The sequence below is a fragment of the Devosia alba genome, assembly GCF_039938915.1.
GTDB classification, from domain to species: domain Bacteria; phylum Pseudomonadota; class Alphaproteobacteria; order Rhizobiales; family Devosiaceae; genus Devosia; species Devosia alba.
Map to the genome: position 1 here is coordinate 1 of NZ_JBDUUI010000008.1, position 57,123 is coordinate 57,123.

Here is a 57,123-nt window from a genome sequence, read left to right on the forward strand (position 1 = left end):
CCGACACTCCGCTGATCCGAGAGCCAATCTGAGCCAAATCATCTGACGACGGACAGGCACGACCTCCTAGGCTGCGGTTTCGCATCTATGGCACGAATATGTTATTTTTCAACAAAAATTCCGATTGGATTGCCGATCACTCCGCCCCCTCCACCGGCACATGGGGGGATTTGAACCAGTGGAACGGCCGCTGCAGCAGTTCGCGCAGGGCGTTGAGGGTGGCGCCGGCGATCAGCAGCCAGTAGAAGGGCAGCAGCAACTGGATGGCGAGCAGGCGCAGGTTTTTGGCGCGCGCCAGCCCCAGCGTGGTGATGGCGAAGGTGCTGCCATAGCCCAGCACCAGCACCCCGGTATAAAACACCGCCCAGTTCCGGCCATCAAACAGCGGCGCGCCGAGCGCCAGTTGCAGGGCCAGGCCAATGCCCAGGCCGCAATGCAGCAGCGGCGCGGCAATCATGCCCAGCACCAGCACTTCAAAGGCCAGCATCGGGCCCAGTCCCATCTCGGCGGCCAGCCGGCCCGGATTGCGGTTGTGCACGATGAAGGTCTGCATCCAGCCCTTCATCCAGCGGGTGCGCTGGCCCTGCCAGGCGCCGAGCCGGGTGGGGGCGTGTTCGCGCGTATTGGAGGCCAGGGTTTCCACGCGCAGGCGGCGCCGGGCCAGCCGCATGCCGAGATCGGCATCTTCGGTGACGTTGAAGGCGTCCCAGCCGCCGATCTGGCGCAGCGTGGCGGTACGGAAATGGTTGGAGGTGCCGCCCAGCGGGATTGGCAGGCGCCAGCGCGCCAGCGCCGGCAACAGCACCCCGAACAGCGCGGCATATTCGGCGGCAAACAGCGCGGCCAGCCAGCCGCGCTCGCCATTGTCGATCAGCAGGCGCGCCTGCTGGCAGACCAGATCGGGATGGTCGCGGAAGCGCAGCGCGGCCTGCCAGAGCTGATCGGGGTCGGGGATGTCTTCGGCATCATAGACCACGACATGCTCGCCCCGGCAGAGCGGCAGCGCGAAATCGAGGGCCTTGGGCTTGGTGCGGGGCGCCGCGTCGGGCACCAGCACCAGCGAGACGCGCGGATCGCCCAGCCGCGCCCGGATCGCGGCAATGGTGGCGCGCGAGCCCGCTTCGACCACAAATTTGATGTCGAGGCGGGCGGGCGGGTAATCCAGCGCCCACATGGCGGCGAACAATTGCGGGATCATCCTGGCCTCGTTGCGCAGCGGGATCAGGATCGAATAGACCGGCAATTGCGCATCGGGCGGCCGCTGCGGCGGCGCCAGCGGGCGGCGGGGCGTGGCCAGGGCGGCCAGCCGGATGGAGGAAGGTCCAACCAGCAGGGTCAGCGCCACGGGCAGCAGCCAGGCTTCGGCAATGAAGGGCGCCAGCAGCGCCATGGCCAGCAGCAGCAGCAGGCCCGCGGCAAAGCCGTAGCGGGCCGGCGTGGTCAGTTCGAGCTGGGCGGCGGCATAGGGCCAGATCTGCGCCAGGCGCTGCCGGGCCGCGGTAATCAGATCGCCTGACGCGGTGCGGGTCAGATAGTCGCGCAGGGCCGGCGCGGGCAGCATGCAGATGGTCCTGCGCAGTCGCGGGCTGGCCCGCAGGCGCTGCCGCAGCCGCAGCACGCCGAAAAAGTCGGGGGCGGTGAAATCAACCGCGCGGTCGAGCACCTGCATGCGAAACAGCCGTACCCCGGCCAGGTCTTCGAGCCGCATCGGCTCGATGGTGCCGACCAGGCCGTGCGGCACGCGGTCGAAAAACGCGCACCCCGCCCAGGCGGCCGCCCGTTGCATGGCCAGCGTCTCGTCAACGCCACAGGCCAGCACGCCATGCAGCAGCGGATCGATTTCGCCGGCCAGCGCCGCTGCCAGCAACTGGCTGGCATGGGCGTCATCGGCACAGGCATCGCCCAGCACGGCCCGGATCAGCTCGAGCGCCTCGGACACGGCGCGCGCGCCGGCTCAGCGTCGCCGTCGCCGCCCAAGTCTGGCCCGCGCGCTGTCAGCCCGACACATCTTGGCCATTGCGACAATAGTCACCTGCATGGCTTTACCCCCAAAGCTGCTTGGATGATCGGTCTGGATTGGTCGGCACGAGGTGCGGCTGAGCCCTGCAGCCGCGCATGGCCAAACGCCATGCCCACGGCCTCCAGCCGGAGGCCATAATCAATAAATCAACGACCCGATATTGCTTGGATTTGATTCCATTTGCAAGTCGCGAAGCAAAATCACCCACGAAGACTGGCGGCAACCAGTCTTCGCGGGCGTAGCCGGCTCAGTGCTTGACGGCAAACTGATGCGGATTGAAGTGATAGGCGGTCGAGCAGAACTCGCACACCACTTCGATTTCGCCATTGACCGCCATTTCTTCGCGATCTTCGGCCGTAAAGCTGGTGGCCAGCATGTCCTCGATGCGGTCGGCCGAGCAGCTGCAGCGCTCCACCAGGGGCATGGGCGTAAACACCCGCACGCCGGTCTCGTGATAGAGGCGGAACATCAGGCGTTCCGAGCTCAGTTCGGGGTCGGCCAGTTCCAGATCGTCCAGCGTGGCCATCAGCGCCTTGGCCTCGGTCCAGCCATCATCGGGATCGGCGGGCTGCATATTGGAGAAATCGCCGTCGCCGGGCAGGTCGGCGACCCGCGACATGCCATGTTCGGGCAGATGCTGGATCAGCACGCCGCCGGCGCGCCAGTGCGGCCGATGATCGCCCTTGCGGGTGAATTCGGCCACCGCCAGGCGCACCTGGGTGGGGATCTGCTCCGATTGCATGAAATAGGTGTGCGCGACTTCCTCGAGCGAATTGCCCTCAAGCGCCACGATGCCCTGATAGCGCTCCATGTGCTCGCCCTGGTCGATGGTCATGGCCAGATGGCCATTGCCCAAGAGGTCAGCTGGCCTGGTGCGGCCCTCTTCGGCGGCCTTGAGCAGCAGCTCCTGGTCAAAGCGGGCATAGCCGCGCAGCCCGTCGGGCGCGTCAAAATCCACCACGATCAGGTTCACCGGCCCATCGGTCTGGGTCTGCATGATGAACTTGCCGGAAAACTTCAGCGAGGAGCCGATCAGGGCGGCCAGCACCACGGCCTCGCCGAGCAGGCGGGCAACCGGGGCGGGATAGGCATGGCGGGTGAGGATGGCGTCGAGGGCCTCGCCGAGCCGCACGCTGCGGCCACGGGTATTGAGCTTGTCGAGGCTGAACGGCACAACCGTATCGTCGCCGCTTTCCGGGCGATCCAACCCCAGGGCAGTCATCAGGTTATCGGTCATGGGCGTATTATCCGTCGTCATTCTGGTCAAATCGCTTTCAGGTCGGCGGGGCCATAATGGGTATAGCCCGCAAACTCGGCAAGAGTTTGCGGGCTGCGCGCACCGAACTGCGATGAGCTGCTGTTTGGGCTGAGCCGAACCAAAGGTCCGCGCCAGCGAATATGGTGACTTTCGAGAACCGAAGCGGAGCGTACATTGGTACGTGAGCACCGGAAGCGCAGAAAGCCGCCATTTGCAGGCCGGCCCAGACAGCAGATCGAAGCAGTTTAGTTCACGTCGGCACCAAAGGCCCAGCACAGGATGGCTTTTTGGGCATGCAGGCGGTTTTCGGCCTCGTCCCACACCACCGATTGCGGACCGTCGATCACCTCGTCGGTCACCTCATCGCCGCGATGGGCGGGCAGGTCGTGCATGAACAAGGCGTTCTTGTCCGCCAAGGCCATCAAACTGGTGTTCACCTGGTAGGGTTTCAAGACCCGGCGGCGTTCGGCGATGTCGACATCGCCCATCGAGACCCAGGTATCGGTGATGACGAGGTCAGCGCCCGCCACGGCGTCGCGCGGATCGTGGATCAGCTTCACATATTCGCCAGCGCGGCGGATATCGTCCATCAGGTCCTTTTCCGGGCTGTATTCCTCGGGCGTGGCGATGGTCAAATGGCACTGGAACAGCTCGGCCGCGTTGACCCAGGAATGCAGCACATTATTGCTGTCGCCGACCCAGGCCACCTTGGCGCCCTTGATGTTGCCGCGATGCTCCTCAAAGGTCATCAAATCGGCCATGATCTGGCAGGGATGGGCGCGCCGGGTCAGCCCGTTGATCACCGGGACCGAAGCGGCGTCGGCCAGATCGAGCAGATCGGCGTGGCTGAGAATGCGGATCATGATCGCATCGACATAGCGGCTGAGCACCCGGGCGGTATCGCCGAGCGTTTCCTCGCGGCTCAGCTGCATCTCCTGGCCGGAAAGCATGATGGTCTCGCCCCCCAATTGCCGCATGCCGACATCGAAGCTGACGCGGGTGCGGGTCGACTGGCGCTCAAAGATCATCGCCAGGACCTTGTCCTTGAGCGGCTGGGGCCGATCGCCCTGCTTGAGGCGGGACTTGAGCGAGCCGGCGGCGTCAAGCATGCCGCGCAGTTCGGGCTGGGTGAAATCGTCGATGGAAATAAAATGCCGTGGGGTGCCGGTCGAATTCATGGGCCGGGTTCCTTTTGTGACGCTATGAAGGGGGCCGCGACGCGGGGCGTGCGGTTGATGCCTCCCCTCCCCCATGAGGGGAGGAGGGAGCGCGATCATCGTCGGCGTCGCGCCTGCGCGAAGTTCAGCATGTGGTTCACCCGGCCGCCGGGACCGAAGCCGTTTCAGCTTCAATGGCGTCGAAGGCGGCACCGAGCTTGGCGACGGCTTCCTCGATCTCGGCCTCGGTGACGATCAGGGGCGGGATCAGCCGCAGCACATTGTCGCCCGCGCCAATGGCGAGCATCTGGTGATCATCGCGCAGCCGGGCGACGAAGTCGCGCACGGGCGGGGTGATCTTGATACCGGCCAGCAGGCCCTTGCCGCGCAGTTCGAGCACATAGTCGGGGTATTTCTGCGCCAGCTGCTGCAGATGCCAGGCCAGTTTCTGGCCCATCTGGTTGACGTGGTCGATGAAGCCGGGCGCCAGGATCCGGTCCAGCACGGCATTGCCTACCGCGCAGGCCAGCGGATTGCCGCCATAGGTGGAGCCGTGCGTGCCGGGCACCATGGAGGCGGCAACCTCGCCCTTGGCCAGGCACGCCCCGAGCGGAAAGCCGCCGCCAATGGCCTTGGCCACCGCGACGATATCGGGGGTAATGCCGCTCCACTCAAAGGCAAAGAAGCGGCCGGTCCGGCCATAGCCGCACTGCACTTCGTCCAGGATCAGCAGCAGGTCGTGCTCGTCGCACAGCGCCCGCAGGCCCTGCATGAATTCGGGCGTCATGGCCGTGACGCCGCCCTCGCCCTGCACGGTCTCGATCAGGATGGCGCAGGTCTGGGGCCCGATCAGCGCCTTGACGGCATCGAGGTCACCGGGGGCGGTGTGCTTGAAGCCGGGCATGGCGGGGCCAAAGCCCTCAAGATAGCTCGGATTGCCGCCTGCCGCGATGGTGCCCAGGGTGCGACCATGGAACGAGCCGGTAAAGGCGATGATCTCATAGCGATCGACTTCACCCTTGGCCCAGAAATAGTGCCGCGCCGTCTTGATGGCGCATTCGAGCGCCTCGGCGCCCGAATTGGTGAAGAACACCGAGTCCGCGAAGGTGGCGTCCACCAGGCGCTGGCCCAGCCGTTCCTGCTCGGGAATGGAGAACACATTGGAGGTGTGCCACACCTTGTCGGCAGCGCTCTTGAGCGCCGTAACAAGATGGGGGTCGCCATGCCCCAGTGCGTTGACCGCGATGCCGGAATGAAAGTCGAGATACTGGCGACCCTGCTGATCATAAAGGCGCATGCCTTCGCCCCGCTCAAAAGCGAGATCGGAGCGGGCATAAGTGCCAAATAGCGCAGACATGGGTCGAATTCCTTCTCAAAGGTCGGGGTTGTTTACATCGTACAGTTCGGTTCGTGACAATAGCGCCACAAAAACCAAAAACGCGCCTGTCTCGCAGCGCGTTTCATCATCGGAGTTAGGCTAGTTTTCCCAGATAAGTCAATGATCACGGGCTTGGCCTTCGATTTGACTCAAACTTCGTTAAGATAATTTTAACCAGTGAATTTACGGGGAAACTCCCGCCCGACGCTTGATCCCGATTCCTCACATGGCGTAAACTCACTGTCATTGGGAGCACGATATCTCGTGTGGCGGACCCACTCAACATACGACGCCTAGCGTTTGATGGTTGCCATGGTTATTTGGCGGCACAATGAAGGATTCTGTTTTGACGATGGTTTCAGGAGCACAACCGGCAGGCTGGACGGACGAACGCGTCGAGACCTTGAAGAAGCTCTGGATGGAAGGGTTGAGCGCGAGCCAGATTGCTGGCCAGCTCGGCGAAGGGGTGACCCGCAATGCCGTGATCGGCAAGGTGCACCGCCTCAAACTTTCCGCACGGGCCAAGCCAACCAATTCGACACCCCGGGCACGTCCGGCAGCGCGCACTGCGCCGCGCCGGGTCGCCAGCCCTTCAGTGGGCGCCTCCAATATGGGATCGGCGAGCAAGATGCGGTCATCCATGCCGCAGCGACCGCAGACCATGGGCGCGACCGCCCTGGCGCACAATCCCGAGATGGAACAGCAGCTTTATGTGGCCCCGGCCGTGCAGGAGCTGTTCATTCCCGAGGACAAGCGCCTCAACCTGTTGCAGCTGAGCGAGAGCACCTGCAAATGGCCCATCGGCGACCCGCTGCACAAGGATTTCTACTTCTGCGGCCAGCATAGCCTGGAAAGCGGCCCGTATTGCGAGTTCCACTCCAAGCGCGCCTACCACCAGGTCGACAAGAAGCGCCGCTAAGGCGAAATCGAACGAATTAAAGAAGGGCGCCACTGGCGCCCTTTCTGTTTGGCATGACCTGTTTGGCATGACGACCAGCGGCCCAAGCGTGGAACTGGAGGGGCGGCGGAAACCGACCCCGTTTCGGTCGTTTGGAACGGTTGGTGGTAGTGCTGGAACCTGCTGTAGCCTGGATCGCCCCACCCACCTTGCGTCACCCTCGGGCTTGACCCGAGGGCACTCCACTTGACGAGGCCGTGGCCGGGATTGCACCATCTAACTTGTCTGCATCCATCCGATTGTCTTCCCAGCGAGCAACCAGGCGAACGCCTTGAAGTACAGAGCCCTCGGGTCAAGCCCGAGGGTGACGGCCAGTGGTTGGATCGATCTCGGAAAGCTGAATCGGAGGCATGGCAGAAAGCGACCCCATTGTCGCCGTTCGGAGCGCCGCGTTCGGCGCCCGAAACCTGCCGTTCATTCACTTCCACCCGACGGCAAAGTCGGGGACGCCTGCTGAAGAGGTCATCAGGGAAATCAAGCGGCTCCTCAAGATTGAAAAGAACCCACCCACTGATGCCGAGAGAGTCTGGTCTGAGCCCAAAGTGACGATTGCTGCACGATGGGCGAATGTCGATTACCGACCTCACTACGCCAGCGTGCGCATCATCTCACGGATCAGATCATTTGTCTCTGGTCTCGTCGTTTGGTGCCGATATCGAAGGGCCAAAACAGTTCTTGATATTTCAAGACCATCGATGGGTTTCGACACCAGGCCCATGTCCGAAGGAATAGCGGTGGCTGGCAGGATCACCGCACCTGACCCTTGCCGAGCAAGTTCAACTAACCAATCCACGCGATTTGACCGATAAGCCGCGTAGAGTTCGTGACCATGATCCGCGCAGGTCCCATGCAAAACATCCCGCATTTCGCAATTTAGGCGGTCAAGCATGTCAGTTTTAGCAAGAGTCGCAAGAGAGATCGCACTTAGTTCAGACAACGGATGCGACTTTGACACCACGACCTTGTAGTCCTCTTCATAGAGATGGTCTATACGATAGAGGTCTTCACTGACCTTCTCTGCGGTGACTACAACGTCAAATTCACCATCTCGTAACCCGGCAAGAAGCTCGGAGGTTGACGCAACGATCAATTCTATTTCGGCTTGCGGCAATCGCGTACGAGTACGCTCCATAGCTGCCGAAATCCTGTTGTGGCCAATCGTTTCTCCGACACCGACAGAGATTGGCACCCGCTCCAAGCGCATATGACGGATCGCCTCCGCCTTCGCCTGTCTCGTCTCATCATGAGCCTTCTGCAATCTTGGCTGCATGAGTTTTCCCAGCGTCGTCAGCCTGCATCCCGCACGGTCTCTGACAAACAGGTCACCTCCAAGCTCGTCTTCAAGTTTCTTGATCGCAGTCGTCAAGGAAGGCTGGGAGACATTGGAGGCGCTGGCTGCGTGGGTGAAGTTTCGGTGCTCGCAGACAGCTAGAAAATACCTGATCTGGTTCATCTCCATCGCCGCATCCTCCGTTACATCTTCAGCCACACCATCAAACCAACTTCAATAGTCAATGTCTATCAAAGAATAGAATTTCGGAATTGGGCTCGGGCGCATTCGGCATGGGACAAAAGTGCATCGAAACCAAACCTGAAGCACTTCAAATCAGGAGACGACCATGAAAACGCAAATCCTTCAGACAGTCGCCGCACTGGCGCTGATCACAACTTCTGCAACTGCACAGGACAACCCAATGGTAAATCATACAGCCAGCTACATCGCCATGCCGGCCGCCGAAGGCCAGACCGGAGCTTTCGCGGAGTTTCTGGCTGGTGCCGCAGCGATCGTGCGGGACACAGAGCCGGGCACCGTCCTTTGGTTTGCTCTGCAAGCCGATGACACGCTCGCAATCTTTGACATCTTCGCAGACGAAGAAGCACGCGACGCTCACTTCTCAGGAGCGGTTGCTGCGGCTTTGAACCAAAACGCCGACGCGCTGGTCGACGGCGGATGGGACGACGGTGTTGTCGCGAATATCAACAACTCCGATGTCCTGTCGGTGAAGGCGCCGGTTGATCTCTCCACGGCAACGACCGCCACTTACATCAAGCTCGAAGCTGCTCCTGGTAAAGGCCCCGAATTGGCAGCCTTGCTGACCGCCGCCGGCCCCATCGTCGCAGAAACTGAACCCAAGACATTGTTCTGGGCGGCGCTGCAGATTGACGAGACCAACTTCGCCATCTTCGACATCTTTGCCGACAACTCTGGCCGCGAAGCGCACTTTGCCGGACAAGTCGCCGGACTCCTGAATGAAAAGGCTTCAGAATTGATCTCAGGTGGATGGGACGACGGTGTGGTGGCAAACGTCCACAATTTCGAAATCCTCGCTAACAAGTAATCTCGAGGTGACTTGAGAAAGAAGTGCCCGGTGCAACCCATCGGGCGCTTTGCTGTTTGAATTTAGATTCACGCCAAAGCGGCCGTGCCGGAACTGGCAAGCGAAGCTCGCACTCGCCTCCGGCTTGGAAAGGGCGGCTATCGGCGGGAACATGTCCGCGCCTTCGCCCAACACGCCGAGATCGCGGACGACGCGATCTACATCAAGGTCAGCAAAAAACACCCTATTGAGGACGCCGCAAGCGGCAGTCGAACGGCCAGAAAGGGGCGCATTGCGGTCGAAGTACAGTAGCCTGCTGAACGGCCGCTTTCCCGGCCTGAGCGCCCAGAAGCGGTCGGGCAGATTGCCACCCCATTTTTGACTTGAAGCAGACCTTCACCTTGCCCCTGCCTGCATATGGGAAGGAGCGATGGCAATCCTGGCTGATTTATCCCCGCCGCCAAAACCGCGCGCATAATCCTCCCATCACTCCGCACGGGCGGCCTGCAGGCGAACAGTGGCGGGGTGAGCCGGGTGTGGTCTTTGCCTGCCGCACAGGTTCCAGTCCGGCCGTGTGGGGGCGAGCGATCCCCGTGCCGCCGTACAGTTCCAAAAACCGGCGCTCCGAGACGGTTTCGTCTCGTTTTTAACTTTACCAGAGGCGAAAGCCGTCTCGGGGTCCGTCCGCTCATTGAAAACCGCGCCACAGGCGGCGCTTCTGCACGGTCCTAAGGCAGCAACACTTCCACGCGCATGCCCTCGCCGGGCTTGCTCTTGATCGAAAGCTGGCCGCGATGACGATTGACGATGTGCTTGACGATGGCCAGCCCCAGGCCGGTGCCCTTCTTCTTGCGGCTGGCGTCGGCATCGATGCGGTAGAAGCGCTCGGTCAGCCGCGGCACATGTTCGGGCTCCACACCCTGGCCGTAGTCGATCACCGTGACCATGTGCTGGAAACCGGTGCGGCCGGCTGGCTCGAGGCTGACGTCGACGAACCGGCCGCCCGCGCCATATTTGATGGCATTGTCGAGCAGGTTCTCGAATACCTCATAGAGCTGGCCGCGATCGCCAATGGTGGTCGAGGACCCCGCAAACAGATTGAGCCGGATGTCGATTTCGGCGGCCTTGGCCTGGGTCATCAGCCCCTCGCGCACTTCGCGCAGCAGGGCGGCCAGATCAATGCTGCCGGTGGGCCGCACATGCTGGTGCATTTCAATGCGCGACAGGCTGAGCAGATCGTCGATCAGCTTGCTCATGCGTTCGGCCTGGCCCTGCATGATGCCGAGGAATTTCTCGCGTGCCGCCGTATCCTTGGCCGCCGGCCCGAGCAGGGTATCGATGAAGCCGCGCAGCGAGGCCAGCGGCGTGCGCAATTCATGGCTGGCATTGGCGATGAAATCGGAACGCAGCGCCTCGACCTGCTTGAGTTCGGTCAGGCTCTGGAAGGTCACGAGCAGTTGACGATCCTCATCGCTCAACCAATCCAGGCCCGGCCGGTTGAGCGGCGCCACCACCACCTTGTGCCAGGTCTGCGAGGGCACCGTTTCGTGCAGTTCGATGCTGGACGTCCTGCCGGTGCGCATCGCCACATCGATGGCCCGCACCAGATCGGGATTGCGCATGGAAAAGCTGATGGGATTGCCCGTGCTGACGCCGGGATATTCCTGCCGGGCGGCCAAATTGGCGTGCAGCACGATGCGGCGCCGGTCCAGCACCAGGCAAGGCTCGATCAGGGCATCGGCAAAGATGGCCACCGTGCTGGCCGGCATGTCCAGGAGAAGCGGGGACGCCGCCGTGTCGGGGTCCGATGGGGAGCTCGCCCGGGTGGGCAGCAGCGCAATGCCGGCCAGCAGGGCGGCAAAGCCGATTATGGCGCCGACCAGGCTCAGACCGGCGAACAGCACCAGCGCCGCAAATACCACTGCGCCGCCGGCCAGCAGGCCGATCTGTTGCAGCAGGCGAGACAGCATGTCCTGGAGATATTGGCCGGCCGTGCGGCTGGGGGCTTGGTTCATTGGTGCGGGTGCTTCAGACAGAGGGCAATCCCCTTGCGTGAGGGGGCGTCTCTATAGCACGGTGAATATAACAACGGAGCAACAAGAGTGACTGATCCAATCGACGGCTTCGATATCGAAAATCCCGAACTGCCCAAAGCCATCAAGAAGCGCGCCATGGCCTCGGGGGGATACCCTTATGACGATAAGCTGGATCGCGACAGCTATGAAGCCCGGATGTACGCCCTGCAAAAACAATTGGTGACCCTGCAGGCCCATCTGGCGGCCAGCGGCGAGCGCATCATGATTGTGTTTGAGGGGCGCGACGCCGCCGGCAAGGGTGGCACCATCAAGCGCTATCTGGAAAACCTCAACCCGCGCTATTCCATCATCGCCGCCCTGCCCAAGCCCAATGATCGGGAGCGGACGCAGTGGTATTTCCAGCGCTATGTCGACTGGATGCCGGCGGCCACCGAGACGGTGCTGTTTGACCGCTCCTGGTACAACCGGGCCGGCGTGGAAAAGGTGATGGGTTTTTGCACCCCCAAGCAAACCGAGCACTTTCTTGAGGAAGCGCCGGAATTTGAAAAGCGTATCACCAAAGACGGCATTCACCTGTTCAAGTTCTGGCTGTCGATTGGCCGCGAGATGCAGCTCAAGCGCTTCCATGACCGCCGCCACGATCCGCTCAAAGTGTGGAAGCTGTCGCCGATTGATCTGGAAGCCCTGACGCGGTGGAGCGATTATACCGAGGCGCGTGACGCCATGATCGAGCGCACCCATACCGAGCACGCTCCCTGGACCGTGGTCCGTACCAATGACAAGCGCCGGGGGCGGATTACCCTGATCCAGAGCGTGCTGCACCGGCTCGACTATGCCGGCAAGGACACTGAGGCCATTGGCGAGATCGATGCCAGCATCTGCTTTGATGGCCCCAATTTCCTCAGCATGGACAAGACCGACTAGGGGCGCTCGATCGCACCCATGCGCTTGCTGGCAGTGGTCCAGGTCAGTTCGGTGGTGCGCGCCAGCACGGCCTCGACCACGGTCAGCAGCGCGCCATTGGCGTCCCAGGTGCGGCCCATTTCGGTGTATCCGGGCAGCACCAGCTTGGCAAAGCGACTGACCGGGCTCATCCATTCATCGGTGATCAGCACGATCTGGACGCGCTTGGCTGCCAGGTCGCTGGCCAGTTGCAGGAGGGCAGGATCATAGCGGCGGACGTCAAAAATGATGGCGGTATCGCCATCCCGGACGTCGAGCATCTGGTCGGCCAGGGTGGCGGGCCTGCCGTCGAACCGGCGCACCCCCGGCCGGATCAGGCGCAGATGGGCCTCCATATAGCCGGCGAGAAAATCGGTGAACCGGCCGCCGGCCAGCCAGCAGGTGCCCCGGCTTTCGGCCAGTCGCGTGCAGACCGCCTCAAACTCGGACGCCGGGATCAGCGCTGCCGCCCGGCGCAGATTGTCCACCGCCTGGGCGATGAAGTGGTCGAGGAAGCGGGGATCATCCAGGCTTTCGCTGCTGCCGGTGGGGCTGCGCTGCAGGGGCGATTTGGAGCGCTGCTCCATTTCATCGCGCAGGGCCCGCTGGAAGTCGGGATAGGATTTATAGCCAAGCTGGGCGACAAAGCGCAGCACGCTGGCGGAACTGACGCCGGCATGCAGGGCGAACTCGGCCACAGGCGCCAGGCCAAGGGTGGGATAGGAGCCGAGCAGGCCGCGCGCTGCGCGTTTTTCGGCGGCGGTCAGGCCGGCGATTGCATCGTGAATGCGTCCGGCAACTGATTTTCCCACCGCGGTACTCCTGATTGCATGCATTCAGCATTGACAGTTTTTCCAATTATGAAACTACTGTTACAGAAGTTAATCAATCCCGCGTAGGGGCCAAATGGTCAGAGAAGAGCAAAAGCCGATATTGGTGGCCAATGCGCAGGGGCAATCGCCCTTCGTGATTGTGTGTGACCACGCCAGCAATCGCATTCCGGCTCGCTATGGCGATCTGGGGCTGACCATGACGGAACGGGCCAGCCATATTGCGTGGGACCCCGGTGCATTGTCGGTCAGCCGGGCGCTGGGGGACCTGCTTGATGCGCCGCTGGTCCAATCGACCGTGTCGCGACTGGTGATCGACTGCAATCGCGATGTGGATGCACCCGAGCTGATCTGGACACTGTCGGAGGCCACGCGCATCCCGGCCAATGAGGCGCTCAGCCCCGAGGAGCGGCAGTACCGGATCGACCACTACCATCGACCCTATCACGATGCGATCGAGGCCCTGCTGGACGACCGTCGTCATGCCGGGCAGGTGAGCATACTGATCTGCATGCACTCCTTCACCCCGATCTATCACGGGGTGGCGCGGCCCTGGCCGATTGGCCTGATTCACGGCGTTGACACGCGCTTTACCCAGGCCTTGCGCGACGCGCTGGCTGCGGAAGACCCGGCACTCAATATCGGCTGGAACGAGCCCTATGCCGCGCTCAATGGGGTGACGCTGACGCTGGAGCGCCATGGCGATGGGCGCGGGCTTGATGCCACCATGATCGAACTGCGCAATGACGAGATCCTTGAACCAGCCGGGGTGACCCTGTGGTCGGGCCGGCTGGCACGGTGCCTTGAGATGGCACGACAGGCGCTGTTGCCAACCAAACACGGATAGCTGGAGCAAACCGATGACCCAGAGACAGGAACCAGCATCGTGCCCAAGCCGATAGTCTTCTTTGTCAGATGGGTGGATCGCATCAACCTCTATGCGGGGCGGTTGGCCATGGTGATCTTCTTTGCCATGGCCTCCATCATGCTGTGGTCGACAGTGTCGCGCGCCGTATTCGGCGTCTCGGTCAACTGGTCCTTGGAAATGACCCAGTTCCTGCTCTCGGCCTTCTACCTGCTGGGCGGCGCCTATTCCCTGCAGCATGGGTCCCATGTCCGCATGGATCTGTTCTACAGCCGGCTCTCGCTGCGCCGGCGGGCAGGCCTGGACGCGGTCACATTGCTGGCCGTCATCTTCTTTCTCGGGGTGCTGCTCTGGGGCGGCATTTCGAGCACGCAATATGCCATTCAGTACAACCAGAAGAACTACTCCGCCTGGTCGCCCGTGCTCTGGCCGGTCAAGGTTGCCATGACCATCGGCATTTTCCTGATGCTTCTGCAAGTCATCGCGCAATTGTTCCGAGATGTGGCGCAGGCGATGGATAGGCCGATTACATGACACCCGAACTCATCACCCTCTTCATGTTCGCCACCATGATGGTGCTGCTGTTTACCGGGCAGCGCGTCTTTGGCGTCATCGGCTTTGTCGGCTCGGCGGCCGCGCTCTGGCTATGGGGGCGCGGCGCCGTCGAGATGCCGTTCAATCAGGCCTTCCAGGTGCTCAACTGGTACCCGCTGATCACCGTGCCTTTCTTCGTGTTCATGGGCTACATGATGAGCGAGAGCGGCATCGCCTCTAACCTCTACCGCATGTTCCATGTCTGGTTCGGTTCGGTCCGGGGCGGGCTGGCGCTGGGCACGATGGGGCTGATGGTGCTGATTTCCTGCATCAACGGGCTGTCGGTGGCCGGCATGGCCATCGGCGCCACCATTGCCCTGCCCGAACTGCTCAGGCGCGGCTATGACAAGATCATGGTCACCGGGGTCATTCAGGGCGGCTCGTCGCTGGGCATCCTGATACCACCCAGCGTGGTGCTGGTGCTGTTCGCCATGATTGCGCGGGCACCGGTAACCGAATTGTGGCTGGCCGGCATCATGCCCGGCCTGATGATGGCCAGCATTTTCGGGATCTATGTCTATGTCCGCTGTCGCATCCAGCCGGAAATGGGCCCGCCGATTTCGCCCGAGGAACTGGCGGAGATCACCCTGGGTGACAAGCTCGTGCTGCTGCGCGAGGGCCTCATGCCGGTGGCGGTGTTCGCCATCATGATGACGCTGTTCCTCACCGGCACGACCAGCCTTACCGAAAGCTCGGCCGTGGGGGCGCTGTTGGCAACGGTGGCGGCGGCTCTGTCGGGCAAGCTCAACTGGCAGGTCCTGGAGTCAACGACGCGAAACACGCTGCTGATCAGCTGCATGTTTCTCTGGATCATCCTGGCCGCGCTGTGCTTCTCGTCGGTCTATGACGGGCTGGGCGCCGTACGGGCCATTGAAAACCTGCTGCTGAACACCTTTGGGCTCGATCCCTGGGGCATACTGATCCTGATGCTGCTCAGCTTCGTGGTCATGGGCATGTTCCTCGATGACACGGCCATGCTGGTGATCGTCGCGCCGCTCTATATTCCGCTGGTGCGGCTGCTCGGCTTCGATGTGATCTGGTTTGGCATTCTCTACACCATCACCTGCCAGATCGCCTACATCACCCCGCCCTTCGGCTACAATCTGTTCCTCATGCGCGCCATGGCGCCGCCCGAAATCGGGCTGAGCGATATCTATCGCTCCATCCTGCCATTCGTGCTGATGATGGTCCTGACCGTGGTCCTGCTGATGATCTTTCCGCAGATCGCGCTGTGGCTGCCTGGCCTTTATGCCGGACGCTGAGGGGGACCATGGTGAACCGCATACCAACACAAGAAGGGAGGCGCTGAACGAGCAAGTCCGACGTCGAGTCCAATCATGCGTTCCGGCAAGTCTGCTCGGAACGTCAACATCAAGGGGATGAAACAGACATGACTGATCTTCTCAACAAGCGTAACTTTCTCAAGCGGGCAGGCCTGGCCACCGCTGGCGCTGTAGGCGCCACGGCGCTGGCAACGCCCCATGTCAAGGCGCAGGAGCCGATCCGCTGGCGCCTGCAGACCTATGCCGGTCCGGCGCTGGCCGAACATGTGGTCAAGAACGCCATCGACTGGTTCAACATCGCGGCAAACGGCGAGATGGTCATCGAACTCTATACGGCCGACCAGCTGGTGCCGCATGGCGAGCTGTTCCGCGCCGTCCAGACCGGCACGATTGACGCCGCCCAGAGCGACGACGACTCCGCCGCCGCACCGGTGGACGTCAAGGTGTTCGGCGCCTATTTCCCGCTGGCCTCGCGCTATTCACTCGACGTTCCCGCGCTCTGGCACTGGCGTGGTCTGAAAGAAATCTGGGAAGAGGCCTATGCCGAAATCCCGGACGTGACCTGGCTGTCCACCGGCGCCTGGGATCCCTGCAATTTCGGCACGACCAAGCCGATCAACTCGCTGGCCGACCTCAATGGCCTGCGTGTCTACACCTTCCCCACGGCGGGCCAGTTCCTGTCCAAATATGGCGTGGTTCCGGTATCGCTGCCCTATGAAGATGTCGAGCCGGCACTGCAGACCGGTGAACTGGACGGCATCTGCTGGAGCGGCACCACGGAGCTGCACACGGTCGGCTGGGCCAATGCGCTCAAATACTACCTGACCAACCCGCTTTCGGGTGCCTGGGCCGGCTCCTACTTCGTCAACACGGCACGGTGGAACGAGTTGCCGCCACACCTGCAGCAGCTCTACCGCATGATGATCGACTCCTCGCACTATTATCGCCAGCACTGGTACTGGGCCGGCGAAGCCAACTTCCGCCTCAACGGCAAGCTCGAGCTGACGACCATTCCCGAGGCTGAATGGAAGCAGGTGGAAACCGACGCTGTCGCCTTCTGGGACGATATCGCCAAACAGTCGGACCGCAGTGCCCGGGTGGTCGAGATCATCAAGCAGTACAACGCCGATATGGAACTGGCGGGCCCGCCATACCGCTACAGCTGAACCGATTAACCCGGCCGCGCCATCGCGGCCGGGATACCCTGTATCCTGGAGATTGAAATGGCCGCCTACAGTCTTGCCGAGCTGAAAAAGGATGTTGCCGCAGGCAGTGTCGACACCGTGCTTGTCGCCTTTCCCGACATGCAGGGGCGGTTGATCGGCAAGCGCTTCCAGGCCGAGTTCTTCGTGGAAGTGGCCCATGACGAGACGCATGCCTGCAACTATCTCATGGCCGATGACATCGACATGGAGCCGGTACCGGGCTACGCGGCGGCCAACTGGGGGAAGGGCTATGGCGATTTCGTCATGAAGCCGGATCTGGCGACCCTGATGAAGGCGAGCTGGCTCGAAGGCACAGCCATCGTGCTGTGCGACCTCGCCGACCATCACCAGGCCCCGGTTGCCCACAGCCCCCGCGCCATGCTCAAGGCACAGATCGATCGCCTCGCTGCCATGGGCTATACGGCCAATGCAGCGACCGAGCTCGAATTCTACCTGTTCGACGAGGATTATCGCACCATCAGCCAGAAGGGCCACGCGCGGGCCCAGACGGCGGGCGACTACATCCAGGATTACAATATCTTTCAGACCACCAAGGAAGAGGGCGTGATGCGCGCGCTGCGCAAGCACCTGCAGGCTTCCGGCATTCCGGTGGAATCCTCCAAGGGCGAATGGGGCCCGGGGCAGGAAGAGATCAACGTCAAATATTCTGACGCCCTGACCATGGCCGACCGCCATGTGGTGCTGAAAAATGCCACCAAGGAAATCGCCTGGGCCCAGGGCAAGGCTGTGACCTTCATGGCCAAGTGGGACTATGGCCTGGCCGGCTCATCGAGCCATATCCACATGTCGCTGGCCGACAAGTCCGGCAAGCCGCTGTTTGTTGACGACAAGGACGAGCGCGGCATGAGCGCGCTGATGAAGCACTTCATGGCCGGGCAACTGGCCTATGCACGCGACATCACCTATTTTCTGGCGCCCTATATCAATTCGTACAAGCGCTTTCAGGCCGGCACCTTCGCGCCCACCAAGGCGATCTGGAGCCCGGACAATCGCACCGCCGGGTTCCGCCTGTGCGGCGAAAACTCGAAATCCATTCGCACCGAGTGCCGTATTGGCGGCGCTGATCTCAACCCCTATCTGGCGATGGCAGCGCTGATTGCGGCGGGGATCAAGGGTATCGAGGAAAAGCTCGACTTGCCGCCCGCCTTTGTCGGCGATGCCTATGTCAGGGAGCAATTGCCGGAGATCGCCAAGACCCTGCGCGAAGCCACCGACTGGTTGCGCCGCTCGGACCTGCTCAAATCGGCATTTGGCGCCGATGTCATCGCCCACTATGTGCACACTGCCGAATGGGAACAGCTCGAATATGACCGCCGGGTGACCGACTGGGAACTCAAGCGCGGCTTCGAACGGAGTTAGTACGTTACTATTGAACAGTACAGTACATACTGTTATCTTCGACCGCAGTACGGAGGTAGTTATGTCCAAATATGAACCATTGTACCAGCATCTGACGGCATCAGATCATGAACGGCTGGAGCTTGGCTTCGCCGATGTCGAGGAGATCTTGGGCTTTGTGCTCCCCGCCTCCGCGCGCCGTTACGCCGCCTGGTGGAGCAACACTGATGGCAGTCATGTTCAGGCACAGGCCTGGTTGCGGGCGGGTTACGAAACAACAGACGTAGACGTGCCGGGCGAGCGACTGGGTTTTGTGTCAACCAAGCTGAAAAAAGGATTTGGAGAAATGTCGCAAACATACCTGGATCCGCTAGATCAACCGACGCTGCCCACCAAACAGCACCCGCTGTTTGGAAGCATGAAGGGCACCTCGATCATCATGCCAGGCGTTGACTTGACTCAGCCGGCGGACGTCGATTGGGCCAATGTCTATGACGACGCCTATGATCATGGTGTTGTCGTCGAGCAGCAGGGTCTCAAGCGTCCGTGAGCGCCCCCCTTCTTCTCGATACCTGCGCTGCAATCTGGATGGCGGAGGCTGCCCATATTGAGCCGGCGGCAGTTGCGGCAATGAACGAGAGCGCGACAAATGGAACGCCGGTACTGATCTCGCCCATTTCGGCCTGGGAGCGGGCATTGCTGGTCGCCAAGGGTCGATTGAGATCACCACTGCCGCCCAAGGTCTGGTTTGATCGTATTCTAACAACGGGTGGCCTTAAACTCGCCCCGCTGACGCCGGATATTCTTGCCGATGCATCCTTTCTGCCTGAACCGCTGCATCGCGATCCCGCCGACCGGATCATTATCGCCACCGCCCGGTCGCTGGACCTGACAATTGTGACCCGGGACGTGCTCATTCTCGATTATGCCGGCCTCGGCCATGTCCGCGCCATCGCCTGCTGACAAAAGGAAGTCCCCATGACCGAGACGGTCAAAATCATCTCCCCCGTCGATGGCAGCCTTTATGCCGAGCGCAGTGTTGCCAGTAGCATCGACATCGAAACGGCGGTCATTCGCGCGCAGATGGCACGGCGGGCCTGGGGGGAAACCACCCTGCCCGAGCGGCAGAAGATCGTCAGCCACATGGTGGACGCACTGCTGCTGATGAATGACGAAATCGTGCCCGAACTGGCCTGGCAGATGGGGCGGCCGGTGCGCTATGGCGGCGAAAGAGGCGGTGTTGAAGAGCGTGCCCGCTACATGATCGGACTGGCCACCAGCGCGCTGGCGCCAACCGAACTGCCGCTGAAAGACAATTTTACCCGCTACATCACCCGCGAAGCCCTGGGCGTTGTGCTGGTGATTGCGCCGTGGAACTACCCGTTCCTGACGGCGGTCAATTCCATCGTCCCGGCGCTGGTAGCGGGCAATTCGGTCATCCTCAAGCACGCCAGCCAGACGCTGCTCGCCGGCGAACGCTTCGCCCTGGCCGCCGAACAGGCTGGGCTGCCCACCGGACTGTTCCAGAATCTGGTGATGGGTCATGCCGATACCGAAGCGCTGATCGGCTCGGGGCAAATCGACCACATCAATTTCACCGGCTCGGTGGAAGGCGGTCGCCGCATCGAAAAGGCCGCCGCCGGCACCTTTGCCACGCTGGGGCTGGAACTGGGCGGCAAAGACCCCGCCTATGTGCGCGCCGATGCCAAGCTTGAGCATGCCGTGGAAGGCCTGGCGGACGGCGCGTTCTTCAACTCCGGCCAGAGCTGCTGTGGGGTCGAACGCATCTATGTGCATGGTGATGTCTATGACCGTTTCGTGGATGACTTCCTTGAAGCGGCCAGCAGCTGGACGCTGGGCAATCCGCTCGATGCGGCGACCATGGTGGGGCCGATGGCGCGCGGCAGCTTTGCCGATCATGTGCGGCAACAGACCGAAGAAGCCGTGCGCGGCGGCGCCACGGCGCGGCTCAATACGCGCCACAGGCTGGATGTGCCCGGCTCGCCCTATCTGACGCCGGAGGTGCTGACCGGGGTCAATCACCAGATGAGTGTGATGCGCGAGGAGAGCTTTGGCCCGGTGGTCGGCATCATGAAAGTGGCCGACGACGACGAAGCCATCGCCCTGATGAATGACAGCCCCTATGGCCTGACTGCCTCGATCTGGACCAACGATCTCGATGCTGCGGCCAAGCTGGGCGAGAGTATCCAGACCGGGACGGTATTTGCCAATCGCTGCGATTATCTCGATCCGGCGCTGGTGTGGACCGGCGTCAAGGACACGGGCAAGGGCGGCAGCCTGAGCGAGATCGGCTACGCCAATCTGACGCAGCCAAAATCCTATCACTTGAAACGGGTGTGACCCAAAATGACCAAAGCCAATTGGAATTACCCGACCACCATCAAGTTCGGCCCCGGCCGCATTGCCGAACTGCCTGAAGCGCTCAAAAGCGCCGGCATCAGCAAGCCCTTGCTGGTGACCGATGCGGGGCTGGTCAACCTGCCGGTGACGCAGAACACCATCAAACTGCTCGCTGATGCCGGCATTTCCGTCGGCGTGTTTGCCGATGTCAAACCCAATCCGATTGCGGCCAATGTCGAGGCCGGCGTCAAGCAACTGCGCGAGGGCGGCCATGATGGCGTCATCGCCTTTGGCGGCGGCTCGGGGCTCGACGCGGGCAAGGTCATTGCCTTCATGGCGGGCCAGACCCGGCCGATGTGGGATTTCGAGGATGTTGGCGATTGGTGGACCCGTGCCGACCCCAAGGGCATCCTGCCGATCATCGCCGTGCCGACGACAGCCGGAACCGGCTCGGAAGTCGGTCGCGCCGGGGTCATCACCGACGAGACCACGCACACCAAGAAGGTGATCTTCCACCCGCTGATGATGCCAAAGATCGTCATCGCCGATCCCGAGCTGACCGTGGGCATGCCAGCCTTCATCACCATCGGCACCGGCATGGACGCACTGGCCCATTGCCTCGAAGCCTATTGTGCGCCGGGCTATCACCCCATGGCCGACGGCATAGCCGTGGAAGGCATCAGGCTGGTCATGGAAAACCTGCCCAAGGTGGTGACAAATCCCAACGATCTCGAAGCGCGCGGGCACATGATGAGCGCTGCCGCGATGGGCGCCACCGCTTTCCAGAAGGGGCTCGGGGCCATTCATGCGCTGAGCCATCCGGTTGGCGCGCTCTATGACACCCACCATGGCATGACCAATGCGGTGTTCATGCCCTATGTGCTGATCGTCAACCGCGCCGCCATTGAAACGCGCATCGCCCGGCTGGCTGCCTATCTGGGTCTCGCGCCAAGCTTTGAGGCATTCCAGCACGCGGTCATCGGCCTGCGCATGCGGCTCGATGTGCCGCACACGCTGGTGGCGTTCAAAGTCGACAATTCCAAGCGCGAACTGATCGGCGAGATGGCGATTGTCGACCCCACCGCGGGCGGCAATCCGGTGGAACTCACCAAGGCCCTGGCGCTGGAGATCTTTGACCGGGCCATGGAAGGCCGGATTTAAGTAGGAATTCCCCCACCCGGCATCCCCCAAAAGGGGGAGGAGTCAGTTTGGCGTGAGACAACGCCCATGCGTAGAGCTGCTCCTCCCCCTTGAGGGGGAGGCTGGGTGGGGGTGACTAACCCACCAGCTCCCGGATCGTCGCGACCACGCCATCGTCGAACAGGCTTTCGAGCTGGGTGACCACCGCATCGCCAAAGGCCTGGTTGTCGGCGAGATCGGTGCCGAACACTTCATTGAGCGCCACCAGCCCGACATAGAGCGCTTCGGCATCGTCGCCCGCTTCGGCGGCAATGGCCATCATGCGCATGGCGAGCGGATCGCGCACATCGATGTTGTCGCCCTTCTCGTCAATGCCCACGACGTAACGCATCCAGCCGGCAACCCCCAGGGCCAGACGATCAAAGGACTGGCCGGCCTTGAGGCGGTCTCGGATAGTGCCGAGCAGGCGCTGCGGCAGTTTCTGGCTGCCATCCATGGCGATCTGCCAGGTGCGGTGCTGCAGGGCCGGATTGGCAAAACGCGCCAGTAGCTGGTCGCGATAGGCGCCCAGATCGGTGCCCGGCATGTCCAGCGTCGGCATGGCCTCTTCGGTCATCAGCCCGTGGATCAACCGGTGAAAGGCCGGATTGGCAATGGCCTGGGACACATATTCATGGCCCGCCAGGTAGCCGAGATAGGCAATGGTGGAGTGGCTGCCATTGAGCATGCGCAGCTTCATGCGTTCGAACGGCTCGACGTCGGCGACCAGTTGCGCGCCGACCGTCTCAAACGGCGGGCGGCCCTGCGGGAACTTGTCCTCGATCACCCATTGGGTGAAAGGTTCGGTCATGATCGGCCAGGCATCTTCTGCCCCGATCAGGCCGGCAATCGTCTCGCGATCGGCATCAGTGGTCGAGGGCACGATGCGGTCGACCATGGTACCGGGAAAGGCCACGTGCTGCTTCACCCAGTCGCCGAGCGCGACATCGCGCAGGCGGGCAAAGCGGGTGACGATGCGCTGCACGGTTTCGCCATTGGAGGGCAGATTATCGCAGCTCATCACGGCAAAGGGCGGCACACCAGCCGCGTGCCGGCGCGCCAGCGCTTCGACCAGCATGCCCGGCGCCGATTTCGGCGCAGCCGGATTGGCCAGGTCATGGGCGATGTCGGGATGACGTTCATCGAGTTCGCCGGTTGCCGGGTCGTGGCAGTAGCCCTTCTCGGTCACCGTCAGCGAGACGATGCGGATCTTGGGGTCGGCCATCAGCGCCAGCAATTCGTCGCGCTGGGTATTGCCATCGAGCACGCTGAGGATGGAGCCGATCACGCGGGGATGGGTCCCCGCCGCATCGCGCACGGCAATGGTGTAAAGCCCATCCTGGGGTTCAAGCGCTTCCTTGGTGTCGGGGCGGCGCAGGCTGGCGCCGACAATGGCCCAATCGGGGTGAGTCTTGAGCAGGTCATCGACATAGACCGCCATATGCGCGCGGTGAAAGGCGCCGATACCCAGATGCACGATCCCAGGGGTCAGCGTGCTGCGATCGTAATTGGGCACAGCCACCCCGGCGGGAATGCTGTTCAGGGTCTTGGCGCTCAGACGCGTCATGGAAATCTCCGGCGAAACAAATTTGGCGGCACCATAGTGCCTTCTGATCTTGTATGGAAGATACTGGCTTGCAGGCAAATGGGCTTTACCGGCATAAGCCTCAGGCACGCAAGGAGGGCAAGGGCTTGGTACAGCATCGCTTCGTCAGCATCGGTGAATGCATGATCGAAATGAGTGGCGGCGAGGATCGCCAATATCGCCTGGGCTATGCCGGCGATACGCTCAATACCGCCTGGTATATGCGCGCCCTGCTCGGCGCTGACTGGTCTGTGGATTATTTCACCGCACTGGGCGCCGACAAATACTCCAGCGACATCAAGATGTTTCTGGAGGCCAACCAGATCGGCACCAGCCACATCCGCACCGTGCCGGACCGGCGCCCAGGCCTCTACATGATCCATCAGGCCGATGGCGACCGCCACTTCACCTATTGGCGCGACACCTCCGCCGCCAAGTTGCTGGCCGACGACAAGGACGTGCTGGCCAAGGCCGTTGAAGGCGCCAGCATGGTGTATTTCTCCGGTATTACCCTGGCCATTCTGGCGCCCCGCGCCCGGGGCCGGCTGCTCGGCGCCATCGTGCGTGCAAGGGACAATGGCGCAAAAATTGTCTTCGATACCAATCTGCGCCCGGCGCTATGGACCAGTCCGCGTGTCATGGCCAGTGTGCTGACCGCGGCCGCCAGCCTGTGCGACATCGTGCTGCCCACCCATGGCGACGAAGCGCCGCTGTTCGGCGACAAGAATGTCGACGAGACTGCCGACCGCTACCTGGAACTGGGCGTGGAAGAAGTCGTGGTCAAGGATGGCGCGGGCGACGCGCTAATCGCCACCGCCAATGAACGCGTCCGCGTTGCGCCGCAGCCGAGTGCCAATGTGATCGATGCGACCGGCGCCGGCGACAGTTTCAATGGCGCCTATCTCTCGGCGCGTCTGGCCGGCAGGTCGCTGCGGGAAGCCGCCGAAGCCGCCCACCGCGTGGCGCGCGTGGTCATCGGCCAAAAGGGCGCGCTGGTCGATCCGAAGCTGGTCTCGCTATAGCGCGCCCGCTCAGAACGCCCGATCGCCCTGGGCTTTCATATAGGCCAGTTCGTCCGGCGTACTGGTCCGCCCCAGCGCCGCATTGCGGAACGGAAAGCGGCCGAAGCGGGCGATGGTGTCGTGATGACCGGTCATGAATTTCTGCAGGTCCGGGTCAAACTGGCCGAAGAGCTTGACGCCCTCCTCCTGGATCAGCAGCGACTCGGCGTGCATGAAGGGCATGTAGACGAACATGCGCCGCTCGAGCTCCAGCGTCTGGTCGGCGCCGGCAGCGATGGCTTCCTGCGCCAGGGCCAGGGCCATCTTGTCCTGCGCAAAGGCGTCGGACGAACCACGGTGCAATTGACGGGAGAACTGGTCGAGCACGATGATCTCGGCCAGCCGGCCCTCGGCGGTTTCCCGCCATTGCCAGGCTTCGCCCAGCGCCACATGCCGATGGGTATCGGCAAAGCGCTGCGACAGAGCCGTATCGAATTCGGCTTTACCGTCAAACCAGTCGTCCTTGGAATGTTCGACAAACCAGAAGCTGATGACGTCGTGAGCGCTGCGCATGCGTCCTCCTAAAGGGTAATGATAGCCTTGATCAGCCCGGCGCGGTCATGGGCCCATTTCGGCAAATTGGCGGGAACATCATCAAAGCAGGTGGCGTGGGTGGCAAGCCGGTCAGTCGGTACGCTGCCATTGCGAATGCAGGCCATAACATGGTCAAAATCCTCGCGAGTCGCATTGCGCGAGGCGCGAATCGTGAGTTCGCGCCGGTGGATTTCCGGGTCCTCCCAGGCCAGTATACCCTTGACCACACCCACCAGCGTCAACGCGCCGCCATTGCGGCAATAGCTTACGGCCTGGTTCATCGCCGCAATGGCGCCGGTGGCGTCAAATACGGCGTCAAAACCGCTGCCCATTTTGGCTTTGAACGCGGCACCATCGCGCTCGTCCAGCGCCGCAGCGCCAAAACCAAAACGACGCGCCATCTCCAGCTTGTCGGCGGCGGCGTCAAGAATGGTCACCTCTGCGCCGGCAATGCGGGCAAAAAAGGCAACGCCCAGGCCGATCGGGCCACCGCCGACCACCAGAACCTGCCCACCGGGCTGCGGCGCCGTCCGACGCACGGCATGGGCGCCAATGGCGAGAAACTCCACCATGGCCGCGTCACGCAGGCTCAGGCCCTCGGCGCGATAGAGGTTGGCTTCGGGCATGATGATCTGCTCGGCCATGCCGCCATCGCCATGCACGCCGATCACCGTCAGCGTCTCGCAGCAATTGGTCTTGCCCTCGCGGCAGGCGGGACAGCTGTAGCAAGGCAGATATGGATTGATGACCACCGCATCGCCATCGGACAGCCCGGCTGCGCCGTTGGCATCGAGTACCACGCCGGACAGCTCATGGCCCATGATGCGTGGATATTGCAGGAAGGGGTGCTTGCCTTCAAAGATGTGATAATCGGTGCCGCAAATGCCGATATGGCGGATGCCGACCCGCACCCAGCCGGGCTTGAGCTCTGGTGCTGCAATATCGATCAGCGCCAGCTTACCCGGCGCGCCGCAAGAAATAGCCCGCATGAAATCCTCCCGATCACTGGGCGGAAGGACTAACATGTCAGTTACGGGCTGACTACAACACGAATGCGATTGCCAAACGGGTCCCGAGTCTCAAACCCGTTGTCCAGCGTGGCCATCGGGGCGTCCGCCTGTTCCAGCCGGTGCTTGACCTCTTCCAATGAGGCCGCGTCAGGCAGCGTGATGGTGAACCAGCGCAGACCGGCCGTGCCGGCGGCAGGCAGCGTCGCATTGGGGCCCGACCAGATGTTGAAGGCCAGGCTATGGGGCATATAGTCGAGCCCGACATCGCCCATGCCGAAGGAGTCGATCAGCAGAAAGCCGGCAAAGCCGATGACGTCGCGATAGAAATCCATGGCCTGGCGCAGATCATTGACATGCACATGCACGTGGCCGATGCGGGTGCCCCCTGGCATGGTCGTGGCCAGTTCCGGCTGCGGTCCCAGTTCAGCGAGCAGCCCCTGCATATCAATGGGGTCGCGGCCGGAATGGGGCTTGCCGTCTGTGGTCACGGCATAGGTCTCGCCCTTGTCCGGATCGCCCAGCGTGCCGCGCCAGGGTGTCTCGAAGGTGATTTCGATGCCATTGCCATCCAGATCCCACAGATAGATCGCTTCGGACACCAGATGATCGGTGGGGGAAATGGCAATATTGCGCTGCATGGCGCGGATGGCCATTTGCGCCAGATCGGCGCGCTTGGGCACATGAATGGCCACATGATAAAGTCCAATGCTGCGCGGCATCACCGGCGCCGTGGCGCCGGTTTCGAGCACGATCAGCGGCTTGCCGCCGGCGCCCAGGGTCAGCACCCCATCCTTGTCAGCGATCAGTTCGAGCCCGACCACATCCCGCCAGATGGCCAGCGCCTTGGTGCGGTCGGTGACGGCGAGGTGAACCGGGCCGAGCGTCGTGGTCAGCGGCAGCAGCGGGGCAGACTTCACATTGGTCTGAACGGATGTATCTATCATGGCACGCTCCTGGGTTGCTCGTTGGCTTGACCCTAGATAGGTCGCTCCGCCGCCAAAGAGCAGGGGCGAAACATCGAACAGTGCGGACACCACAGTGCAGGGAAAGCTCGCAGCGGCGGAACCATGCGGGCGGCCATGCGCTTGGTTAGAGAACGACTGGCAAGACAAGGGAGCCCAATATGCCATTCTCCGACAAGGTCGCACTGGTCACCGGCGCTGGATCAGGCATCGGCAAGGCCACGGCCCTGCTGCTGGCCAGGGGTGGCGCCCGCGTCGCCGTGCTCAGCCGCACCGATGACGAGATCGAGGCGACGCGGGACGAGATTATTGCCGCTGGTGGCGAGGCCATGGCGGTAGCCGCCGATATTGCCGATCCCGATGGCATGCGCGCGGCGGTCGACAGCATCATCGCCCGCTGGGGACGCCTGGATATCGTGGTGGCCAATGCCGGGATCAACGGGGTCTGGGCACCCATTGACGAGTTGCTGCCGGCGGAGTGGGACAAGACCATGACGATCAATCTGGGTGGCACCTATCTGACGCTGCACCTGACCGTGCCGCATCTGAAAAAAGCCGGCGGCGCGATCATCATCGTTTCATCGATCAACGGCAACCGCACCTTCACCTCTGCCGGGGCCACGGCCTATTCCGCGACCAAGGCGGCACAGGTGGCGATGGCCCAGCAATTGGCGCTGGAACTGGGACCACACCAGATCCGGGTCAACGCGGTGTGCCCGGGCGCCATCGACACCCAGATCGCCGACAATACCGACAAGCGCAATACCGCAGCGGCCGAAATCGAGGTCGCGTTTCCACAGGGCGATATCCCCCTGACCGGCGGCGAACCCGGCGAGAGCCGCGATGTCGCCGAGACCATCGCCTTCCTGGCGTCTGATGCGGCGCGGCACATCACCGGCGTGCCCATCTACGTTGACGGCGGCCAGTCGCTGCTGCGCTGAACGGGGCTATGTCCCCGGCCGGGCGCATCTGCGGCCAGTGCATAGGCCACATGCAAGCGGCGCGTTTTCGTTGATGGTTCGCTCAACCTTAAGCGATTCAGCCGATCCGTAGTGCCATGACTGGCAGCAGAACGCTGCGGTCAACACTCGGGCACCAGGTTGCATCGCCATGAACTTTAGAAATTTTCCTATTCTACAGAAATTCATTTTGACGGTCCTGCTGATGGGCATCGTCGCAACGGCCATTGCGGGCATCGCCTGGCGGGAGCTCGGTTCGCTCAGTGCCACGATGGACCGGGTGGGTGAAAAGGAAGTGGCGGCACGCGAAGCCATGGACCTGCGCATGGACGTGATCGCTATCAGCCGCATGACCTACCAGCTGGTGCTCAATCCTGCCGACGTCGCCGATTTCGTCAGCCAGGCCGATCGCCGCATGACCGAGATGAAGGCGCGCTTCCCCGTCATCGAGGCCGCGGCCGATGCGACCGAGCGCAGCCAGCTCGAGGCGGTCAAGCCGGTGATGGATTCCTATTTCGAAAAGATCAACGGCATGCTCACCGTGGCTGCGGCCCAGCCGTTCGATGCGGCGGCGCTTGATGCCGCCCTGGCGGACACCCTGGCTGCCCAGCTGGTGGTGACCGACACGATTAAGGTCTACAGCGCCTATTCGGGCGAACTGATGGCCGGCATGCGCGCCGATGCCGACGCCTCGGCCTTCACCGCCATGTTGACCCTGGCCATCTCGGCGGCCGTGGGTATCGCCATCGGCCTGACGGTCAGCATGCTGGTGGGTCGCCGCACCATCGTCAGCCCGGTGCGCAACCTGACGCAGACCATGAGCGAACTGGCCGATGGCAAGCTTGACGTGGAAATTGCCAATGCCGATGCCAAGGACGAAATCGGCGCCATGGCCCGCGCCGTCGAAGTGTTCCGCCAGAACGCCAAGCGCGTCGCCGCGCTCAGCGCCGAGGAGGCCGCCCACAACATGGCCATCGTCGAGCGTGCTGACATGATGGCCCTGCTGCAGGGCGAACTGGCCGCGGTGATGAAGGCCGCCAGCGCCGGCAATTTCGACAAGCGCGTGGCGACCGACTTCAGCGATGGCGAGCTGAACAGCCTTGCTGCCAGCGTCAATGGCCTGGTCGAAACCGTCGACCGCGGCCTGGCCGAGACCGGCACGGTGCTGTCGGCCATCGCCAATACCGATCTGACGCAGCGCGTCACCGGCGACTATCAGGGCGCCTTCGGCGCCCTCAAGAACAATACCAATGCCGTGGCCGAAAAGCTGGCCGACATCGTTGCCCAGCTGCAGGACACTTCGCGGTCGCTCAAGACCGCGACCAGCGAGATCCTGGCCGGCGCCAATGATCTGAGCGAGCGCACCACCAAGCAGGCCGCGACGATCGAGGAAACCTCGGCCGCCATGGAAACCCTGGCCGATACGGTGATGAAGAATGCCGAGCGCGCCCAGCAGGCCAATGGCAAGGCCAAGGAAGTCACCATATCGGCCGAGCAGAGCGGCGAAGTCATGGCCAAGGCCACCGGCGCGATGGAGCGCATCACCACATCCTCGTCCAAGATTTCCAATATCATCGGGCTGATCGACGACATCGCCTTCCAGACCAACCTGCTCGCGCTGAACGCGTCGGTGGAAGCCGCCCGCGCTGGTGATGCCGGCAAGGGCTTTGCCGTGGTGGCCGTGGAAGTGCGGCGTCTGGCGCAGTCGGCGGCTTCGGCCTCGGCCGACGTCAAGGTGCTGATCGAGCAGTCCGCCAATGAAGTGCGCGACGGCAGCCGCCTTGTTGCAGACGCCGCCGATCGCCTCAACGGCATGCTGGACGGCGTGCGTGCCAGCTCGACGCTGATGGACGGCATTTCGCGCGACAGCCAGGAACAGTCGACCGGCATTACCGAGGTCAGCATCGCCGTACGGCAGATGGACGAAATGACCCAGCACAATGCCGCCCTGGTTGAGGAAATGAACGCGGCGATCGAACAGACCGAGACGCAAGCCACCGAGCTCGACATGATTGTCGATATCTTCAAGGTCAGCGATGCGCGCAGCCGGCGCAGCGTGGCCCGGGCGGCCTAAACTGCACCTAAAGCCGCATTCGCAGTCGGCATCCCTCCCCCTTATGGGGAGGGAAAGCGAGATAGGACTTGGCTTGCTAAGTCCGCGATCGAGCCGGGTGGGGGTGCGGGAGCCCCGATAGCGTGGCCAAACCACCCCCACCCTTGACCCCTCCCCACAAGGGGGAGGGAGACGACTGGGCCTTCGGGAACTGCGGTATCAGGCCACCATGCCCTTGGTCAGTTCCAGCGCCTGCTGCTCAAACAGCCGGCGATATATCCCGCCCTTGAGCCCGACCAGTGCCCGGTGATCACCCTCTTCGATGATCCGGCCCTTGTCGAACACCAGCAGACGATCAAGCGCCCGCACGGTCGACAGCCGGTGCGCGATCACCAAGGTGGTGCGGCCCACCATCAGGCGCTCCATCGCCTCCTGGATCTGGGCCTCGCTTTCGCTGTCCAGACTCGAGGTGGCTTCGTCAAGGATCAGCACGCGGGCATCGGCCAGGAACGCCCGGGCGATGGCCACGCGCTGCCGTTCACCACCCGACAGTTTCACCCCGCGCTCGCCCACCATGGTCTGGTAGCCTTTGGGCAGGTTGGCGATGAAGTGGTGAGCATTGGCCTGGGTCGCCGCCAGCTCGATCTCGGCGCGCGTGGCGCCGGGGCGGGCATAGGCGATGTTCTCGGCCAGCGTCCGGTGGAACAGGATGGGCTCCTGCTGCACGATGGCGATCTGGCTCCGCAAGCTGGACTGCTGCACGTCAGCAATGTTCTGGCCATCAATGGTGATGGCGCCGTCATTGATGTCATAGAGCCGCTGGATCAGCTTGACGAAGGTCGTCTTGCCCGAGCCGGAACGCCCAACCAGGCCCACCCGCTCACCGGGCGCGATGCTGACCGAGAAATCGCGGTAGAGCGGCGTCGGGTGCGAACCATACTGGAAGGTCACCTTGTCAAAGGCGATGGCGCCGTCGCCAATGGCAATCGGCGGCGCATCGGGCTTGTCTTCAATGCCGTAATTCTGGCTATCGAGCGCCACCAGCTCCTCCATGTCGTTCACCGAACGCTGCAAATTGCGGATGTGCTGGCCCACATCGCGCAAATAGCCCTGCAGCACGAAGAACATGGTCAGCACGAAGGTGATGTCACCCGGCGTTGCCGCGCCCCGCTGCCACAACAGCAAGGCGGTGCCCAGGATGGCAGCCTGCATCAAGGCCATCATCAGGCCCTGCGCCCCGCCATTGAGCGTGCCGCGCTGCCACACCCGCCTGGTGCGGTGGCGCCATTTGCTGACCACCTGGCCAAGGATGGTCTCCTCGCGCGTTTCCGAGCCGAAGGCCTTGACCACCGCATTGCAGCTCACCGCATCGGCCAGTGCGCCGCCCATCCTGGTGTCCCAGGTATTGGCCAGCGAGCCGGCCGGCGCCACAAAGCTGATCGACAGCCAGGTGGTGATGCCGACATAGATCAGCGAGCCCAGCCCCACGACCAGACCCATCACTGGCCAGACGATGCCCAGGATCACCGTGGCGCCCACCAGCATGACCAGCGAGGGCAGCAAGGCCACCAGCAGCACGTCGTTGAGCAGGTCGATGGCGCCCGAGCCGCGGGTGATCTTGCGCACCGTCGAGCCGGCAAAGCTGTTGGCGTGCCAATCGGTCGAGAAGCGCTGCACCCGCTGGAAGGCATTGGCGATGACATCGTTCATGATCTTGAGCGTGAACCCGATCAGTGTGAAGAACACGAACTGGCGCAGGATGACCGAGCCGACATAGAGGCCTGTCATGGTGGCAAAGGCCGTCAGCGCCGGAATCCAGAACGCATCATCCTGGCCACTGCCCGAGGCAACGGCGTCGACCATGCGGCCGGCGAAAATCGGGCTGAAAGCCTCCGCCAGCGTTGCTGCGAGCACCAGCAGCGCAATGACGGCGGCACGGAGCGGTTGATTGGCCCAGTGGCGGAAGGTGAAGCCGAGCACATTGCGAAACGCATTGGCGCGGTTGTGACGTCTATTCTGGCTCATAGTGGCAGCCCGGTCCCGTTCTCCGGCGACCGGCCCTCAGCAGCAGGGGATGAAAGGCACAGTCGGAACGGGGGCAATGATCCCGTCAGATCAGTCGGACTGTGATGGGAAGAACCGCGGGCGGCAGGCCTGTACGGCGGGCCGCGGATAGCAGGGGCCTAGGCCCGGTTTCTGCCTGCGGGAAGCTCGATGAATGTCACTATCATACAACGCCTCCCTTGCTGGTGATCTGAAGCGGTGGCGATTTTGTAGCGAAACAGTTCACCCTTGCCAACGGGGTATTTCGCTACGGCGTCCCAGTGATGCGCGAAAGCCACAGGGCAAGCCAGGCGCCCGTCGCGTGCCGCCCGACCGGTCAAAGCGCCGCTGTCGCCAGCGCGTGGTGGCCCTGCCCTTCCAGAGGGTAGCGTCGTCCCCATTCCGGCGCTACCCTCCCGGCCAACCAGACTCAAAGCCAAGAGACATTGCCAAAATGACCATTGATCCCGTCAAGCTCGACAAACTCGCCCAGGTCGCCATCAAGGTCGGCCTGCAACTGGCCGAGGGCCAGGATCTGGTGATGACCGCGCCAATGACTGCCGCACCACTGGTGCGCCGCATCACCGAGCATGCCTACAAGGCCGGTGCCGGTGTGGTGACCACGATCTATTCCGACGAAGAAGCGACCCTGGCCCGCTACAAATACGCCAATGACCAGAGCTTCGACAAAGCCGCCGGCTGGCTCTATTCGGGCATGGCCGAGGCCTTCAAGGGCAATGCCGCCCGGCTGGCGATTGCCGGCGACAATCCGATGATGCTGTCCGGGCAGGACCCCGACAAGGTCAGCCGCGCCCAGCGCGCCAATTCGGCGGCCTACAAGCCGGCGCTGCAGCTGATCACCGGCTTTGATATCAACTGGAACATTGTCTCCTACCCCAGCGCCGCCTGGGCCAAGCTGGTGTTCCCCGATGACAGTGAAGAGGTCGCGGTGGGCAAGCTGGCCGATGCGATCTTCAAGGCCAGCCGCGTTGATGTCGACGATCCGATTGCCGCCTGGGCCGAGCACAATGCCAATCTCAAGGCACGCTGGAGCTGGCTGAATGGCAAGGCGTTCTCGGCGCTGAAATATACCGGTCCGGGAACCGATCTGACCGTTGGGCTGGCCGATGGCCACCGCTGGAAGGGCGGCGCCTCGGAGGCCAAGAACGGGATTACCTGCAATCCCAATATTCCGACCGAGGAAGTATTCACCACGCCGCACCGCTTGCGCGTCGACGGGCACGTCGCGGCGACCAAGCCGCTCAGCCACAACGGCACGCTGATCGAGGACATGCAGGCGCGCTTTGAGGGTGGCCGGCTGGTCGAGCTCAAGGCGTCCAAGGGACAGGACATCTTCAACAAGGTGCTCGACACCGACGAGGGTGGCCGCCACCTCGGCGAGGTGGCCCTGGTGCCACACTCCTCGCCGATTTCGGCTTCAGGCATCCTGTTCTTCAACACGCTCTATGACGAGAACGCCTCCTGCCATATCGCGCAGGGCCAGTGCTATTCGGATTGCTTTGAAGGCGGCAAGGATCTGACCCAGGCCGAGATCAACGCCCGGGGCGGCAACAGCTCCAATATCCATATCGACTGGATGATCGGCAGCGACAAGATCGACATTGACGGCGTCCATGCCGATGGCAGCGTCGAGCCGGTGATGCGCAAGGGCGAATGGGCTTACTAGTCGCCGCGATTGCCGTCCTGCAACCGGCCGAGGCCATTGGCCGGTTGCAGACCCATCATCACTTCAGCAACGTGACTGACTGAGCGATAATAGCGGTTGAATCCAGCGCCTTGGCATGGAAGTGTCCGCCGCAAATGGAGAATTTCCCTATGGCCCAAATCAGCCCTGACCGCATTGCGGTTTCGACCTGGTCGCTGCACCGCCTGCTCGGCATGACCTACCCGCACGACCTGACCACCACCGAAATCGGGCCGATGCAGGAGACCTATGGCGAGGGTGAGGAATCCCTGCTGGGCCTGCCCTCCGTGCTGGCCAATCATGGCTATCACCGGCTCGAGATCGTCTCGTTTCACCTGCGCAGCCGCGACCCGGTCTATCTGGGTGAACTGCGCGATCAGCTCAAAATTGCCGATGTCACCCTGCAGACGCTGCTGATCGATGCCGGCGATATCAGCCATCCCGAACATGGCGAACACGATCAGGCCTGGATTGCCAGCTGGATCGAAATCGCCAATGAACTTGGCGCCCAGAACGCCCGGATTATTGCCGGCAAACAGAAGCCTACGCGCGATGCACTGGATCGCTCGGTCAAGGCACTGACGGCACTGGCCGATGGCAATGCCGGCTCAGATGTGCGGCTGGTGACCGAGAACTGGTTCGACCTGTTGGCCGAGCCGGCGCATGTGCATTTCCTGCTCGACAAACTCGATGGCCGTATTGGTCTGCTGGCGGATTTCGGCAATTGGAGCGGGCCCGAGAAATACGCCGATCTCAAATCGATCTTCAATCGGGCCGAATTGTGCCACGCCAAGGCGAGTTTCATCGATGGCGACCTTGATGAGGCCGATTATGGCCAGTGCATCGCGCTGGCCGAAGCGGCGGGTTACAAGGGCCCCTACACGCTGATCTTTGACAGCGAGATCCCCAGTGAATGGCACGGCCTGGCCACGGAGCGCGATTTCATCACATCGCGTGAATTGTGAGACAAAATTAGCTAGATATTTAACAGGTCCGTTCCACACTGAACGGATGCCAGTTCGCCCCAATACCGCCGTTCTGCCCCTGCACCGCTTTTCGCAGATCAATTCGATGCTGATCCGCATTGTGGATTGCGCGGCAGTGGGCATGGTGGTTTGCGACATGGCGGGCTCGCTGGTCTACGCCAATCAGGCATTTCACGACATCCTCGGGCATGGTGCCGAAGTGCCATCGGGCATTCTCGACCTGGTGCATGCCGAGGACGAGAGCGCCGGCAGGCAGCATTTGCAGCGCCTGATGCGCGGCGAAGCCGATGAGTACCGGGGCGAGCACCGGTTTCGTCACGGCGATGGCAGCCCGCTCTGGGTGGCGGTTGCGGCCTCGGTATTGCGCGACGAGCAACCCGATGGGGCCCACTACCTGATTGTCCAGGTGGCCAGTATTGATCGGCAGAAAAAGGCCGAGGAGGCGCTGGCCTATTCGGAAAGCCGCTGGAACTTTGCGCTGGAAGGCGCGGGCCAGGGCGTCTGGGACCATGATATTCGCACGGACACCATGTTCTATTCGCGTATGTGGCGCATCATGCGCGGCATTCCGCCGGATGAGGATGTGGATGGTGACCAGCAGAAATGGCTGCAACGGATCCACCCCGATGATCTGCAGCATGTGCTCGACAACGTCGAGAAGCAGGATCGGGGCGACGAGGATTTTGACGCCCTGGAGTATCGCGAGCGCAAGCGCGATGGCAGTTATGTGTGGATTCTCAGCCGCGGCAAGCCGGTGGAGTGGGACGCCGACGGCAAGCCCGTCCGCACCCTGGGTACCGATACCGATGTGACCCGCCTCAAGACCGTCGAGACGGAACTGGCCGCCGAAAAAGAACGGCTGCGCGTGACGCTGGAAGCCATTGCCGACGGCATGGTTTCAACAGACACCGAGGGCAATGTCGTTTTCATGAACCCGGCCGCCGAAGCACTGACCGGATACACGAGCGCGCAGGCCCTGGGCCGACCGGTCGACGCGGTGTTCACCGTATTTGCAGGAGAAACCGGCACGCCGCAACAGTGCCCGGTGGCGCAGTGTCTCAAGAGCGCCCAGGTGGTCAGCATCGATGATGACATGATCCTGATCGGCCCCAGCGGGATCAAACGGGAGATCCGCTGCAAGGCCTCGCCCCTGTTGATGGCTGGCGATGTGCTGACTGGCGCAGTGCTGGTGTTCCAGGACGTGACGCAGAGCCGGCAGATGCAGCGGGAACTGGCCCACGCTGCCAATCATGACGACCTGACCGGCTTGCCCAACCGCGCCGCCTTTGATCGCTTACTCAACAAGGCGATCACGACGGCGGCGAACGGGGATGGCCACTGTCTGGTTTATATTGACCTTGATCACTTCAAGCCGGTCAACGATACGGCAGGACATGCGGCCGGGGACAGGTTGTTGCAGCAGGTTGCGCAAACCATCCGTGACAGTTGCCGCAGCCAGGACATGGCCGCCCGGATCGGTGGCGATGAGTTTGCCGTGTTGCTGCTGGACTGCCCGGCAGCGGCCGGCAAGGTGATCGCCGACAAGATCATCCGCGCAGTTGGAGCGCTACAGTTCGATTGGGCTGGTAGCACCTACCAGATCGGCGCCAGCGCTGGGGTTACCACCATTACGGCCACGCCCGCCTCCCCGCTGGGGTTCATGGGGGAAGCCGATGCGGCGTGCTACGCCGCCAAGGCGAGAGGCCGCAGCACGGTGGTGCTGTTCTCGGATATCTAGTTCAGCGGCTCGAGGTCGGCCAACAGGGTCGGAAGGAGCTCGCTCACGGTGGGATGGATGTGCACCGTCTCCATCATGGTAGTATAAGAGGTCCCTGCTGCCATCAATTGCAGCAAGGACTGCACCACCTCGTCGCCGCCAATGCCCAGAATGGCCGCACCAAGGATCTTCCTGGTTTCGGCATCCACCAGCACCTTCATCATGCCCTGGGTTTCCCCGCGCTCCCTGGCGCGCGCGACCTGCGTCATGGGGCGCGTAGCCAGCAGCGCCTTGCGGCCTGATTGGCGCACCTCGGCCTCGCTCATGCCGATGCGCCCAAGCGGCGGATCGATGAACAGGCCATAGACGGGAATGCGGTTGGCCACCGAGCGGCTGCCGCCATCAATCACATTGTCGGCGACAATCTCATATTCGTTATAGCTGGTGTGGGTGAAGGCGCCACGGCCATTGACGTCGCCCATGGCCCAGATACCGGGTACGTTGGTGCGCAAATGCTCGTCGGTGACGATGTAACCGCGCTCGTCAACCGCAACACCCGCAGCTGCCAGATTGAGTGCCCCGGTATTGGGGGTGCGGCCCAGAGCGAGCAGCAGGTGGCTGCCTTCCACCGAGGCGCGGCGCGAGCCGGTCTTGAGCGACAGCAAGATACCGCCGCCGGCCCTCGCCACTGATTCCACCTTGGTGTTGAACAGAAAGGTGACGCCTTCGGCCTCAAGAATCTTGCGGATCCAGCCCGAAATATCCTGGTCCTCCCGCGCGGCAGGGCGGTCGCCGCGCTCGATCACCGTCACCTTGGCCCCAAAGCGCGTGTACATCTGCGCAAATTCGAGCCCGATATAGCTGGCGCCGACGATGACCAGATGGCTGGGCAAACTATCGAGGTCCATGATCGAACTGTTGGTGAGGTAGGGCACGGTGCTCAGCCCTGGCCAATCGGGCACATTGGCCGTAGCGCCGGTATTGATGAAGATCTGCGGTGCCGTGATGGTTCGGCTACCGATTTTGACCACTGTGGGTGAAACGAAGCTGGCTTCGCTCCGAATATGGTCCAGCGTTTCGATGCCACCGATCCACTCGGTCAGACTCTGTACCGATGCGCCAACCACCGCATCCTTGCGCGCCTTGACGGCCTTCATGTCGACTCTGACCGGGCCCTTGAATGAAACGCCAAAGTCGCCCGCGTGACGGGCCATCCAGGCAGCACGCGCGCTGGCCACCAGAGTCTTGGTGGGGGTGCAGCCATCATTGACGCAGGTGCCCCCGAGATGATTGCGCTCGACCAGCGCGACGGACTTGTTTGTGGCGGCGAGGCGGGCGGCCAGAAACGGCCCAGCCTGGCCGGCCCCGATGACGATGGCATCAAACTGGTCTGACATACTGGCTCTCCCGGCTATCGCTCCAGCTTAGGCCCGCAGCGCCGCCCGGGCCAGTGCGTTCAGGCGACAGCGCACCCGATATTGGACAGATGCGACGGGCGGAATCAGTCGCCGCGCAGGACCTCGTCAATCTCGGGCAAATTGTAGAACTTGCGCACCACATCCCAGCCCTGATCAGCGCTGTCCACAATATTGAACAGCTCCAGGTCGCCCGGTGAAATGGTCCCCATTTCGGCCAGGGCTTCGAGATTGAGCACCTTGCCCCAGAATTCCTTGCCGAACAGCAGCAGTGGCACACGATCCATGCGGCCGGTCTGGATCAAGGTGAGAGTCTCGAAAAACTCGTCCAGCGTGCCAAAGCCCCCGGGGAATACGGCCACCACCTTGGCGCGAATCAGGAAGTGGATCTTGCGGGTCGCGAAATAATGGAAGTTGAAGCTCAGTGCGGGCGTCACATACACATTAGGCGCCTGCTCATGCGGCAACACGATGTTGAAGCCGATGGAGGGGGCGCCGACGTCGGTGGCGCCGCGATTGCCTGCTTCCATCACGCCGGGGCCGCCGCCGGTAACCACCACAAATTCACTGTTGTCGTGCATCTTGGCCATGCTTGAGGCCAGCTGCGCAAAGCGACGGGCTTCATCATAATAGCGTGAAGCGGCCTCAAGATTTTTGCGCTGAGTATCATTCTTGGCGGCCCAGGCATCCTTGCCGGGCTCGGGAATACGCGCGCCGCCAAACAGGACCACGGTGGAATTGATGCCGCGCTCGCGCAGGGTAAATTCGGGCTTGAGATACTCAAGCTGGAAGCGAATGCCGCGCGTATCGTCCGATGTCAGAAATTCATCGTCGGCAAAGGCCAGACGATAGGCCGATGATTCAGTCTGTGGCGTTCTGGGCACAAGCCTGGCTGATGCGATGTCCTGTTTGGACGTCCGCAGTGAAGTTGGGCGGCGCTTGGCCATGAATGCGATCTCCTGTGCTGCCGCCTCGTCTAGCCGATGAGGAGAATGACCGCAACGCGAGCCGCACGACTGGCACCGTTTGTGCCGGGGCCCTTGCCATCGGCGGAATTAGTTCGCATATAGCGGCCGGGAGGTTGGCGCGGACGTGTTCCTCGCCAACCGGGTCAGGTCCGGAAGGAAGCAGCCCCAACGAGACCTGCACGGGTCGTTGCCAGCCTCCTACTTGCCTCTATGATGGTCGTATGACCGCAGGCAGATTCCCGAACCTTGACCTTGAGGGGCACGATGGCTGACGCTATGACCTCGCCCTATCTCGTTCTCGCCCGCAAATACCGGCCGGCTGACTTCACCACGCTGGTTGGCCAGGATGCGATGGTGCAGACGCTGGGCAATGCGTTCACGCAGAACCGCATCCACCATGCCTTCATTCTGACGGGTGTGCGCGGGGTGGGCAAAACCACGACGGCGCGCATTCTGGCCCGGGCCTTCAATTATGAAGATGCCAGTGGCCCGCATCCCACGCTCGATCTGAGCGTCGAGGGCGAGCACTGCCGCGCCATCATTGAGGGCCGCCATGTCGACGTGATCGAGATGGACGCTGCCTCCAATACCGGTATTGGCGACATTCGCGAAATCATCGACTCGGTCAAATACGCGCCGTCCTCGGCGCCCTACAAGGTCTATGTGATCGACGAGGTGCACATGCTCTCCACGGCGGCCTTCAACGGGCTGCTCAAGACGCTGGAAGAGCCGCCGCCCTATGTGAAGTTCATCTTTGCGACCACCGAGATCCGCAAGGTGCCGGTGACGATTCTGAGCCGCTGCATGCGGTTTGATCTGCGCCGCATCACATCCGAAATCATGACGGCCTATCTCGAATCGATCCTGGGTCAGGAGGGCATCGGCTTCGAGCCCGAGGCCCTGGCGATGATCGTGCGCGCCGGCGAAGGCTCGGCCCGCGACAATCTCAGCCTGCTCGATCAGGCCATTGCTCATGGCAATGGCACGGTCACCGCTGCGACGGTCAAGGCCATGCTGGGCCTGGGCGACCGGGCGCGGATCATCGATCTGTTTGAAGAGCTGATGGGTGGGCAGATTGGTGCCGCTGTCGAAACCATGCGCGCGCTCTATGACATGGGCGCTGACCCGCAGACTCTGGTCGCCGATCTGGCCGATTTCACCCATCTGGTCACCCGCATCAAGGTGGTGCCGGCAGCCGCCGAGGATGTGTCCCTGACGCCCGATGAGCGCAAGCGTGGCGCCGAGCTGGCGGGGAAACTGCCGATGCGGGCCCTGACCCGGGCCTGGCAGATCCTGTTCAAGGGCTATGACGAGGTAGCGCGGGCCAATAATGGCCTGCAGGCCGCCGAAATGGTGCTGATCCGGCTGGCCTATGCCGCCGACCTGCCCAGCCCCGACGATCTGATCGCCAAGCTGGCCAACCAGCCGGCGCAGTCGCCGGGCCCGCAGACGATGATGCCCATGCCGCGAGGCCCGTCAGGCGGTTCTTCGGCCATGCGGATTGAGCAGCCGCGTCCCGTCGACACCGAAGCCATATCGAGCCAGCCGGTCGTGCCGCAGGCGCAGATCCAGCCCGCGCTGGCGAGTGTGGGGAGCTACAAGGAGCTGATTGCGCTGGCCCAGGCCAAGCGCGATGTGCTGGTCAAGCTGGCGCTGGAAGGCTCGATGCGGCCGGTTTCGTTTGAACAGGGCCGCATTGAAGTGGCGCTGCTGGACGGCACCGATCCCGGCATTATCGCGACCCTGTCGGCGCGGCTGCAGGCCTGGACCGGCGAGCGCTGGCTGATCATGGTATCGAGCAAGCCCCCCGAGGGGCTGACCGTGCGGCAGCAGACCGAGCAGCGTAAGCAGGCCGACCATGCTGCGGCGCATGAAGATCCACTGGTGAAAGCCATTCTTGAGACATTTCCCGGGGCAAGGGTCGTCAACGTCAAGGTGCGCGACGACGCTGCCATTGTTGACGATGCCCCGCCACCCCCACCCGAAGAGGACGACGAATGAAAGACATCATGGGAATGATGAAGGCCGCCGGCGAAATGAAGGGCAAGATGGAGGCCATGCAGGCCGAGCTTGCCGCGCTGGTGGTCGAAGGCCGCTCCGGCGGCGGCATGGTCACCGTGTCACTGAGCGGCAAGGGCGACATGAGGGGGGTCAAGATCGACCCCTCAATGTTCAAGGAAGACGATGTCGAGGTGCTTGAGGACCTCATCATCGCCGCCCATGCCGACGCAAAGGCCAAGAGCGAAGCGGCCATGCAGGAGCGCATGAAGGAAGTCACGGCCGGGCTGCCGATCCCGCCCGGCATGAACCTGCCGTTCTGAAGGTGCCTCTCTTGTTAACATTCTGCTAATCCATTTGACCACGAGCTAGCGCCCCAAATGGCCAATGGCGGACCCGAGATTGAGCAACTGATCCAGCTGCTGGCACGCCTGCCAGGGCTTGGTCCCCGTTCGGCTCGCCGTGCGGTACTGCAGTTGATCAAGAAAAAAGAGCAGCTGATGATCCCGCTCTCGGCGGCGCTGGATCGCGCGGTGGTGGCGGTGCGCAGCTGCGAAGTGTGCGGCAATGTCGATACCATCAGCCCCTGCACCATCTGTTCTGACCCGCGGCGCGGCGAGAGCGGCATGCTGATCGTGGTGGAAGACGTAGCCGATCTATGGGCGCTGGAACGCGCCGGGGTCGGCGCCGTGCGCTATCACGTGCTGGGCGGCGTACTGTCTCCGCTTGATGGCGTGGGCCCCCAAGACATTTCCATCAATGAACTCATCGCCCGGGCGCCCGAATTCAGTGAAATCGTGCTGGCGGTCAATGCCACCGTCGAAGGGCAGACCACCGCCCATTACATCACCGATCGACTGGCCGGCTCCGATATCAAGGTCACCCGTCTGGCCCATGGCGTGCCGGTGGGTGGCGAGCTGGATTATCTTGATGAGGGTACATTGAGCCAGGCGCTCAAGGCGCGCACGCTGATCTAGCCTCAGGCCAGATCGCCTGGGTCATCCACCACCAGGCGCAAGGTGGGTTCAACGTCGTCTTGCTTGACGTCGCCACTATCCCAGCTCGGTGGAATGACCTGACTGGATTTGGCGCCAAGTTCGCGCAGCATTTCCACCTGCCGCACCACATTGCCCTTGCCCGATGACAGCTGCCCGCGCGCCGCATCAAAGCTGGAGCGCGCCTTGTCGAGATGGCCGTCGAGCTTGTCCATGCTGCCCAGAAAACCGACGACCTTGTCGTAGAGCGCGCCGGCGCGGCTGGCGATTTCCTCAGCATTGCGGTGGCGCTTCTCGACATCCCAGATGTTGCGCACCGTACGCAGCACGGTCATCAGCGTGGTGGGCGTGGTCAGCATGACGCCCTGGCTCATGCCATATTCGACCAGCTTGGCATCGGCCTGGATGGCGGTGGCCAGCGCCGATTCAATGGGTACGAACATCATCACATAATCGAGGCTGCTGCGGGCATGACGCTGATAGGTCTTGTCGCCCAGCGTCTTGATGTGGCTGCGGATCGAGACGATGTGTGCCTGCAGGAACTGGCCCTTGGCCTCATCCTCGCAATTGACATAGGCCTCAAAGGCGGTGAGCGAGACCTTGGAGTCGATGACCAGCCGGTCATTATTGGGCATCAGCACCTCGACGTCGGTGCGCACGCGGCTGCCGTCCTCGGCAGTGTGGCTGGTCTGGGTGATGAATTCCTCGCCTTCGCGCAGGCCGGAGCGTTCCAGAATGGTGGAGAGGATCATTTCCCCCCACGAGCCCTGCGTCTGGGAATTGCCCTTGAGGGCACGGGTGAGGTTCTGCGCCTCGGTGGTGATCTGGAGATTGCTGGCCGCCAAAGCGCGGATCTGTTCGCCCATGGTGGCCCGGTCGCGCAGCAATTCGCCCTGAAACTCGACGATCTTCTCGTTGAGCGGCTTGAGCAGCACGTCGACCTGCTCGCGGTTCTGCTTGGAGAAGGTCTCGCTATGGCTTTTGAGCACGTCGCCGGCGATGGACTTGAACTCGTCGGTCATGTGCTGGCGCGCTTCAAGGAAGCGCTTGAGGTTCTCTTCGGACTGCTTGGCCTGCTCGGCCATGCTGGCGCGCAGGCCCGAATTATCGGCGCGCAGAGAGGCGGCCTTTTCGCGTTCGATATCGAGCAGTTCCTCGCCGCGTTCGCGCTCCTGGGCCAACTGGTGGTCAAGCTCGTGGATGCGGCTGTCGCGTTCGCCAATCTGGACCAGAAAATTGGCGCGCAACTGCTCGGTCGCCTGCTGGGCAGCGGCTTCGGCCCGCGCCGCGCTGGCCCGCATGGCGGCGATCATCACGGCGCCAACCAGCAGCACGAGCAGCAGCCCGCCCAGGATTGCCGCCATTGCGGAGGTAACCGGCCAGTCGCCGAGCATAAAAATCACTGTGTCCATCAGGCGAGTCTAGCCGATTCGAGCCGTTCCTCTAATGTTCTATGGGTGATCAGCGCAGTTAGGGGCCACAAGAGTTGACCTTACGCGCGAAAATACCATATCGAGAGGCACATCCCTTAATTGCCGGACCAACACCCATGGCTATCCGCCCCATTCTTGTCATTCCCGATGCGCGCCTGCGGGCCGTCACTGATCCGATCGCCGAGATCGATGATGAGATCAAGGCGCTGGCCAGCGACATGCTGGAAACCATGTATGATGCGCCGGGCATTGGCCTGGCCGCACCCCAGATTGGCGTGATGAAGCGTATTGTGGTGATGGATCTGGCCGGCGAAGACGAAACGCCCGAGCCATTGGTCATGATCAATCCCGAGATCACCCATTTCGGCGAGCAGATTCAGGTGACCGAAGAGGGCTGCCTGTCGATCCCCGAGCTTTACTACGAGGTCGAGCGCCCCAATGATGTGGTGGTGAAATACACCGACCTTGAGGGCAAGGAAGTCACCAGGGAAGCCGAAGGCAGGTTTGCCGTCTGCATCCAGCACGAACTCGATCACCTCGATGGCGTGCTCTATATCGATTATCTCAGCCGCCTCAAGCGCGACCGGGTGATCAAGAAGTTCGACAAGGCCGCCAAGCGCGCCGTCGGCTAGAATGTCGCCTGCCCCGCCGGGCGGGCAAACACGAAAGTTCCGCCCAATGCGCGTCGTCTTCATGGGTACGCCCGAATTTTCCGTGCCCACGCTGACCGAGATCGTATCGGGCGGGCACGAGGTTGTGGCGGTCTATACCAGGGCGCCCAAGCCAGCCGGCCGGGGGCAGGAAGAGCGCAAGTCGCCGGTGCATCTGGCGGCTGAGGCTTTTGGCCTTCCGGTATTCACACCCCGCTCGCTCAAGGGCGAGGCCGAGCAAATCATCTTTGCCAGCCATGACGCCGATGTCGCCATCGTCGTGGCCTATGGCCTGCTGCTGCCCAAACCCATTCTGGAGGCGCCACGCCTGGGATGCCTGAACCTGCATGGATCGCTGCTGCCGCGCTGGCGCGGCGCGGCGCCAATTCAGCGCGCGATCATGGCCGGCGACCGCCAGACCGGCATTCAGGTGATGCAGATGGAAGAAGGGCTCGACACCGGGCCGATCGGGCTGGGCGAGGTCATTGCCATTTCCCCCGACATGACAGCGGGCGAACTGCACGACACCATGATGGTTGTGGGTGCCGATCTGATGGGCCGGGCCTTTGCCGCGCTGGAGCGCGACAGCCTGCAATTCACCCCGCAAGCCGAAGACGGCGCGCTCTACGCCAAAAAGATCGAGAAGGCCGAAACCCGGATCGACTGGTCGCGCCCGGCGGCCGAAGTGCACAATCACATTCGCGGGCTGTCGCCCTTCCCCGGCGCCTGGTTTGAAATCGAGCTCGGCGGCAAGCTGGTGCGGGTCAAGGCCCTGCGCTCGACGCTCGGCCAGGGCACGGGCGCACCCGGCGAACTGCTGGGCGATCTGACCATCGCCTGTGGCGAGGGCGCGGTGCGGCTCACCCAGGTGCAGCGCGAGGGCAAGGGCGCCATGGATGCCGCTACGTTCCTGCGTGGCGCCGGAACCCTGCCGGCAATTGTGCACTAGACATGCCGCGCTTCAAGCTCACCATCGAATATGACGGCACACCGTTTTCCGGCTGGCAGCGACAGAAGACGCGGCCGAGCGTGCAGCAGACGCTGGAAGGCGCCATCGAACAGATGACCGGCGAGACGGTGACGCTGCAGGCTGCCGGCCGCACCGATGCCGGGGTACATGCGCTGGGCCAGGTGGCGCATGTCGATCTGACACGGGACTGGGACCCGTTCCAGGTGCGGGAGGGTCTCAATCATCTGATGCGGCCCAAACCAGTGGGAATTGTTGCCGCCGAACTGGTAGCCGACACGTTCGAAGCGCGGTTTTCGGCGACGGCGCGCCACTATGAATATCGTATCCTCAATCGCCGCACGCCGGCCATCCTTGAGCGCAACCAGGTCTGGCATGTGTACAAGCCGCTCGATGCCGAGATCATGGACGAGGCCGCCAGCCTGATTCTGGGGCACCATGACTTCACCACCTTCCGCTCCACGGAGTGCCAGTCCAATTCGCCGATGAAGACGCTGGACGTGTTGACGGTGCGGCGCGAGCACGACCACATCGTGGTCAATGCCAGCGCCCGCAGCTTTCTGCACCATCAGGTGCGCTCGATGGTGGGGTGCCTCAAGCTGGTGGGGGAAGGCAAATGGACGCCCGCCGACTTCCGCGCCGCGCTCGACGCCAGAAACCGTAGCCATTGCCGCGCCATGGCCCCTTCAGATGGGCTCTACCTGACGCGGGTCGACTACTAGCTGACGGCCGGCATGAACATGCCCGGCGCGATCATGGCGATAATCAGCCCCATGGCGACGGCCTGAATGACCAGCTTGGCGACGATGAAGATCACGGTCTGCAAGGGCGCCAAGGTGACGATCAGCCGCGCAATATTGACCTCGACCACAAGAGCCGCGACGCCAACGGCAATGGTGGCGAACTGGCCGACGCCGACCATCAGCAGCACGAGAGTGATCAGCGACGCGAACAAATTGATCCAGTTGAACGCCACAATATAGGGCACAAAGCCATCGAGCCGGGCGAACTGCCGCAGCACGATCCAGGCGGCGCCAGCCTGCAGCACATAGAGCATGGCACTCAGCAGCAGGCCGGTGGAGGCCGCGCCGGTTTCAGCCGAAAATCCCAGCAATTTCGGGCCATAGGCCGATATGGCACCGGCAATCAGAAAGGCGATAAAGCTGCTGACCAGACCACGTTGACTGAAGTCAAAATGGGTCGGCGCCTTGCGGTCGCCGGTCAACAGGGCAAAGCTGCCTTGCGCCGCGGCAATCAGTTCATCGAAGAATGTCGGGGTCGGCTGGGCCAAGGCGCGTCTCGATTGGTCAGAGGAGAGTGGTAGGCAGCATGTAGAGCGCCAGGCGCATTGCTACAAGCAGCACGATGGTCAAAGCGGCAAATCCGGCGGCCACGCCAATGCTCCAGAGCAGTGCAATGCGCGCCAGGCGAAACAGCAGATAGCCGGTGCCGAACCAGGCCAGCATGACAATGGGGCCGCCAATCAGGGCGAGCAGACCCTCAAACAGCAGGAAGCCGGCCATTGCATAAACGCCGGGGACCAGTACGGGCAGCATGGGCGCCTGACTGTTGATGAAGCTGCGCGAAATCATCAGTGTCACCACCAGCGAGATGACGGGCAGTGCCAGCACAGCCATGGCGGTCAATACGCCCATGCCCCCCGGCATGCCGATGCTCATCGAGGCCGCAGCCACACCGAGAAACGCGACAAAGACAAACACGAACAGGGCGGTGGCCAGGCCAGCCGCACTGATGGTGAACTGGCTGCGCCAGCCAGGCTGACCGCGCACGATCATTTGCCAGCCGACAATGGCCCGGTTGACGACGGTCCAGAGCTTCACGAGACCGCTCCGAAAAAGCGCAGCATGAAGGCGCGGTAAATTTCGGTCAACCCGGCCAGATCGCTGAGCGCAATGTGCTCGTCGGCCTTGTGCATGGAGGGTCCGACCAGGCCGCACTCCACCACGGGACCATATTGGGCGATGAAGCGCGCGTCCGACGTGCCGCCGCCGGTGGAGAAGCCCGGACGCTGGCCGGTCAGGTCGGCAATGGTCGCCGCCAGGGTTTCCACATCGTCGCTGAGCGGCGACAGGAAAGAACGCGACGGCTCGCCAGCCAGCGCAAAGGTGATAGTGCTGCCCGCTGCGTCAACACTGGCCATGCGGCTGCGGACCCAGTCGGCAAGGGTGTCAGGCGTCCACAAATCATTGTAGCGGATGTTGAAGCGAATGGTCCCGGACGCCGGAATGACATTGGAAATGACATTGCCAACATCGATCGAGGTGACCTCGAGATTGCTGGGGGGAAAATGCGCGGTGCCGGTGTCGATAGTGGTGTCGAGCGCCGTCACCACCCGGGCCAGGGCCGGCATGGGATTGTTGGCCCTGTCGGGGTAGGCGACATGGCCCTGTGTGCCGGCGACGGTGATGACACCAGAGAGCGAGCCACGCCGGCCGATCTTGATGCTGTCACCCAGGTTGGCGGTCGAGCTCGGCTCGCCGACAATGGCAAAATCAAAATGGTGTTGCTGCGCCTGCGCCCAGGCCATCAGCTTGGCAGTGCCATTGATGGCGTCGGCTTCCTCGTCATTGGTGATGGCGAGCATGATGGTGCCAGCCTCCAAAGGAATGGCGGCCGCAGCAGCGACGAAGGCGGCAATGCCCGATTTCATGTCGGCAGCGCCCCGGCCATAGAGCTTGCCGTCGGCTTGCCGCGGAGTGAAGGGATCGGTGGTCCAATGGGCCAGATCGCCGGGCGGCACCACGTCGGTATGGCCGGCAAACAGCAGACGCCGCCCGACATTGCCGCGAATGGCGAAGAGATTGTCGACCGGATAGGAGCCATCACCCTCAAAAGTCAGCCGGGTGACCGCAAAGCCGATCGCGTTCAGCGCCGCTTCGAGCACGTCGAGCGCCCCCGCTTCGGTGGGGGTGACCGAGGGACAGGCAATCAGGTTCTTGAGGAGCTGGACAGGATCGTCCGCAGTGTTGTCGGTCACCAGGTGATCCCGTCCTTGTTCGTTCAGGCCGCGCCGTCGAGCGGGTCCGGGCCAAAGCTGTTGCTGCCAGTGGTGCCCCGCAGGAAGCCAAGCTGGACCAGGACATAGATACCGTAAATGCCCACCGCGAAGTAAACCAGCGACAGGGGCAAGGAGGGCATCTGGGTCGGCACGCCAGCCACGTCGACGTCGGTCGTGCCGATGCCCAGCGCCTGCAGCACGGTCAGGATGCCGGAGATGGCGAGAAATATCTTGAAATCACGCGCGTCGCTATCGCGATCCTGGCGGCGCTTGATGCCAATGGACCAGTTGGGCACGAACATGATCGCAAAAGCGATCAACTGGGCCCAAGCCGCGCTGATGCCGAAAACGCCGAGAATGAGGTTGAGCACGATGCTGGCCAGGATCAGGATGACGACGCCAAACCACCAGGTCTTGCGCGAAATCCTGCCGTCTGTGGTGGTGAAGAGCGGCACGAGACTATCCATGATTTTCCCCTCAAAAAATCAACAGGCAGGATGCCGAAAAGCTCCGGCATGCCACATGTTAGGTGACTCGCGCAGTTTGCACCAGAACGGGGCTAGTCGCGCAGCAACTCGTTGATGCCGGTCTTGGAACGGGTCTGGGCATCGACCGTTTTGACGATCACGGCGCAGTAAAGGCTCGGGCCGGGCTGGCCGTTGGGGAAGGGCTTGCCGGGGAGCGAGCCAGATACCACCACCGAATAGGGTGGCACCTTGCCGATGTGGATTTCGCCGGTGGCACGATCGACGATCTTGGTGGAGGCGCCAATGAAGACGCCCATCGAGATCACCGCGCCTTCGCCGACAACGACGCCTTCAACCACTTCGGAACGGGCGCCGATAAAGCAGTTGTCTTCGATAATGACCGGACCGGCCTGCAGCGGCTCAAGCACGCCACCAATGCCAACGCCGCCCGAGATATGCACGTTCTTGCCGATCTGGGCGCAGGAGCCGACGGTGACCCAGGTATCAACCATGGTCCCTTCCCCGACATGGGCACCCAGATTCACGAAGCTAGGCATCAGAATGACGTTGCGGCCAATGAAAGCGGAGTGACGGACAATGGCACCGGGCACGGCGCGGAAGCCGGCCTCGCGGAAGGCGTTCTCGCTCCAGCCTTCAAATTTGGTGGGCACCTTGTCCCAGAACGACGAGCCGCCCGGCGCGCCTTCGATCAGCTTGTTGTCGTTGAGGCGGAACGACAGCAGCACGGCCTTTTTCAGCCACTGATTCACCTGCCAGACGCCATCGACCTTCTCGGCGACGCGGGCTTTGCCGCTGTCGAGCAGGTTGAGGGCCTCGTTGACCGCGTCGCGAACGGGACCTTTGGTGTCGAAACCGATTGCAGCACGGGCCTCGAAGGCGTCATCGATGGTCTTGGCGAGATCGGTAAAAGACATGGTGAGTTCCTCAGAATAGTGCGCGCGGACCATAGCGGGACAGCAAGGGGTGTCAATTGGCTAGGGAATGGCGCAGCAAGGTGTTAGGCCCGGCGTCAACTCCGGAGAGCGCCATGGCGACGATGTATCTCGTGCAAGCCTTTAAACAGAACGGCAATAAGCTGATTGCCGACCCCGTGCAGCAAGCCAAGAGCGAAGAAAATGCGATTGCCACGGCCGAGCGTCTGGCGCCGATGCGCGCCGGTGTGCTGGTGTTTTCGCAGGAGGTCGACGTCGAAACCGATGCCTATGACGAGCCGCGCGTAATCCTGCGCATCGGCAGCCTGCCACCCGGCCTGATGGACGGCTGAACTAAGCGCCGTCAGCTGCCGGGTAGACCCCCAGAATACGGAAATAGTCGGTGAAGAAGCCGAGCTCTTCAAAAGCATTGATCACGTTGGGGTCCGCGGGGTGCCCCTCGATATCGGCATAAAACTGGGTGGCGGTGAAAGCGCCGCCGACCATGTAGCTTTCCAGCTTGGTCATGTTGACACCATTGGTAGCAAAGCCGCCCATGGCCTTGTAAAGCGCAGCCGGCACGTTGCGAACGCGGAATACAAAGGTGGTCTTGACCCTGCCACCCTGGGGCGCTCGCTTCTCGTCGCGTGACAGCACCAGAAAGCGCGTGGTGTTGTGATCGGCGTCTTCGATATTTGCGGCCAGCACATTGAGACCATAGATCTCGCCGGCAAAGCGGGAGGCGATGGCTGCCACCGACTTGTCAGCCTTCTCGGCCACTTCGCGGGCCGAGCCCGCGGTGTCGACCGCATTGATGGTGCGAAAGCCATGATCGGTGATGAACTTGCGGCATTGGCCCAGGGCCACAGAGAGCGACTGCACCGCCTTGATATCGACCAGTCGTGCGCCGGGCACACCGAGCAAGGTCATCTCGACGCGCAGAAAGTGGTCGCCGATAATGAACAGGCCGCTTTCAGGCAGCAGGTGGTGAACGTCAGTAATGCGTCCATAGAGGGAATTCTCGACCGGCACGACGGCGAAGTCGGCCTTGCCGGACTGCACCGCAGCAATCGTCTCTTCAAAGGTAACGCAGCCAATCGCCTCCTCGCCGGGGAACAGATTGTTGGCGGCGGCGTGGCTGAATGCGCCCGGCTCACCCTGAAAAGCGATCTTCTTGGTCATCTGCGGGTCCAGTTCTGGTTGGCGCAAAGGCTTTTGAACCCCGGGACAAGCGGAGTCAATTGATGCAGCAGCCAGCTCACACGGCACTTGCGGTGGGGAAATGTCGCAGTCTGGGATTGCATGGTTGCGCCACGCCAGCCGTCGGACTATCTTCCGCCCGCGTCGCGCCGTTCCGCTGAAGACGGATTCCCTATTGGGGTTTTCGAATGTGGTGGGGAGTGCGACTATCGTCCGCAGGGGATGGACTGGCAGAGAGACCAAATGGATTCGTTCGAGCTAAACAAGATCATGGGTGCCGTTCTGGGCACCTTGTTGTTCGTTATGGGCACCGGCTTTATCGCTGAAGCTATCTACCATCCCATCCAGAACAATGGGCCGGGCTACGCCTTGCCTGAACCCGAGGCGGTGGACGGTGGCGCTGCGCCGGCCGAAGCCGAGCCGGAAGTGCCGCTCGGCCTATTGCTGGCTAGCGCCGATGCCGCCAAGGGCGCCAACGCGGTCAAGAAATGCCAATCGTGCCACAATTTTGGCGAGGGTGAACCCAACAAGCAGGGCCCTCACTTGTACGGCGTGGTTGGCCGGCTAGAAGCTAGCGTCGACGACTTTGCCTATTCGGACGTGCTGCTGGCCCACAACGCCGCCGGCGATGTGTGGAGCTATGAAAATCTCAACGCATTCCTGACCAAGCCCAGCGACTATGCACCGGGCACCAAGATGAATTTTGCCGGCATCCGCACGCCTGAAGAGCGCGCCAACATCCTGGCCTATCTGCAGACGCTGGATGCTGCACCGGTGCCATTCCCGACAGCAGAAGCTGCGCCTGCTGAAGAACCCGCTGCCGCAGATGCAGCAGAGCCCGCCGAGGCGGCTGCGCCTGCTGAGGCAGTTGCGCCAGCCGAACCTGCGACTGACGCGCCCGCTGCCACTCCGGCAGAAGAGCCTGCGGCCGAGCCGGCGCCAGTTGTCGAGACTCCCACGACCACCGGTACAGAAACCCCGGTCGAAGGCACCCCGATTACGACAACGACCGCGCAATAGCGCCGGCTTAATCAGATCATTTTTTAAAGCCGCGCCCGGCAAAGGCGCGGCTTTTTGCTGGAAGGAACACGATCTTGCTGTTGCTGCACCTGACCGATGTCGATGAAGAAGGCTGGGCCGAGGCGCTGCGCGCCACCCTGGATGGCTACCCCGTCGTGCGGCGTGGCGATGACTATGACCCTGCCGCGATCCGCTACATCTTTGTCTGGAAGCCTGAGGCCAATGCCTTTGTTGGCTTGACTGGGCTGAAGGCCATTCTGTCGCTTGGTGCGGGCGTCGACGCCCTGCTGCAACACCCTGCCCTGCCCGAGGCACCCATTGTGCGCTTTGTCGATGATGATCTGAGCCAGCGGATGAGCGATTACGTGGTGGCGCACGTCACCATGCATCATCGTCTCTACACCCGCTTTCATGCCGACCAGAAGGCCAGGCGCTGGCGCCAGCTCTACCCGCCAGCAGCGTCGGAAACCACGGTGGGGATCATGGGCATCGGCGTACTGGGTCAGGATGCGGTCCGCCGGCTCAAGCCGCTGGGCTTTGATTTGCGCAGCTGGAGCCGCACCCCCAAGAGCATGGACGGCGTGGCGGGCTTCGCGGGCGCCGAGCAATTCGACACTTTCCTCGCCGGCACCGATATTCTAGTGAACCTGTTGCCACTGACGCCAGAGACCACCGGCATTCTCAATAGCGACACCTTCGCCAAGCTGCGTCGAGACCGGCTGGCGGGCGGGCCCGTCATCGTCAATGCGGCCCGTGGCGGGCATCAGCGCGAAGCCGACATCGTCAAGGCACTGGGTGACGGCACCCTGGGTGCGGCAAGCCTCGATGTGTTCGAGACCGAACCGCTGCCGGCGACCAGCCCGCTCTGGGACATCGAAAACTGCTATATCACCCCGCATGTTGCCGCGATCAGCAACAAGAAGAGCGGCGTGCGCTATTTCAGCGGGATCATTGCGCGCCATGAGGCTGGCGACCCGCTGATCAATGTGGTCGATCGCGAGCGCGGCTACTGAACGGGCGCTGGTTCAGCAGCGCAGTTCCCAATATTGCCCATTGAGATCGGCGCCAAACGACTGGTGCCGCTCCTCGCGCAGCAGGGTGAACCCGGCCTTCTGGTAGATATGGCGGGCCGTGCTCAGGCAATCCTGGGTCCACAGGATGACGCGGTCATAGCCAGCCTCGCGGGAGAAGCGCACGGCCTCCTCGACCAGCAACCGGCCCACGCCCTGGCCGCGAAAGGCCGGCTCGACATAGAGCATGCGCAATTGCGCCGTGCCCGCGGCCTCGGTCGCGCCGGCAGGGACAATGTAGACGGATCCGGCGATCTCGCCGCCACGATCGGCAATCCACAGCGATTTGGGCGGCGTGGTGGGGGCTGCAACGAAATCGCCGTAGAGCTTGGCGATCAGCATTTCGAAATCGCCATTCCAGCCCTGTTCGAGGTGATAGAGCAGGCCCTGGCGGTGGATCAGCCAGCCGATCTCCCCGACGCGGTGCGGCCGCAGGATCAGCGGCGCGTCGCCGGGCTGCGCCAGCATGGCCTGAATCCGGCGCATCGACCCCATAAGGTCGCGGCGCTCGAACGCGTCAAGCGGGGCGAGCAGCGTCCCCACAGCGGCATTGCTGGCGTTGTCGAACCCCTGATAGACCGCCTCACCTCGCGGGGCGAGGGCCAGATCGTTGACGCGCTTGTCGCTCCCGTTGGCCGCAATCGAGAGCAGGCCATAGCTGTCAAGGCGCCGCACCAGCCGGCTCAGTTGCCCGGGATCCATGCCCAGTCCGCGCGCCAGTTCGCTGGCGGCCATGGAGGCACCACGCTTGCCCAATTCATAGATCACCCGTGCTTCGGCCAGGCTGAACAGGCTCTCGTGCATGCCTTCGTTCAGCAGACCAATCACGCCGGTATAGAACCGGTTGAAGGCGCGCACCTGCGCGATATCTTCGGACGGTCCACCCATAACCATGCTCTCATTGACGTTTGATATTGTCAACGAGTTAGTTGTCGGAGTCAACTATTAGGATAGCGTTGCTTGAGCACTGTGTAGACGGCGCGGATGCCCTGATCGGTGCCGCCGTGGGATCGGGCGGGACGGGCTTCCGGGGCCCAGCCGAATATATCCAGATGCACCCATGCCTTGGCTTTGCCGACGAAGCGGCGCAGGAACAGCGCCGCGGTGATCGAGCCGGCAAAGCCACCCGACGCGGCATTGTTCACATCGGCAATCTTGCTGCTCATCATGGCGTCATAAGGCGACCAGAGCGGCATGTGCCAGAGCGGGTCATCGGTGGCCAGCCCGGCGGCCATCAGCGCGCGCGCCAGTTCGTCATCGGCTGAATAGAGCGGGGGCAGTTCGGGGCCCAGCGCCACGCGAGCAGCTCCGGTCAGCGTTGCCATGTCGAACAGCAGGTCGGGGCTTTCCTCGTCGGCCAGCGCCAGCGCATCGGCCAGGATCAGCCGGCCTTCGGCATCGGTATTGCCGATCTCGACTGTCAGACCCTTGCGTGATGTCAGCACATCGCCGGGGCGGAAGGACGCGGCGGAGATGGCGTTTTCGACCACTGGAATGAGCACGCGCAGACGGAGCTTGAGACCAGCCGAAACAATGGCATGGGTGAGCCCCAGCACATTGGCGGCCCCGCCCATATCCTTTTTCATCAGCAACATGCCGGCCGCACCCTTGATGTCGAGGCCGCCGGTATCAAAGGTCACGCCCTTGCCTACCAGCGTGACCTTGGGATGGCTGGGGTCGCCCCAGCTCAGGTCGATCAGGCGCGGCGGCTCGGCCGCAGCACGACCCACGGCGTGGATCAGCGGGAAATTGGCGGCCAGCAGATCATTGCCAGCCGTGATCGATATGGCCATGCCACGGGCCGCCGCGAAGTCGCGGACTACGGCTTCAAAGGCGTCGGGGCCCAGATCGTTGGCTGGCGTGTTGATCAGGTCGCGGGCGATGGTCGCTGCCTCGACCTGCCGGTCAATTTCGGCGGCATCGCCCCCCTCGGGCTGGTCCAGCATGGGCCTGGGCTTACCGGAACGGTACCGATCGAAGCGATAGGCGCCGAGGCGAAATCCGATCGCCGCCAGTTCTGGATCACCATAGGTGCCCTCGAGACGGTAATTGCCGGCGGGCAGCGCAGCGCCAGCCAGACCGGTGAGCATTGCGGGATGAACGGTGGCCTCACCCAGGCCGAACAAATAGGCGCACAGGCGGGCATCATTGTCCGGGACGGGCAGCAGGCGACCGCGCTGCCCGGTGAAGCCGTTGGTGTCGGCCCATGCGCGCTGGGCGGGCGTTATGCTGGCCGCAGCAAGACCGCCCTCGCTCACGCAGATGACAGGAATGGGATTGGACATTGGCGGGCTCCGCAATGGTGTTGGTGAGGTTTGCCAGCGGTCGGCAGTTGCCGCTGTGACGGCGAGCTCGCTGCTTTAACTGGCTGTTAGGGTTAATGATTTATTGCTCCAGAGCAAGGGCCAGCGGTCCACAACAGAATATTGCGCGGTCGCGTTGGCGAGGTTTCGTCCGCTCTGACGCCGCCTTGGAGCTGCCGGTGACGTTCCTCTACACCAATTTCAAGTCTGTGCGTACGCTGATGATGGCAGGTGTAGCGATTGTGGCGCTGGGTGCGTGTGCATCCAACCGTAGCAGCGCCCCGTCACCGGACTATTCCGGCATGAGCGCAGGGCAGAGTCAGGCCAGTCTGGGCGAACTCTCAGCGCGCTACAAATCCAACCCGCGCGACAAGGGTGTCATCATCCACTACGCGGCAGCGCTGCGCGCCGTGGGGCAGCCTCAACAGGCGGTAGCGGTGCTCGAAGTGGGTATCGATGCCCATCCCAAGGATGTCGATATCTCTGTTGCCTATGCCAAAGCACTGACTGCTGACGGCCGGTTCGACCAGTCACTGGCGGTACTCGACAATGTGATCCGCCCCGATGTCCCCGACTGGAATGCCCTGCTGGTCAAAGGCGCCACGCTGGACCAATTGGGGCGCAATGGCGAAGCGCGTGAACTCTACACCCAGGCACTGACCATTATGCCCGGTGAGGCCTCGATCGAAGCCAATATGGGGCTGAGCTATGCGATGACCAATGAACTGGGCACCGCCGAACAGCATCTGCGCCGCGCGGTGCAGATGCGCGGGGCCAGCAGCCAGATCCGGCAGAACCTGGCATTGATCGTCGGATTGCAGGGTCGATTCGATGAGTGCCGGGCGCTCTATGCGGCCGAGCTGCCGCCCGATCAGGTCAACAACAACATTACCTATGTCCGCGCCCTGCTGACCCAACAGAATCGCTGGGACAAGATCGCCAAAGGCTGAGCAGTGCTGCGCTGACCGGAACAGATCCACGCCGCCCTCGGGCGGCGTCGTTGTTTTTAGTTTTTGGGCCTGGCCTTAGCCGCCAGCAACCCCGCCGGGACCAAACACCTTGATCATGGCCGGGGAGATAATGACGATGAACAGCACCGGCAGGAAGAACAGGATCAGCGGAACCGTGAGCTTGGGCGGCAGCGCTGCTGCCTTCTTTTCGGCGTCCATCATGCGCTGTTCGCGGCCTTCCTCGGCCATCACGCGCAGCGCCTGACCAACCGAGGTGCCGTAGCGGTCGGCCTGAATAAGCGCGGTCATCACCGATCTAACGCCGTCCAGACCGGTGCGGCGGCCCAGATTGTCATAGGCGCGGCTGCGGTCTTCCAGAAAAGAGAGTTCGGCAGTGGTAAGGGCCAGTTCTTCGGCCAGCTCGGCGCTCTGCTGGCCGATTTCACGGCCGACGCGCTTGAAGGCATGCTCCATGGACATGCCCGCTTCAACGCATAGCAGCAGCAGATCGAGGCAATCCGGCCAGGCCCTGCGGATCGACATCTGGCGCTTGGTCGTGGTGTTCTGGAGCAGGATATTGGGCAGAAACGAGCCCAGCAGCCCGCCACCGACGGCGTAAACAAGATTGAGATAAAGCGGCCGCTCGCCCGGCGACAGCACCAGCAGATACAGTGCCGCTACCAGGAAGATCGCGATTGGCGTTGACAGGCGCATGAACAGAAAGGTGGTCAGGTGGCCCTGCCCGCGATAGCCGGCCATGGCCAGCTTGTCGACCGTGGCATCATCCTGGAAGGCCTTTTTGAGATCGAGCTTTTCGACCACGTTTTTCATATAGGACTTGGTTTCGCCGGTGCGCCTTATACCGCGCCCTTCCACTGCCGTACTGCCGCCGCCGCGCAGCCGGGCCATTTCTTCGGCGCGCATCTTCTCGCGCTCAAGCGCGACGCGCCTGATGCGGTCTTTCATCTCGGTTTTGACTATGAAGCTGGAGCCGAAGGTGAAGACGACCGCCGCCATGGATATTGCCGCAAGTACGGCGATCAGGAATTCGCGCTGGCCCAGCAGTTCAAAGATATACATTTGTGCTTCCCTGCCCGATCAATAGTCGAACTTGACCATCTTGCTCATGACAAAGATGCCGGCCGAGAACATGGCGACGCCGATGCCCAGCCAGATATTGCCAAGGGTGGTGAAGAACAGTGGCGCCAGATAGGCCGGCGATGTCAGACTCACCAGAATGCCCACCACAAAGGGCAACGAACCGATGATGCCTGCCGACGCCTTGGCTTCCGAGGACATGGCCTTGATCTTCTGTTTCATCTTCTTGCGGTTGCGCAGCACCTTGGCGAGGTTGCCCAGCGCCTCGGACAGATTGCCA

The 57,123-nt window shown here is 62.5% G+C and carries 54 protein-coding genes and 1 other RNA gene (1 of these 55 only partly in view); 30 read left to right on the top strand and 25 right to left on the bottom strand.

All coding sequences use genetic code 11. The features are described from left to right. Positions 1-136: 136 nt before the first annotated feature. From ABFY71_RS12400 to ABFY71_RS12415, 4 genes are all read right to left on the bottom strand, one after another. Complete coding sequence (locus ABFY71_RS12400) at positions 137-1,939, bottom strand: glycosyltransferase (protein WP_347946311.1); 1,803 nt, start codon at positions 1,937-1,939, stop codon at positions 137-139. Positions 1,940-2,267: 328 nt separating this feature from the next. Then, a complete protein-coding gene (locus tag ABFY71_RS12405; RefSeq protein WP_431021533.1) occupies positions 2,268-3,287 on the bottom strand; it encodes an Hsp33 family molecular chaperone in 1,020 nt (339 codons plus the stop codon). Between the two features lie 236 nt (positions 3,288-3,523). Then, positions 3,524-4,456: an ornithine carbamoyltransferase gene (gene argF, locus ABFY71_RS12410; protein ID WP_305577096.1), complete on the bottom strand. Its 933-nt coding sequence runs from the start codon at positions 4,454-4,456 to the stop codon at positions 3,524-3,526. 136 nt (positions 4,457-4,592) lie between these two features. Continuing rightward, complete coding sequence (locus ABFY71_RS12415; protein WP_305577093.1) at positions 4,593-5,792, bottom strand: aspartate aminotransferase family protein; 1,200 nt, start codon at positions 5,790-5,792, stop codon at positions 4,593-4,595. A gap of 373 nt (positions 5,793-6,165) precedes the next feature. Between ABFY71_RS12415 and ABFY71_RS12420 the strand changes: the two genes are divergently transcribed. Continuing rightward, positions 6,166-6,732, top strand: coding sequence for a GcrA family cell cycle regulator (locus tag ABFY71_RS12420; RefSeq protein ID WP_347946526.1), 567 nt, complete (start codon positions 6,166-6,168; stop codon positions 6,730-6,732). Between the two features lie 625 nt (positions 6,733-7,357). Here ABFY71_RS12420 and ABFY71_RS12425 read toward each other — a convergent pair. After that, entirely contained in the window at positions 7,358-8,260 is a 903-nt protein-coding gene (locus ABFY71_RS12425) for a LysR family transcriptional regulator (RefSeq protein ID WP_347946313.1), read from the bottom strand. Positions 8,261-8,390: 130 nt separating this feature from the next. On the opposite strand from ABFY71_RS12425, the gene ABFY71_RS12430 reads away from it, so the two are divergent. Together ABFY71_RS12430 and ABFY71_RS12435 are read left to right on the top strand one after the other, a co-directional pair. Beyond that, positions 8,391-9,110, top strand: a complete 720-nt coding sequence (locus ABFY71_RS12430; RefSeq protein WP_347946314.1) for a hypothetical protein — start codon at positions 8,391-8,393, stop codon at positions 9,108-9,110. A gap of 84 nt (positions 9,111-9,194) precedes the next feature. Next, positions 9,195-9,401, top strand: a complete 207-nt coding sequence (locus ABFY71_RS12435; protein WP_347946315.1) for a hypothetical protein — start codon at positions 9,195-9,197, stop codon at positions 9,399-9,401. A 416-nt stretch (positions 9,402-9,817) separates the two neighbouring features. On the opposite strand, the gene ABFY71_RS12440 is transcribed toward ABFY71_RS12435, so the two are convergent. Next, positions 9,818-11,104, bottom strand: a complete 1,287-nt coding sequence (locus ABFY71_RS12440; RefSeq protein ID WP_347946316.1) for a sensor histidine kinase — start codon at positions 11,102-11,104, stop codon at positions 9,818-9,820. Positions 11,105-11,191: 87 nt separating this feature from the next. On the opposite strand from ABFY71_RS12440, the gene ppk2 reads away from it, so the two are divergent. Then, on the top strand, positions 11,192-12,049 hold the full coding sequence (ppk2, locus tag ABFY71_RS12445; protein WP_347946318.1) for a polyphosphate kinase 2: 858 nt from the start codon (positions 11,192-11,194) through the stop codon (positions 12,047-12,049). Here ppk2 and ABFY71_RS12450 read toward each other — a convergent pair. Next, a complete protein-coding gene (locus ABFY71_RS12450) occupies positions 12,046-12,879 on the bottom strand; it encodes a MurR/RpiR family transcriptional regulator (RefSeq protein WP_347946319.1) in 834 nt (277 codons plus the stop codon). The two genes, ppk2 and ABFY71_RS12450, sit on opposite strands and share 4 nt — an antisense overlap. Positions 12,880-12,973: 94 nt before the next feature. On the opposite strand from ABFY71_RS12450, the gene ABFY71_RS12455 reads away from it, so the two are divergent. The 9 genes from ABFY71_RS12455 to ABFY71_RS12495 all read left to right on the top strand — a co-directional run bounded on the left by ABFY71_RS12455 (position 12,974) and on the right by ABFY71_RS12495 (position 21,725). After that, complete coding sequence (locus tag ABFY71_RS12455) at positions 12,974-13,744, top strand: N-formylglutamate amidohydrolase (protein WP_347946320.1); 771 nt, start codon at positions 12,974-12,976, stop codon at positions 13,742-13,744. A 39-nt stretch (positions 13,745-13,783) separates the two neighbouring features. Beyond that, positions 13,784-14,296, top strand: a complete 513-nt coding sequence (locus ABFY71_RS12460) for a TRAP transporter small permease subunit (protein ID WP_347946321.1) — start codon at positions 13,784-13,786, stop codon at positions 14,294-14,296. Further along, positions 14,293-15,618, top strand: a complete 1,326-nt coding sequence (locus ABFY71_RS12465; RefSeq protein ID WP_347946322.1) for a TRAP transporter large permease — start codon at positions 14,293-14,295, stop codon at positions 15,616-15,618. The genes ABFY71_RS12460 and ABFY71_RS12465 overlap by 4 nt, the downstream gene beginning before the upstream one ends. A gap of 128 nt (positions 15,619-15,746) precedes the next feature. Next, on the top strand, positions 15,747-16,805 hold the full coding sequence (locus tag ABFY71_RS12470) for a TRAP transporter substrate-binding protein (RefSeq protein ID WP_305577441.1): 1,059 nt from the start codon (positions 15,747-15,749) through the stop codon (positions 16,803-16,805). Between the two features lie 57 nt (positions 16,806-16,862). Next, entirely contained in the window at positions 16,863-18,224 is a 1,362-nt protein-coding gene (locus tag ABFY71_RS12475) for a glutamine synthetase family protein (RefSeq protein WP_347946323.1), read from the top strand. Between the two features lie 61 nt (positions 18,225-18,285). Further along, entirely contained in the window at positions 18,286-18,753 is a 468-nt protein-coding gene (locus tag ABFY71_RS12480; protein WP_347946324.1) for a DUF7662 domain-containing protein, read from the top strand. Continuing rightward, entirely contained in the window at positions 18,750-19,166 is a 417-nt protein-coding gene (locus ABFY71_RS12485; protein WP_347946325.1) for a type II toxin-antitoxin system VapC family toxin, read from the top strand. The genes ABFY71_RS12480 and ABFY71_RS12485 overlap by 4 nt, the downstream gene beginning before the upstream one ends. Before the next feature lie 15 nt (positions 19,167-19,181). Then, the gene (locus tag ABFY71_RS12490) at positions 19,182-20,564 is read left to right on the top strand and encodes an aldehyde dehydrogenase family protein (RefSeq protein ID WP_347946326.1); all 1,383 of its coding nucleotides are present in this window, start codon (positions 19,182-19,184) and stop codon (positions 20,562-20,564) included. A 6-nt stretch (positions 20,565-20,570) separates the two neighbouring features. Beyond that, positions 20,571-21,725, top strand: a complete 1,155-nt coding sequence (locus ABFY71_RS12495; protein ID WP_347946328.1) for an iron-containing alcohol dehydrogenase — start codon at positions 20,571-20,573, stop codon at positions 21,723-21,725. A 115-nt stretch (positions 21,726-21,840) separates the two neighbouring features. Here ABFY71_RS12495 and ABFY71_RS12500 read toward each other — a convergent pair whose 3' ends face one another. After that, positions 21,841-23,310 (bottom strand): mannitol dehydrogenase family protein, encoded by a 1,470-nt coding sequence (locus ABFY71_RS12500; protein ID WP_347946330.1) that lies wholly within the window; start codon positions 23,308-23,310, stop codon positions 21,841-21,843. 125 nt (positions 23,311-23,435) lie between these two features. Here ABFY71_RS12500 and ABFY71_RS12505 point away from each other — a divergent pair, with 125 nt between their 5' ends. Continuing rightward, complete coding sequence (locus ABFY71_RS12505) at positions 23,436-24,350, top strand: sugar kinase (RefSeq protein ID WP_347946331.1); 915 nt, start codon at positions 23,436-23,438, stop codon at positions 24,348-24,350. Between the two features lie 9 nt (positions 24,351-24,359). Here ABFY71_RS12505 and ABFY71_RS12510 read toward each other — a convergent pair whose 3' ends face one another. The 3 genes from ABFY71_RS12510 to ABFY71_RS12520 are packed head-to-tail and all read right to left on the bottom strand — an operon-like array spanning position 24,360 to position 26,877. Beyond that, positions 24,360-24,902 carry a DUF924 family protein gene (locus ABFY71_RS12510; RefSeq protein WP_347946333.1) on the bottom strand — a complete coding sequence of 181 codons (543 nt, stop codon included), beginning with the start codon at positions 24,900-24,902 and terminating at the stop codon, positions 24,360-24,362. An 8-nt stretch (positions 24,903-24,910) separates the two neighbouring features. Next, complete coding sequence (locus tag ABFY71_RS12515) at positions 24,911-25,912, bottom strand: zinc-binding alcohol dehydrogenase family protein (protein WP_347946334.1); 1,002 nt, start codon at positions 25,910-25,912, stop codon at positions 24,911-24,913. 41 nt (positions 25,913-25,953) lie between these two features. Further along, the gene (locus ABFY71_RS12520; protein WP_347946335.1) at positions 25,954-26,877 is read right to left on the bottom strand and encodes a VOC family protein; all 924 of its coding nucleotides are present in this window, start codon (positions 26,875-26,877) and stop codon (positions 25,954-25,956) included. A 179-nt stretch (positions 26,878-27,056) separates the two neighbouring features. Between ABFY71_RS12520 and ABFY71_RS12525 the strand changes: the two genes are divergently transcribed. Both ABFY71_RS12525 and ABFY71_RS12530 read left to right on the top strand, forming a co-directional pair. Further along, complete coding sequence (locus ABFY71_RS12525) at positions 27,057-27,836, top strand: SDR family oxidoreductase (protein WP_305577462.1); 780 nt, start codon at positions 27,057-27,059, stop codon at positions 27,834-27,836. Positions 27,837-28,005: 169 nt separating this feature from the next. Next, on the top strand, positions 28,006-29,928 hold the full coding sequence (locus tag ABFY71_RS12530; RefSeq protein ID WP_347946337.1) for a methyl-accepting chemotaxis protein: 1,923 nt from the start codon (positions 28,006-28,008) through the stop codon (positions 29,926-29,928). Between the two features lie 198 nt (positions 29,929-30,126). Here ABFY71_RS12530 and ABFY71_RS12535 read toward each other — a convergent pair whose 3' ends face one another. Further along, a complete protein-coding gene (locus tag ABFY71_RS12535) occupies positions 30,127-31,932 on the bottom strand; it encodes an ABC transporter ATP-binding protein (RefSeq protein WP_347946338.1) in 1,806 nt (601 codons plus the stop codon). Positions 31,933-32,404: 472 nt separating this feature from the next. Here ABFY71_RS12535 and ABFY71_RS12540 point away from each other — a divergent pair, with 472 nt between their 5' ends. The 3 genes from ABFY71_RS12540 (at position 32,405) to ABFY71_RS12550 (ending at position 36,379) form a co-directional block, all read left to right on the top strand. Continuing rightward, positions 32,405-33,637, top strand: a complete 1,233-nt coding sequence (locus ABFY71_RS12540) for an aminopeptidase (RefSeq protein WP_305577469.1) — start codon at positions 32,405-32,407, stop codon at positions 33,635-33,637. 149 nt (positions 33,638-33,786) lie between these two features. Beyond that, the gene (locus ABFY71_RS12545) at positions 33,787-34,620 is read left to right on the top strand and encodes a sugar phosphate isomerase/epimerase family protein (RefSeq protein ID WP_347946339.1); all 834 of its coding nucleotides are present in this window, start codon (positions 33,787-33,789) and stop codon (positions 34,618-34,620) included. 46 nt (positions 34,621-34,666) lie between these two features. Continuing rightward, complete coding sequence (locus tag ABFY71_RS12550; protein ID WP_347946341.1) at positions 34,667-36,379, top strand: diguanylate cyclase domain-containing protein; 1,713 nt, start codon at positions 34,667-34,669, stop codon at positions 36,377-36,379. Here ABFY71_RS12550 and ABFY71_RS12555 read toward each other — a convergent pair. Both ABFY71_RS12555 and ABFY71_RS12560 read right to left on the bottom strand, forming a co-directional pair. Then, positions 36,376-37,755, bottom strand: a complete 1,380-nt coding sequence (locus ABFY71_RS12555; RefSeq protein ID WP_347946342.1) for an FAD-containing oxidoreductase — start codon at positions 37,753-37,755, stop codon at positions 36,376-36,378. The genes ABFY71_RS12550 and ABFY71_RS12555 overlap by 4 nt on opposite strands. A 104-nt stretch (positions 37,756-37,859) precedes the next feature. Further along, a complete protein-coding gene (locus ABFY71_RS12560) occupies positions 37,860-38,720 on the bottom strand; it encodes an LOG family protein (protein WP_305577477.1) in 861 nt (286 codons plus the stop codon). Positions 38,721-38,848: 128 nt separating this feature from the next. Here ABFY71_RS12560 and ffs point away from each other — a divergent pair. From ffs to recR, 4 genes are all read left to right on the top strand, one after another. After that, positions 38,849-38,944: signal recognition particle sRNA small type (ffs, locus tag ABFY71_RS12565), an RNA gene on the top strand. A gap of 61 nt (positions 38,945-39,005) precedes the next feature. Continuing rightward, positions 39,006-40,742, top strand: coding sequence for a DNA polymerase III subunit gamma/tau (locus tag ABFY71_RS12570; RefSeq protein ID WP_347946344.1), 1,737 nt, complete (start codon positions 39,006-39,008; stop codon positions 40,740-40,742). After that, a complete protein-coding gene (locus tag ABFY71_RS12575) occupies positions 40,739-41,062 on the top strand; it encodes a YbaB/EbfC family nucleoid-associated protein (RefSeq protein ID WP_305577481.1) in 324 nt (107 codons plus the stop codon). The genes ABFY71_RS12570 and ABFY71_RS12575 overlap by 4 nt, the downstream gene beginning before the upstream one ends. Positions 41,063-41,119: 57 nt before the next feature. Then, positions 41,120-41,716: a recombination mediator RecR gene (recR, locus tag ABFY71_RS12580; protein ID WP_347946345.1), complete on the top strand. Its 597-nt coding sequence runs from the start codon at positions 41,120-41,122 to the stop codon at positions 41,714-41,716. Positions 41,717-41,718: 2 nt separating this feature from the next. Here recR and ABFY71_RS12585 read toward each other — a convergent pair whose 3' ends face one another. Next, the gene (locus ABFY71_RS12585) at positions 41,719-43,146 is read right to left on the bottom strand and encodes a DNA recombination protein RmuC (protein WP_347946346.1); all 1,428 of its coding nucleotides are present in this window, start codon (positions 43,144-43,146) and stop codon (positions 41,719-41,721) included. A 137-nt stretch (positions 43,147-43,283) separates the two neighbouring features. Between ABFY71_RS12585 and def the strand changes: the two genes are divergently transcribed. The 3 genes from def to truA are packed head-to-tail and all read left to right on the top strand — an operon-like array spanning position 43,284 to position 45,506. Next, positions 43,284-43,799 (top strand): peptide deformylase, encoded by a 516-nt coding sequence (gene def / locus ABFY71_RS12590; protein WP_347946347.1) that lies wholly within the window; start codon positions 43,284-43,286, stop codon positions 43,797-43,799. A gap of 46 nt (positions 43,800-43,845) precedes the next feature. Next, positions 43,846-44,766, top strand: coding sequence for a methionyl-tRNA formyltransferase (gene fmt, locus ABFY71_RS12595; protein WP_347946348.1), 921 nt, complete (start codon positions 43,846-43,848; stop codon positions 44,764-44,766). Positions 44,767-44,768: 2 nt separating this feature from the next. Next, entirely contained in the window at positions 44,769-45,506 is a 738-nt protein-coding gene (gene truA, locus ABFY71_RS12600) for a tRNA pseudouridine(38-40) synthase TruA (RefSeq protein WP_347946349.1), read from the top strand. Here truA and ABFY71_RS12605 read toward each other — a convergent pair. The 5 genes from ABFY71_RS12605 to dapD all read right to left on the bottom strand — a co-directional run bounded on the left by ABFY71_RS12605 (position 45,503) and on the right by dapD (position 49,205). Further along, complete coding sequence (locus tag ABFY71_RS12605; protein WP_305576568.1) at positions 45,503-46,075, bottom strand: hypothetical protein; 573 nt, start codon at positions 46,073-46,075, stop codon at positions 45,503-45,505. The two genes, truA and ABFY71_RS12605, sit on opposite strands and share 4 nt — an antisense overlap. Positions 46,076-46,091: 16 nt before the next feature. Then, positions 46,092-46,625 carry a hypothetical protein gene (locus ABFY71_RS12610; protein ID WP_347946351.1) on the bottom strand — a complete coding sequence of 178 codons (534 nt, stop codon included), beginning with the start codon at positions 46,623-46,625 and terminating at the stop codon, positions 46,092-46,094. Beyond that, positions 46,622-47,782, bottom strand: a complete 1,161-nt coding sequence (gene dapE / locus ABFY71_RS12615; protein ID WP_347946352.1) for a succinyl-diaminopimelate desuccinylase — start codon at positions 47,780-47,782, stop codon at positions 46,622-46,624. The genes ABFY71_RS12610 and dapE overlap by 4 nt, the downstream gene beginning before the upstream one ends. A gap of 23 nt (positions 47,783-47,805) precedes the next feature. Continuing rightward, entirely contained in the window at positions 47,806-48,270 is a 465-nt protein-coding gene (locus ABFY71_RS12620) for a DUF805 domain-containing protein (protein ID WP_347946354.1), read from the bottom strand. A 92-nt stretch (positions 48,271-48,362) separates the two neighbouring features. After that, positions 48,363-49,205 (bottom strand): 2,3,4,5-tetrahydropyridine-2,6-dicarboxylate N-succinyltransferase, encoded by an 843-nt coding sequence (gene dapD, locus ABFY71_RS12625; RefSeq protein WP_347946355.1) that lies wholly within the window; start codon positions 49,203-49,205, stop codon positions 48,363-48,365. Between the two features lie 113 nt (positions 49,206-49,318). Here dapD and ABFY71_RS12630 point away from each other — a divergent pair, with 113 nt between their 5' ends. Then, the gene (locus tag ABFY71_RS12630) at positions 49,319-49,555 is read left to right on the top strand and encodes a hypothetical protein (protein ID WP_347946356.1); all 237 of its coding nucleotides are present in this window, start codon (positions 49,319-49,321) and stop codon (positions 49,553-49,555) included. A gap of 1 nt (position 49,556) precedes the next feature. On the opposite strand, the gene ABFY71_RS12635 is transcribed toward ABFY71_RS12630, so the two are convergent. Then, complete coding sequence (locus tag ABFY71_RS12635; RefSeq protein ID WP_347946358.1) at positions 49,557-50,384, bottom strand: prephenate dehydratase; 828 nt, start codon at positions 50,382-50,384, stop codon at positions 49,557-49,559. A 261-nt stretch (positions 50,385-50,645) separates the two neighbouring features. Here ABFY71_RS12635 and ABFY71_RS12640 point away from each other — a divergent pair, with 261 nt between their 5' ends. Together ABFY71_RS12640 and ABFY71_RS12645 are read left to right on the top strand one after the other, a co-directional pair. Beyond that, positions 50,646-51,422, top strand: a complete 777-nt coding sequence (locus tag ABFY71_RS12640; RefSeq protein ID WP_347946359.1) for a c-type cytochrome — start codon at positions 50,646-50,648, stop codon at positions 51,420-51,422. A gap of 74 nt (positions 51,423-51,496) precedes the next feature. Continuing rightward, positions 51,497-52,435, top strand: coding sequence for a 2-hydroxyacid dehydrogenase (locus tag ABFY71_RS12645; RefSeq protein ID WP_347946360.1), 939 nt, complete (start codon positions 51,497-51,499; stop codon positions 52,433-52,435). A 12-nt stretch (positions 52,436-52,447) separates the two neighbouring features. On the opposite strand, the gene ABFY71_RS12650 is transcribed toward ABFY71_RS12645, so the two are convergent. Further along, complete coding sequence (locus ABFY71_RS12650) at positions 52,448-53,380, bottom strand: bifunctional helix-turn-helix transcriptional regulator/GNAT family N-acetyltransferase (protein ID WP_347946361.1); 933 nt, start codon at positions 53,378-53,380, stop codon at positions 52,448-52,450. A 50-nt stretch (positions 53,381-53,430) separates the two neighbouring features. Beyond that, positions 53,431-54,777 (bottom strand): leucyl aminopeptidase family protein, encoded by a 1,347-nt coding sequence (locus tag ABFY71_RS12655; RefSeq protein WP_347946362.1) that lies wholly within the window; start codon positions 54,775-54,777, stop codon positions 53,431-53,433. Between the two features lie 197 nt (positions 54,778-54,974). Between ABFY71_RS12655 and ABFY71_RS12660 the strand changes: the two genes are divergently transcribed. Then, entirely contained in the window at positions 54,975-55,745 is a 771-nt protein-coding gene (locus ABFY71_RS12660) for a tetratricopeptide repeat protein (RefSeq protein WP_347946363.1), read from the top strand. A gap of 75 nt (positions 55,746-55,820) precedes the next feature. Here ABFY71_RS12660 and ABFY71_RS12665 read toward each other — a convergent pair whose 3' ends face one another. Both ABFY71_RS12665 and ABFY71_RS12670 read right to left on the bottom strand, forming a co-directional pair. After that, positions 55,821-56,825 carry a type II secretion system F family protein gene (locus ABFY71_RS12665; protein WP_305579264.1) on the bottom strand — a complete coding sequence of 335 codons (1,005 nt, stop codon included), beginning with the start codon at positions 56,823-56,825 and terminating at the stop codon, positions 55,821-55,823. Positions 56,826-56,843: 18 nt separating this feature from the next. After that, on the bottom strand, positions 56,844-57,123 hold the final stretch of the coding sequence (locus ABFY71_RS12670) for a type II secretion system F family protein (protein ID WP_305579263.1). It continues 698 nt past the right edge of the window; 280 of the gene's 978 nt are visible here — the last part of the coding sequence; the start codon falls outside the window, past its right edge; its stop codon occupies positions 56,844-56,846.

Coding starts and splice junctions, on each gene's coding strand:
- argF (WP_305577096.1), bottom strand. CDS start 4,456: ATGAATTCGACCGGCACCCCACGGCATTTTATTTCCATCGACGATTTC.
- ABFY71_RS12415 (WP_305577093.1), bottom strand. CDS start 5,792: ATGTCTGCGCTATTTGGCACTTATGCCCGCTCCGATCTCGCTTTTGAG.
- ABFY71_RS12420 (WP_347946526.1), top strand. CDS start 6,166: ATGGTTTCAGGAGCACAACCGGCAGGCTGGACGGACGAACGCGTCGAG.
- ABFY71_RS12430 (WP_347946314.1), top strand. CDS start 8,391: ATGAAAACGCAAATCCTTCAGACAGTCGCCGCACTGGCGCTGATCACA.
- ABFY71_RS12440 (WP_347946316.1), bottom strand. CDS start 11,104: ATGAACCAAGCCCCCAGCCGCACGGCCGGCCAATATCTCCAGGACATG.
- ABFY71_RS12455 (WP_347946320.1), top strand. CDS start 12,974: ATGGTCAGAGAAGAGCAAAAGCCGATATTGGTGGCCAATGCGCAGGGG.
- ABFY71_RS12465 (WP_347946322.1), top strand. CDS start 14,293: ATGACACCCGAACTCATCACCCTCTTCATGTTCGCCACCATGATGGTG.
- ABFY71_RS12470 (WP_305577441.1), top strand. CDS start 15,747: ATGACTGATCTTCTCAACAAGCGTAACTTTCTCAAGCGGGCAGGCCTG.
- ABFY71_RS12475 (WP_347946323.1), top strand. CDS start 16,863: ATGGCCGCCTACAGTCTTGCCGAGCTGAAAAAGGATGTTGCCGCAGGC.
- ABFY71_RS12480 (WP_347946324.1), top strand. CDS start 18,286: ATGTCCAAATATGAACCATTGTACCAGCATCTGACGGCATCAGATCAT.
- ABFY71_RS12490 (WP_347946326.1), top strand. CDS start 19,182: ATGACCGAGACGGTCAAAATCATCTCCCCCGTCGATGGCAGCCTTTAT.
- ABFY71_RS12495 (WP_347946328.1), top strand. CDS start 20,571: ATGACCAAAGCCAATTGGAATTACCCGACCACCATCAAGTTCGGCCCC.
- ABFY71_RS12500 (WP_347946330.1), bottom strand. CDS start 23,310: ATGACGCGTCTGAGCGCCAAGACCCTGAACAGCATTCCCGCCGGGGTG.
- ABFY71_RS12510 (WP_347946333.1), bottom strand. CDS start 24,902: ATGCGCAGCGCTCACGACGTCATCAGCTTCTGGTTTGTCGAACATTCC.
- ABFY71_RS12515 (WP_347946334.1), bottom strand. CDS start 25,912: ATGCGGGCTATTTCTTGCGGCGCGCCGGGTAAGCTGGCGCTGATCGAT.
- ABFY71_RS12520 (WP_347946335.1), bottom strand. CDS start 26,877: ATGATAGATACATCCGTTCAGACCAATGTGAAGTCTGCCCCGCTGCTG.
- ABFY71_RS12525 (WP_305577462.1), top strand. CDS start 27,057: ATGCCATTCTCCGACAAGGTCGCACTGGTCACCGGCGCTGGATCAGGC.
- ABFY71_RS12530 (WP_347946337.1), top strand. CDS start 28,006: ATGAACTTTAGAAATTTTCCTATTCTACAGAAATTCATTTTGACGGTC.
- ABFY71_RS12535 (WP_347946338.1), bottom strand. CDS start 31,932: ATGAGCCAGAATAGACGTCACAACCGCGCCAATGCGTTTCGCAATGTG.
- ABFY71_RS12540 (WP_305577469.1), top strand. CDS start 32,405: ATGACCATTGATCCCGTCAAGCTCGACAAACTCGCCCAGGTCGCCATC.
- ABFY71_RS12545 (WP_347946339.1), top strand. CDS start 33,787: ATGGCCCAAATCAGCCCTGACCGCATTGCGGTTTCGACCTGGTCGCTG.
- ABFY71_RS12550 (WP_347946341.1), top strand. CDS start 34,667: ATGCCAGTTCGCCCCAATACCGCCGTTCTGCCCCTGCACCGCTTTTCG.
- ABFY71_RS12555 (WP_347946342.1), bottom strand. CDS start 37,755: ATGTCAGACCAGTTTGATGCCATCGTCATCGGGGCCGGCCAGGCTGGG.
- ABFY71_RS12560 (WP_305577477.1), bottom strand. CDS start 38,720: ATGGCCAAGCGCCGCCCAACTTCACTGCGGACGTCCAAACAGGACATC.
- ABFY71_RS12570 (WP_347946344.1), top strand. CDS start 39,006: ATGGCTGACGCTATGACCTCGCCCTATCTCGTTCTCGCCCGCAAATAC.
- ABFY71_RS12575 (WP_305577481.1), top strand. CDS start 40,739: ATGAAAGACATCATGGGAATGATGAAGGCCGCCGGCGAAATGAAGGGC.
- recR (WP_347946345.1), top strand. CDS start 41,120: ATGGCCAATGGCGGACCCGAGATTGAGCAACTGATCCAGCTGCTGGCA.
- ABFY71_RS12585 (WP_347946346.1), bottom strand. CDS start 43,146: ATGGACACAGTGATTTTTATGCTCGGCGACTGGCCGGTTACCTCCGCA.
- def (WP_347946347.1), top strand. CDS start 43,284: ATGGCTATCCGCCCCATTCTTGTCATTCCCGATGCGCGCCTGCGGGCC.
- fmt (WP_347946348.1), top strand. CDS start 43,846: ATGCGCGTCGTCTTCATGGGTACGCCCGAATTTTCCGTGCCCACGCTG.
- truA (WP_347946349.1), top strand. CDS start 44,769: ATGCCGCGCTTCAAGCTCACCATCGAATATGACGGCACACCGTTTTCC.
- ABFY71_RS12620 (WP_347946354.1), bottom strand. CDS start 48,270: ATGGATAGTCTCGTGCCGCTCTTCACCACCACAGACGGCAGGATTTCG.
- dapD (WP_347946355.1), bottom strand. CDS start 49,205: ATGTCTTTTACCGATCTCGCCAAGACCATCGATGACGCCTTCGAGGCC.
- ABFY71_RS12630 (WP_347946356.1), top strand. CDS start 49,319: ATGGCGACGATGTATCTCGTGCAAGCCTTTAAACAGAACGGCAATAAG.
- ABFY71_RS12635 (WP_347946358.1), bottom strand. CDS start 50,384: ATGACCAAGAAGATCGCTTTTCAGGGTGAGCCGGGCGCATTCAGCCAC.
- ABFY71_RS12640 (WP_347946359.1), top strand. CDS start 50,646: ATGGATTCGTTCGAGCTAAACAAGATCATGGGTGCCGTTCTGGGCACC.
- ABFY71_RS12650 (WP_347946361.1), bottom strand. CDS start 53,380: ATGGGTGGACCGTCCGAAGATATCGCGCAGGTGCGCGCCTTCAACCGG.
- ABFY71_RS12655 (WP_347946362.1), bottom strand. CDS start 54,777: ATGTCCAATCCCATTCCTGTCATCTGCGTGAGCGAGGGCGGTCTTGCT.
- ABFY71_RS12665 (WP_305579264.1), bottom strand. CDS start 56,825: ATGTATATCTTTGAACTGCTGGGCCAGCGCGAATTCCTGATCGCCGTA.